General features: G+C 63.3%; 58 protein-coding genes and 1 pseudogene (1 of these 59 only partly in view). 39 read left to right on the top strand and 20 right to left on the bottom strand.

All coding sequences use genetic code 11. The annotated features are described in order from the left end of the window. On the bottom strand, positions 1–290 hold the 5' portion of the coding sequence (locus QZ186_RS03595; RefSeq protein WP_296415849.1) for a LexA family transcriptional regulator. It extends 157 nt beyond the left edge of the window; only the first 290 of its 447 coding nucleotides appear in the window; its start codon is at positions 288–290; its stop codon lies beyond the left edge, outside the window. Between the two features lie 109 nt (positions 291–399). Here QZ186_RS03595 and QZ186_RS03590 point away from each other — a divergent pair, with 109 nt between their 5' ends. Next, positions 400–1,539, top strand: a complete 1,140-nt coding sequence (locus QZ186_RS03590; RefSeq protein WP_296415848.1) for a choloylglycine hydrolase family protein — start codon at positions 400–402, stop codon at positions 1,537–1,539. Between the two features lie 16 nt (positions 1,540–1,555). On the opposite strand, the gene QZ186_RS03585 is transcribed toward QZ186_RS03590, so the two are convergent. Then, positions 1,556–1,993, bottom strand: a complete 438-nt coding sequence (locus QZ186_RS03585; RefSeq protein WP_296415847.1) for a hypothetical protein — start codon at positions 1,991–1,993, stop codon at positions 1,556–1,558. Then, entirely contained in the window at positions 1,993–2,475 is a 483-nt protein-coding gene (locus tag QZ186_RS03580) for a pentapeptide repeat-containing protein (protein WP_296415846.1), read from the bottom strand. The genes QZ186_RS03585 and QZ186_RS03580 overlap by 1 nt, the downstream gene beginning before the upstream one ends. A 137-nt stretch (positions 2,476–2,612) precedes the next feature. Here QZ186_RS03580 and QZ186_RS03575 point away from each other — a divergent pair, with 137 nt between their 5' ends. The 9 genes from QZ186_RS03575 (at position 2,613) to QZ186_RS03535 (ending at position 9,201) form a co-directional block, all read left to right on the top strand. Continuing rightward, positions 2,613–2,852, top strand: a complete 240-nt coding sequence (locus tag QZ186_RS03575; protein ID WP_296415845.1) for a hypothetical protein — start codon at positions 2,613–2,615, stop codon at positions 2,850–2,852. A gap of 13 nt (positions 2,853–2,865) precedes the next feature. After that, the gene (locus QZ186_RS03570; protein ID WP_367268113.1) at positions 2,866–3,237 is read left to right on the top strand and encodes a YraN family protein; all 372 of its coding nucleotides are present in this window, start codon (positions 2,866–2,868) and stop codon (positions 3,235–3,237) included. Positions 3,238–3,275: 38 nt separating this feature from the next. Further along, positions 3,276–4,112, top strand: coding sequence for a 16S rRNA (adenine(1518)-N(6)/adenine(1519)-N(6))-dimethyltransferase RsmA (rsmA, locus tag QZ186_RS03565; protein ID WP_296415844.1), 837 nt, complete (start codon positions 3,276–3,278; stop codon positions 4,110–4,112). After that, on the top strand, positions 4,105–5,037 hold the full coding sequence (ispE, locus tag QZ186_RS03560) for a 4-(cytidine 5'-diphospho)-2-C-methyl-D-erythritol kinase (RefSeq protein ID WP_296415843.1): 933 nt from the start codon (positions 4,105–4,107) through the stop codon (positions 5,035–5,037). Before rsmA ends, ispE begins: the two co-directional genes overlap by 8 nt. Before the next feature lie 21 nt (positions 5,038–5,058). Then, on the top strand, positions 5,059–5,391 hold the full coding sequence (locus QZ186_RS03555; RefSeq protein WP_296415842.1) for a DUF3082 domain-containing protein: 333 nt from the start codon (positions 5,059–5,061) through the stop codon (positions 5,389–5,391). Positions 5,392–5,563: 172 nt separating this feature from the next. Then, positions 5,564–6,547 (top strand): pyruvate dehydrogenase complex E1 component subunit beta, encoded by a 984-nt coding sequence (locus QZ186_RS03550; RefSeq protein ID WP_010316850.1) that lies wholly within the window; start codon positions 5,564–5,566, stop codon positions 6,545–6,547. Between the two features lies 1 nt (position 6,548). Then, entirely contained in the window at positions 6,549–8,030 is a 1,482-nt protein-coding gene (secD, locus tag QZ186_RS03545; RefSeq protein WP_296415841.1) for a protein translocase subunit SecD, read from the top strand. After that, complete coding sequence (gene secF / locus QZ186_RS03540) at positions 8,030–9,007, top strand: protein translocase subunit SecF (RefSeq protein WP_247478262.1); 978 nt, start codon at positions 8,030–8,032, stop codon at positions 9,005–9,007. Before secD ends, secF begins: the two co-directional genes overlap by 1 nt. A gap of 41 nt (positions 9,008–9,048) precedes the next feature. Next, a complete protein-coding gene (locus tag QZ186_RS03535) occupies positions 9,049–9,201 on the top strand; it encodes a hypothetical protein (RefSeq protein ID WP_232197291.1) in 153 nt (50 codons plus the stop codon). A gap of 2 nt (positions 9,202–9,203) precedes the next feature. On the opposite strand, the gene QZ186_RS03530 is transcribed toward QZ186_RS03535, so the two are convergent. From QZ186_RS03530 to mnmH, 4 genes are read right to left on the bottom strand one after another with little or no spacing between them, the layout of a single operon-like run. Next, positions 9,204–10,205, bottom strand: a complete 1,002-nt coding sequence (locus tag QZ186_RS03530; RefSeq protein WP_010316859.1) for an AI-2E family transporter — start codon at positions 10,203–10,205, stop codon at positions 9,204–9,206. Then, a complete protein-coding gene (locus QZ186_RS03525; RefSeq protein ID WP_296415840.1) occupies positions 10,205–11,260 on the bottom strand; it encodes an AI-2E family transporter in 1,056 nt (351 codons plus the stop codon). The genes QZ186_RS03530 and QZ186_RS03525 overlap by 1 nt, the downstream gene beginning before the upstream one ends. Positions 11,261–11,309: 49 nt before the next feature. Continuing rightward, complete coding sequence (psb28, locus tag QZ186_RS03520) at positions 11,310–11,678, bottom strand: photosystem II reaction center protein Psb28 (RefSeq protein ID WP_247478268.1); 369 nt, start codon at positions 11,676–11,678, stop codon at positions 11,310–11,312. A 24-nt stretch (positions 11,679–11,702) separates the two neighbouring features. Further along, on the bottom strand, positions 11,703–12,764 hold the full coding sequence (gene mnmH, locus QZ186_RS03515; protein WP_296415838.1) for a tRNA 2-selenouridine(34) synthase MnmH: 1,062 nt from the start codon (positions 12,762–12,764) through the stop codon (positions 11,703–11,705). A 97-nt stretch (positions 12,765–12,861) separates the two neighbouring features. Here mnmH and QZ186_RS03510 point away from each other — a divergent pair, with 97 nt between their 5' ends. Together QZ186_RS03510 and QZ186_RS03505 are read left to right on the top strand one after the other, a co-directional pair. Then, positions 12,862–13,584 carry a GUN4 domain-containing protein gene (locus tag QZ186_RS03510; protein WP_296415837.1) on the top strand — a complete coding sequence of 241 codons (723 nt, stop codon included), beginning with the start codon at positions 12,862–12,864 and terminating at the stop codon, positions 13,582–13,584. 61 nt (positions 13,585–13,645) lie between these two features. Beyond that, positions 13,646–14,035, top strand: a complete 390-nt coding sequence (locus QZ186_RS03505) for an ATP-binding protein (protein ID WP_010316868.1) — start codon at positions 13,646–13,648, stop codon at positions 14,033–14,035. Here QZ186_RS03505 and QZ186_RS03500 read toward each other — a convergent pair. Next, positions 14,032–14,364, bottom strand: a complete 333-nt coding sequence (locus QZ186_RS03500; protein WP_296415835.1) for a DUF6439 family protein — start codon at positions 14,362–14,364, stop codon at positions 14,032–14,034. The genes QZ186_RS03505 and QZ186_RS03500 overlap by 4 nt on opposite strands. A 9-nt stretch (positions 14,365–14,373) precedes the next feature. On the opposite strand from QZ186_RS03500, the gene QZ186_RS03495 reads away from it, so the two are divergent. Further along, positions 14,374–14,646 carry a hypothetical protein gene (locus QZ186_RS03495; RefSeq protein WP_010316870.1) on the top strand — a complete coding sequence of 91 codons (273 nt, stop codon included), beginning with the start codon at positions 14,374–14,376 and terminating at the stop codon, positions 14,644–14,646. 10 nt (positions 14,647–14,656) lie between these two features. On the opposite strand, the gene QZ186_RS03490 is transcribed toward QZ186_RS03495, so the two are convergent. Together QZ186_RS03490 and QZ186_RS03485 are read right to left on the bottom strand one after the other, a co-directional pair. After that, complete coding sequence (locus QZ186_RS03490; RefSeq protein WP_247478276.1) at positions 14,657–14,971, bottom strand: copper-binding protein; 315 nt, start codon at positions 14,969–14,971, stop codon at positions 14,657–14,659. A gap of 42 nt (positions 14,972–15,013) precedes the next feature. Then, the gene (locus QZ186_RS03485; RefSeq protein WP_029626287.1) at positions 15,014–16,069 is read right to left on the bottom strand and encodes a class I SAM-dependent methyltransferase; all 1,056 of its coding nucleotides are present in this window, start codon (positions 16,067–16,069) and stop codon (positions 15,014–15,016) included. Between the two features lie 216 nt (positions 16,070–16,285). Here QZ186_RS03485 and QZ186_RS03480 point away from each other — a divergent pair, with 216 nt between their 5' ends. After that, positions 16,286–16,462, top strand: a complete 177-nt coding sequence (locus QZ186_RS03480) for a hypothetical protein (protein WP_232197292.1) — start codon at positions 16,286–16,288, stop codon at positions 16,460–16,462. Positions 16,463–16,516: 54 nt separating this feature from the next. Here the strand turns inward: QZ186_RS03480 and glnA are convergent, their stop codons facing one another. Further along, positions 16,517–17,935, bottom strand: coding sequence for a type I glutamate--ammonia ligase (gene glnA, locus QZ186_RS03475; protein ID WP_010316874.1), 1,419 nt, complete (start codon positions 17,933–17,935; stop codon positions 16,517–16,519). 242 nt (positions 17,936–18,177) lie between these two features. Here glnA and QZ186_RS03470 point away from each other — a divergent pair, with 242 nt between their 5' ends. Together QZ186_RS03470 and QZ186_RS03465 are read left to right on the top strand one after the other, a co-directional pair. Next, on the top strand, positions 18,178–18,708 hold the full coding sequence (locus QZ186_RS03470) for an allophycocyanin subunit beta (RefSeq protein ID WP_247478287.1): 531 nt from the start codon (positions 18,178–18,180) through the stop codon (positions 18,706–18,708). 75 nt (positions 18,709–18,783) lie between these two features. After that, a complete protein-coding gene (locus QZ186_RS03465) occupies positions 18,784–19,953 on the top strand; it encodes an alanine--glyoxylate aminotransferase family protein (RefSeq protein ID WP_296415832.1) in 1,170 nt (389 codons plus the stop codon). Here the strand turns inward: QZ186_RS03465 and QZ186_RS03460 are convergent. Continuing rightward, positions 19,883–20,431, bottom strand: coding sequence for a nucleoside deaminase (locus tag QZ186_RS03460; RefSeq protein WP_247478291.1), 549 nt, complete (start codon positions 20,429–20,431; stop codon positions 19,883–19,885). The genes QZ186_RS03465 and QZ186_RS03460 overlap by 71 nt on opposite strands. A 55-nt stretch (positions 20,432–20,486) precedes the next feature. On the opposite strand from QZ186_RS03460, the gene QZ186_RS03455 reads away from it, so the two are divergent. Continuing rightward, positions 20,487–21,896 carry a pyridoxal-dependent decarboxylase gene (locus QZ186_RS03455; RefSeq protein WP_296415830.1) on the top strand — a complete coding sequence of 470 codons (1,410 nt, stop codon included), beginning with the start codon at positions 20,487–20,489 and terminating at the stop codon, positions 21,894–21,896. A 140-nt stretch (positions 21,897–22,036) separates the two neighbouring features. Here QZ186_RS03455 and QZ186_RS03450 read toward each other — a convergent pair whose 3' ends face one another. From QZ186_RS03450 to QZ186_RS03440, 3 genes are all read right to left on the bottom strand, one after another. Next, positions 22,037–23,611, bottom strand: a complete 1,575-nt coding sequence (locus QZ186_RS03450) for a YcjF family protein (RefSeq protein WP_296415829.1) — start codon at positions 23,609–23,611, stop codon at positions 22,037–22,039. A 61-nt stretch (positions 23,612–23,672) separates the two neighbouring features. Continuing rightward, on the bottom strand, positions 23,673–24,122 hold the full coding sequence (lspA, locus tag QZ186_RS03445; protein ID WP_010316882.1) for a signal peptidase II: 450 nt from the start codon (positions 24,120–24,122) through the stop codon (positions 23,673–23,675). Continuing rightward, on the bottom strand, positions 24,122–24,694 hold the full coding sequence (locus QZ186_RS03440) for a biotin transporter BioY (protein ID WP_247478301.1): 573 nt from the start codon (positions 24,692–24,694) through the stop codon (positions 24,122–24,124). Before QZ186_RS03440 ends, lspA begins: the two co-directional genes overlap by 1 nt. A 55-nt stretch (positions 24,695–24,749) precedes the next feature. On the opposite strand from QZ186_RS03440, the gene QZ186_RS03435 reads away from it, so the two are divergent. Continuing rightward, on the top strand, positions 24,750–24,968 hold the full coding sequence (locus tag QZ186_RS03435; RefSeq protein WP_010316884.1) for a DUF3148 domain-containing protein: 219 nt from the start codon (positions 24,750–24,752) through the stop codon (positions 24,966–24,968). Here the strand turns inward: QZ186_RS03435 and QZ186_RS03430 are convergent. Next, complete coding sequence (locus QZ186_RS03430) at positions 24,965–26,248, bottom strand: pitrilysin family protein (RefSeq protein WP_296415826.1); 1,284 nt, start codon at positions 26,246–26,248, stop codon at positions 24,965–24,967. The genes QZ186_RS03435 and QZ186_RS03430 overlap by 4 nt on opposite strands. Then, positions 26,245–27,501, bottom strand: coding sequence for a pitrilysin family protein (locus QZ186_RS03425; protein ID WP_043705910.1), 1,257 nt, complete (start codon positions 27,499–27,501; stop codon positions 26,245–26,247). Before QZ186_RS03425 ends, QZ186_RS03430 begins: the two co-directional genes overlap by 4 nt. Positions 27,502–27,571: 70 nt before the next feature. On the opposite strand from QZ186_RS03425, the gene QZ186_RS03420 reads away from it, so the two are divergent. From QZ186_RS03420 to QZ186_RS03370, 11 genes are all read left to right on the top strand, one after another. Beyond that, positions 27,572–28,303, top strand: coding sequence for a phycocyanobilin:ferredoxin oxidoreductase (locus QZ186_RS03420; protein ID WP_247478306.1), 732 nt, complete (start codon positions 27,572–27,574; stop codon positions 28,301–28,303). Continuing rightward, the gene (locus tag QZ186_RS03415; RefSeq protein WP_296415821.1) at positions 28,303–29,211 is read left to right on the top strand and encodes an HlyD family efflux transporter periplasmic adaptor subunit; all 909 of its coding nucleotides are present in this window, start codon (positions 28,303–28,305) and stop codon (positions 29,209–29,211) included. Before QZ186_RS03420 ends, QZ186_RS03415 begins: the two co-directional genes overlap by 1 nt. After that, a complete protein-coding gene (devC, locus tag QZ186_RS03410; protein WP_296415819.1) occupies positions 29,208–30,395 on the top strand; it encodes an ABC transporter permease DevC in 1,188 nt (395 codons plus the stop codon). The genes QZ186_RS03415 and devC overlap by 4 nt, the downstream gene beginning before the upstream one ends. A gap of 4 nt (positions 30,396–30,399) precedes the next feature. Further along, entirely contained in the window at positions 30,400–31,110 is a 711-nt protein-coding gene (locus tag QZ186_RS03405; protein ID WP_296415817.1) for a DevA family ABC transporter ATP-binding protein, read from the top strand. 47 nt (positions 31,111–31,157) lie between these two features. Continuing rightward, positions 31,158–31,313 carry a hypothetical protein gene (locus QZ186_RS03400; RefSeq protein ID WP_006850288.1) on the top strand — a complete coding sequence of 52 codons (156 nt, stop codon included), beginning with the start codon at positions 31,158–31,160 and terminating at the stop codon, positions 31,311–31,313. A 72-nt stretch (positions 31,314–31,385) separates the two neighbouring features. Next, complete coding sequence (locus QZ186_RS03395) at positions 31,386–32,318, top strand: glycosyltransferase family 2 protein (protein ID WP_247478312.1); 933 nt, start codon at positions 31,386–31,388, stop codon at positions 32,316–32,318. 140 nt (positions 32,319–32,458) lie between these two features. Continuing rightward, positions 32,459–33,178: a 30S ribosomal protein S2 gene (gene rpsB, locus QZ186_RS03390; RefSeq protein WP_010316910.1), complete on the top strand. Its 720-nt coding sequence runs from the start codon at positions 32,459–32,461 to the stop codon at positions 33,176–33,178. 106 nt (positions 33,179–33,284) lie between these two features. After that, entirely contained in the window at positions 33,285–33,941 is a 657-nt protein-coding gene (gene tsf / locus QZ186_RS03385; RefSeq protein WP_010316911.1) for a translation elongation factor Ts, read from the top strand. A gap of 31 nt (positions 33,942–33,972) precedes the next feature. After that, positions 33,973–35,193: a hypothetical protein gene (locus tag QZ186_RS03380; protein WP_296415806.1), complete on the top strand. Its 1,221-nt coding sequence runs from the start codon at positions 33,973–33,975 to the stop codon at positions 35,191–35,193. Positions 35,194–35,207: 14 nt separating this feature from the next. After that, complete coding sequence (gene recG / locus QZ186_RS03375; RefSeq protein WP_296415805.1) at positions 35,208–37,643, top strand: ATP-dependent DNA helicase RecG; 2,436 nt, start codon at positions 35,208–35,210, stop codon at positions 37,641–37,643. Then, complete coding sequence (locus QZ186_RS03370) at positions 37,643–38,365, top strand: M15 family metallopeptidase (protein WP_296415804.1); 723 nt, start codon at positions 37,643–37,645, stop codon at positions 38,363–38,365. The genes recG and QZ186_RS03370 overlap by 1 nt, the downstream gene beginning before the upstream one ends. Here QZ186_RS03370 and sir read toward each other — a convergent pair. Continuing rightward, on the bottom strand, positions 38,354–40,084 hold the full coding sequence (gene sir, locus QZ186_RS03365) for a sulfite reductase, ferredoxin dependent (RefSeq protein ID WP_296415880.1): 1,731 nt from the start codon (positions 40,082–40,084) through the stop codon (positions 38,354–38,356). The two genes, QZ186_RS03370 and sir, sit on opposite strands and share 12 nt — an antisense overlap. 174 nt (positions 40,085–40,258) lie before the next feature. On the opposite strand from sir, the gene glyS reads away from it, so the two are divergent. Continuing rightward, positions 40,259–42,424, top strand: a complete 2,166-nt coding sequence (gene glyS / locus QZ186_RS03360; RefSeq protein WP_296415803.1) for a glycine--tRNA ligase subunit beta — start codon at positions 40,259–40,261, stop codon at positions 42,422–42,424. A gap of 161 nt (positions 42,425–42,585) precedes the next feature. Then, positions 42,586–43,611, top strand: a complete 1,026-nt coding sequence (locus QZ186_RS03355) for a fatty acid desaturase (RefSeq protein ID WP_296415802.1) — start codon at positions 42,586–42,588, stop codon at positions 43,609–43,611. 53 nt (positions 43,612–43,664) lie between these two features. On the opposite strand, the gene chlP is transcribed toward QZ186_RS03355, so the two are convergent. Beyond that, positions 43,665–45,029, bottom strand: coding sequence for a geranylgeranyl reductase (gene chlP, locus QZ186_RS03350; protein WP_247478322.1), 1,365 nt, complete (start codon positions 45,027–45,029; stop codon positions 43,665–43,667). A gap of 195 nt (positions 45,030–45,224) precedes the next feature. Here chlP and QZ186_RS03345 point away from each other — a divergent pair, with 195 nt between their 5' ends. The 8 genes from QZ186_RS03345 to ccsB all read left to right on the top strand — a co-directional run bounded on the left by QZ186_RS03345 (position 45,225) and on the right by ccsB (position 54,408). Continuing rightward, positions 45,225–45,929 carry a D-alanyl-D-alanine carboxypeptidase family protein gene (locus QZ186_RS03345; RefSeq protein ID WP_010316920.1) on the top strand — a complete coding sequence of 235 codons (705 nt, stop codon included), beginning with the start codon at positions 45,225–45,227 and terminating at the stop codon, positions 45,927–45,929. Positions 45,930–45,945: 16 nt separating this feature from the next. Next, positions 45,946–48,456: a U32 family peptidase gene (locus QZ186_RS03340; protein ID WP_296415801.1), complete on the top strand. Its 2,511-nt coding sequence runs from the start codon at positions 45,946–45,948 to the stop codon at positions 48,454–48,456. Between the two features lie 268 nt (positions 48,457–48,724). Continuing rightward, entirely contained in the window at positions 48,725–50,533 is a 1,809-nt protein-coding gene (gene typA / locus QZ186_RS03335; protein WP_247478336.1) for a translational GTPase TypA, read from the top strand. Then, on the top strand, positions 50,530–50,925 hold the full coding sequence (locus QZ186_RS03330; RefSeq protein ID WP_247478337.1) for a DUF309 domain-containing protein: 396 nt from the start codon (positions 50,530–50,532) through the stop codon (positions 50,923–50,925). Before typA ends, QZ186_RS03330 begins: the two co-directional genes overlap by 4 nt. Positions 50,926–50,975: 50 nt before the next feature. Continuing rightward, the gene (locus QZ186_RS03325; protein ID WP_296415798.1) at positions 50,976–51,515 is read left to right on the top strand and encodes a hypothetical protein; all 540 of its coding nucleotides are present in this window, start codon (positions 50,976–50,978) and stop codon (positions 51,513–51,515) included. After that, positions 51,512–52,240, top strand: a complete 729-nt coding sequence (gene lptB, locus QZ186_RS03320; RefSeq protein WP_010316925.1) for an LPS export ABC transporter ATP-binding protein — start codon at positions 51,512–51,514, stop codon at positions 52,238–52,240. The genes QZ186_RS03325 and lptB overlap by 4 nt, the downstream gene beginning before the upstream one ends. After that, positions 52,237–53,439 carry an LptF/LptG family permease gene (locus tag QZ186_RS03315; RefSeq protein WP_296415796.1) on the top strand — a complete coding sequence of 401 codons (1,203 nt, stop codon included), beginning with the start codon at positions 52,237–52,239 and terminating at the stop codon, positions 53,437–53,439. Before lptB ends, QZ186_RS03315 begins: the two co-directional genes overlap by 4 nt. Before the next feature lie 54 nt (positions 53,440–53,493). Next, positions 53,494–54,408, top strand: a complete 915-nt coding sequence (gene ccsB, locus QZ186_RS03310) for a c-type cytochrome biogenesis protein CcsB (RefSeq protein WP_010316928.1) — start codon at positions 53,494–53,496, stop codon at positions 54,406–54,408. An 82-nt stretch (positions 54,409–54,490) separates the two neighbouring features. On the opposite strand, the pseudogene QZ186_RS03305 reads toward ccsB, so the two are convergent. Beyond that, a pseudogene (locus tag QZ186_RS03305) lies at positions 54,491–54,822 on the bottom strand (ribulose-phosphate 3-epimerase); the annotation flags it as partial.

Genomic DNA, 54,822 nt, shown 5'->3' with positions numbered 1-54,822 from the left:
CCGTCGAGCACGGCCACCACGACATGGCCCGGCCGGGCCTCGAGGCTGCGGTCCACCACCAGCAGGTCGCCGTGCTGGATCCCGGCCTCGACCATCGAATCACCGCTCACCCGCAGAAAAAAGGTGCTGCTGGGGTGCCGGATCAGGGTCTCGTTCAGGTCGATGCCGACATCGATGTAGTCGTCGGCGGGGCTGGGGAAGCCGGCGGCCACGGTGCTGCTGGCCAAGGGAAGCGGCCGCCGCGGGCGCTCGTCCCGCAGCCCGCCGATCAGAACAACAGGGACCGACACGCACGCACCCGACACACCCCTTCAGGATAGTTCAGGTGTACCACTGGGGTTGATGTTGCCGTCTCCGTCCCGGATGGTCAGGGTGGTGGTTGTGCCTGTCCCTGGATCGATGGAGCGATGGATTCGCCGCCTGCGCCGGCCGGCTCACTCGCTCGTCGCCGCTCTGGCGGCTGCGGGACTGGGCGGGCTGACGGCTTCGCCTCTGCGGGCGTGCACCAGCTTTGTGCTGCGCGGATCCGATGGCGGTCGGGTCTATGCGCGCACGATGGAATTCGGCCAGCCGCTCAACAGCCAGGCCGTGCTGATTCAGCGGGGTACGCCACTGCGGGGCAATGGCCCCGATGGAGGGCAGGGCAATGGTCTGGCCTGGACCAGCCGCTACGCCGTGGTGGGCCTGAATGCCCTGGGACTCAAGGATGTCGTCCCCGATGGGATGAATGAAAAGGGCCTCGCCGGCGGACTGCTGTATTTCGCGGGCTACGCCAAGTTTCAAACGGTCCCGCCGGGGCAGACCCAGCGCTCCATCAACAGCGCGCAGCTGCTGACCTATGTGCTGACGAACTTCGCGAGCATCGCGGAGGTCAAGCGCGGCTTGCCCAAGATTTTGGTGAACGGCGCCAGCGTCCCGGCTTTCGGTGGACCGCTGCCGATTCACATGACCCTGCACGATCGCAGCGGCCAGAGCCTTTCGGTGGAATACATCGACGGGGTGCTCAACCTGATGGACAACCCCACGGGTACCTATACCAACGATCCGCCCTTCCCGTATCACCTGGCGGCAGCAGGGAACTACGCCAATCTGAGCGCGATGCCACCGCCGGAGATGCGCATCAACGGCTTGGCCTTGCCCCCGGCCAGTACGGGCGCAGGTCTGCATGGCCTACCCGGAGATTTTCTGGCGACCTCCCGCTTCATCCGGGCCCTGACACTGAGTCGTTTCGCGCCCACCAACCTGAGCAGCCAGCAGCAGGTGGGGACGGCCTTCCGAATCCTGGGTCAGTTTGATTTGCCGCCGGGAAGCGTGCAGTTACCGCCCGGGGGCGCCTTTGGGGGCGCCGGTGCCACGAGCACCTATGAGATCACCGAGTGGAGTGTTGCCGCTGATCAGCAGAACCTCGTCTATTACATCCAGACCTACGACAATCCAGATCTGCGCAGCCTTCGCTTTGATCGCCTGCCCTTGGATGGGGGAACGATTCAGGTGATGGCTTTGGATCAGCGCCCTCAGATCACTGAGCTCCGTCCCTGAGTCCCAGGGGTTGGTCTCAGCTCTCCTCGTCCCCTTCCAGCAGAAACTGCTGGAAGGCCACATAGAGATCCTGTTCTTCGCTGTTGGCGGGGCGCCGGCGCTGCTGATTGGGCCGGAGTTCCTGGGGTTTGCCCTGGGCTTGCAGGCCACCAGGGCTGCGGTTGGTTTGGCCTTGTAGGGATTGCAGCTGCTCCCGTTGGGCGGCTTGCCGTTTGCGCTCTTGATCGGCTTCCGCCTGGCGCAGGCGATCCATCAGATGGGGGGGGACCGTCCCGTCTTGGCTGGCCTTCATCAATTCCCCGAATAGCGCCTGGGGATCGGTCTCGGTCTCAACGCGATGGCGTTTGGCGGAGGCCCGCTTCGTCTCGACGCTGGTCTCGGGTTTGGGAAGGGGCTTGGGGAGGGAGCGGCCGAGTTCTTGCAGGCGCTCCAGGCTGCGGGCATCGAAGCTCATCAGCTGCACTCAAGGGTGTCTTTGGTGACGCGACCGGTCACGGGGTTCGTGCCGCTGGCACTGGCGCAGAGGGTTTTCAGGACATCACCGCGGAAGGGCACGTTGGTGAAGTCCGCCCCATCGATCAGGACGTCCTTGAAGCGGGTGTTGAAGGCAAAGGCGTTCTCAAGGACCGCATTGCGCAGGTCCGTTCCCTCGAGGACGGCCGAGTCGAGGGTGGCGTCGCTGAGGTCCGCTCCGGCGAGGTTGGCGTCCTGGAGCTTGGCGCCGTAGAGGCTGGCGCCGCGCAGGTCGGCCCCGTGGAAGTCCGCTTCCCGCAGGTTCGTCAGATTGAAGGTCGCGCCATGCAGGTCGACTCCGGCGAAGTCGTGGCCGATCAACACCTGCTTGGCGTAGTCCATCGCCGCCTGTGCGGGTTGCGCCACAAGGAGGATCAGCGCAAGCAGCGCTGAGGACAGCAGGGACCGGAAGAAGCGACGCATGGAGGAGAGCCGGTGCCTGGCAACCCTAGGCAGGCTGTCTGGGTGGGGACGGTTGGTTGTTCTCCTAACCTCACGACCCTCTCGTTTTTGGTTCACTGAGCGGAACGGGTCGAGCGATCGACCGCCAGTGCAGGCCCATGGGCAACCCGATCGACCGCGATACGTTTTTGGCCCGGGCCAGGGCGCGCTTCGGGGAGCGCTACGACTACAGCGGCATCCAATACAGAAGTTTTAAGTCGCCGATCAAGATCCGCTGCCGGGAGCATCCGGTCCGTCAGATCTCGATCACGCCCGAGCGTCACCTGGTGACCACGGGCGGCTGCAAGTACTGCCTGCGGCAGCTGCGCGGTCAGCTGCCATCCGCAGGGGAATCCTGAGGGGCAGTGCTGGCTGCAGGCGATCGGACGTTCTCCTTCACAACGGCAGGGCCACTGGGCTGAGCAGCGGGCGCTGCGGCTGCTGCAGGCCGCTGGCTGGCGCTTGCTTGAGCAGCGCTGGTGTTGCCGTTGGGGTGAGCTCGATTTGCTGCTCCACAAACCTGGGCGCCTGCTGTTGGTGGAGGTCAAGGGCCGATCCCGCTCGGGTCTGGACGCCTGGGGGATGGCGGCCCTAAAGCGGCCGAAGCGGTTGCGGCTGGAGAGCAGCTTGATGCTCTGGTTGCAGCGGCATCCGCAGTATCAGGACTGCCACTGGGAATGGATCTGTGCCTTGGTCCCACTGCCCCCAAGCCGCCGGCCTGTGCGTTGGTTGCCTTGGCGCTGAGTGAAGCAATGTGGACGTAGGCCTGCGCCCGTCCTCTGATGTCCTTCGCGGCCCATCGCGCCCGCAAACGTTTTGGCCAGCACTGGCTGAAGGACCAGTCCGTGCTCGATCGGATTCTTCAGGCCGCTGCGTTGACCGCCGCTGACACGGTCCTCGAGGTGGGCCCGGGTCGAGGAGCCCTCACCGAGCGGCTCTTGGAGTCCTCCGCCCGCGCGGTCTGCGCCGTTGAGCTGGACCGTGATCTGGTGTCGGGCCTGCAGGAGCGCTTTGGTGCGAATCCGCGCTTCTCGTTGACCGAAGGGGATGTGTTGGCGGTGGAGCTGCCGGAGGCCACCGCCGTGGTCGCCAACATTCCGTACAACATCACAGGGCCCCTGTTGGAGCGCCTGGTCGGACGTCTTGATCGCCCAGCGCTGCAGCCCTATCGCCGTTTGGTGCTGTTGGTGCAGCAGGAGGTGGGTGAGCGGATTCGGGCCCGTCCCGGCAGTAGTGCCTATTCCGCCCTGAGTGTGCGGATGCAGCTCTTGGCGCGCTGCAGCACGGTCTGTCCTGTGCCCCCTCGCTGCTTCCAACCGCCGCCGAAGGTCATGAGTGAGGTGGTGGCCCTGGATCCCTTAGCGCTCGAGCAGCGACTGGATCCAGCCCTGGCCAAAACGGTGGAGATGCTGCTGCGACGCTGTTTCGCTGCCCGCCGCAAGATGCTGCGCAACACCCTCTCGGGCCTGGTGGAGGCTGAGCAGTTGCAGAGCCTGACCGAGTCCGCGGAGATCGGTCTGCAGCAGCGTCCCCAGGAGGTGGCACCAGAGCGTTGGGTGAGCCTGGCGGCGGGCTTGAATCGGCTCATCCCGGACTCGACGCAATCTCGCCATGGCTGAGCTGCAGGTCAGCGCCCCCGCCAAGATCAACCTGCATCTCGAGGTGCTGGGCCTTCGCCCTGACGGCTTTCACGAGCTGGCGATGGTGATGCAGACCCTGGATTTGGCCGACACGATCAGCCTCATCCCGACGGCTGATGGAGCGGTGAGCCTGCGCTGTGATCGCTCGGACCTGCCGACCGATGGCAACAACCTGATCGTCAAGGCGGCTGAGTTGCTGAAGCAGCGGGTAGGGCTGCCCGAGCTCGGTGTGGCAATGCACCTGACCAAACGCATCCCCATTGGGGCAGGGCTGGCGGGGGGCTCGAGCAATGGTGCGGCGGCCCTGGTGGGTCTGAACACGCTTTGGGGCTGTGGGTTCAGCGCTGAGCAGCTCTTGGCGATGGCCGCTGAGCTCGGCTCGGACATGCCGTTCTGCCTGGATGGCGGCACCCAGCTGTGCTTTGGCCGGGGCGAGGTTCTGGAGTCCGCAGGCCTGCCGGAGCCCCCTGCACTGGGGGTGCTGCTGATCAAGCATCCAGAGTCCAGCGTCTCCACCCCCTGGGCCTACAAGCAGTGCCGGGAGCAATTTGGAGCGGACTACCTCTCGACTGAGGCCGACTTTGAGCAGCGGCGCCAGGCCCTACGTGAGGCAGCGTTGTTGCAGGGATTGAGCGGCGGAGCGCCCCTGCCGGTGATCCGCAATGACCTCCAGAGGGTGGTGGAGCCGGAGGTGGCGAGCGTTCGGGAGGGATTGTCGATCCTGCGGCGGGCTGAGGCGGCCGCTGCGGTGGCCATGAGCGGCTCAGGGCCAAGCCTGTTCGCCTTGTTCGTCGACCGGGACGCCGCCGAAGCGGCGCAGCAGCAGTTGGCCGCTCCCCTGGCAGCCGCTGGCTTTGAGTCCTGGGTGTGCCGCTGCACGGGCTCTGGTGCCACGCTGGTCTGAACGCAGCACCATCCACCCCGCGTGAGTGAGACCCAAAGCGACAGCAAAGACCTCGCCAGCGCCAAGCAGAAACCGCGCAAGGGGCCGATCAGCTTCTTGAGCGGCTCCCTGACGAGCTTTGGCTTCGGCTGGCTTGCGCTGCAATTGGCCGGGAAGGTGGTGGGCTACTACGCCGACCATCCGCCCCAGTACGAGGCCCGCTTTGCCCAGAGCATTGCGGTCTTTATGAAGACCCTGGTGGTGGGGATGACCTTTCTGGCCACCTTCACCTTTGCCTTCATTGGATTGGGCCTGTTCCTGACATTTATCCGCAGCCTCTTACCGGGCTGGGAACAGGCGGAAGAAACCCCCTAGCCTTTGGCCACGGGCAGCCTGACGACGACATGACCGGCCACGACCTACAGCTGCTGGTGCTGCTCCTCTCACCCGGAATGCTGTTGTCAGTGTTGTTGTTGCTGACCTTCGCCGCAGGCGGTTGAGATAGGTTGGCCCCACCCCGGTCCAGTGCCGGACCCGCTTTTCAACCGTGGCAGAGACCCTTCTCTTCAACGCCCTGCGTGAGGCCATCGACGAAGAGATGGCGCGTGATCCCCATGTCTGCGTGATGGGGGAAGACGTCGGTCAGTACGGCGGTTCCTACAAGGTCACGAAGGATCTCTACGACAAGTACGGCGAACTGCGGGTCCTGGACACCCCGATTGCTGAGAACGCCTTCACGGGCATGGCCGTTGGTGCGGCGATGACGGGCCTTCGCCCGATCGTTGAGGGCATGAACATGGGCTTCCTGCTGCTCGCCTTCAACCAGATCTCCAACAACATGGGGATGCTCCGCTACACCAGCGGTGGCAACTTCACGATTCCCACCGTGGTGCGCGGCCCTGGTGGTGTGGGCCGTCAGCTGGGCGCGGAGCACAGCCAGCGTCTCGAGGCCTATTTCCACGCGGTTCCCGGCATCAAGATCGTTGCCGTCAGCACCCCGACGAATGCCAAGGGCCTGATGAAGGCGGCGATTCGCGACAACAACCCCGTGCTCTTCTTCGAGCACGTGTTGCTCTACAACCTCTCTGAGGACATCCCCGAGGGCGACTACACCTGCGCCCTGGACCAGGCCGATCTGGTCAAGGAAGGAAGCGATGTCACGATCCTCACCTACTCCCGCATGCGTCACCACTGCCTGAAGGCCGTGGAACAGCTGGAGAAGGAGGGTGTGAGCGTGGAGCTGATCGACCTGATCAGCCTGAAGCCCTTCGACATGGAGACGATCTCCCGCTCCATCCGCAAGACCCACAAGGTCCTGGTGGTTGAGGAGTGCATGAAGACCGGCGGCATTGGCGCCGAGTTGATCGCCTTGATCACCGAGCACTGCTTTGACGACCTGGACGCCCGCCCGATCCGTCTCTCCTCCCAGGACATCCCCACGCCCTACAACGGCACCCTGGAAAACCTGACCATCATTCAGCCGCATCAGATCGTTGAAGCGGCCAAAGCCCTCAAGGCTGGCCAGGTCTGAAATGGCACGTCAACAGGGGTGGTTTGCCCTGATCTTGGCCCTGGCCTTCGCAGCCGGGGCTGTTCTTGCTTCGTTCCCACTGCAATTGGGTCTCGACCTGCGCGGGGGCAGTCAACTGACCCTTCAGGTCCTGCCGGCTGGTGCGATTCAGCGCGTGCAGAGCGAGCAACTGGAGGCCGTTAAGGACGTCCTGGACCGGCGCATCAACGGCCTGGGGGTGAGTGAATCCACCCTTCAGACCATTGGCGACGATCAACTCCTGCTGCAGCTGCCGGGTGAACAGGACCCCAGCCGTGCCGCCAAGGTCTTGGGCACCACGGCCCTTCTGGAGTTCCGCGCGCAGAAGCCAGGCACTGAACAGCAGATGAGCGGTCTGCTCAAGCTCAAGCGCCAGGCCCAAGCGGTTCTCAACCTGCGCCGCTCCAAGGATCAAGGTCAAACCCAAGCGGTCGACCTTGATGCCGATGGCCTGGCACAGCTCCTCAAGGACGCCGGCGTCAGTGCCCCTGCCGGCAGCACGGAGACCGAGCAGCTGGAGTTGTTGCTGGCGGCGGTCAACACCAAGATCGTCGACCTCTACGAGCCGGCCGCCCTCACCGGTAAGGACCTCACGGGTGCCGGGCGTCAGCAGAACCAGGCCGGCAGCGCCTGGGATGTCACCTTGAGTTTCAACACCGAGGGGGGCCGTAAGTTCGCCCAACTCACCCAGAGCATTGCCGGTAGCGGACGCCTCCTTGGCATCGTTCTCGACGGCCGCTCCATCAGCGAAGCGAGTGTGGGGCCGGAGTTCAAACCCGCCGGCATCAGCGGCGGTGCCGCAAGCATCACGGGCAACTTCAGCGCCGAAGAGGCCCGCGACCTGGAGGTTCAGCTCCGCGGTGGCTCACTGCCCTTGCCGGTGGAGGTGATCGAGCAGCGCACCATTGGCGCCACTCTCGGTAGCGAGAACGTCCAACGCAGCCTTCAGGCTGCCCTGCTGGGCTTGGCCTTGGTCGCCGTCTTCATGGTCGTCGTCTACCGCTTGCCCGGCGTTGTGGCCGTGGTTGCTCTGGCGCTCTATGCCCTGTTCAACCTGGCCATGTATGCCCTGATCCCCGTCACCTTGACCCTGCCAGGGATCGCAGGCTTCATCCTCTCGATCGGGATCGCTGTCGACGCGAACGTTCTGATTTTTGAGCGGGTCAAAGAGGAGTTGCGACGCGGGAACACCCTGATCCGCTCGATTGATGCGGGTTTCTCGCTGGCCTTCTCATCCATCCTTGATGGCCACATCACCGGTTTGATTAGCTGCGTGGCGCTCTTTGCGCTTGGCACTGGCTTGGTGAAGGGCTTTGCCGTCACCTTGGGCATCGGCTTGGTGCTCAGCCTGTTCACGGCTTTGACCTGCACCCGCACCCTGCTGCGTCTCTTGATGGGGTATCCCGCCCTGCGCCGCTCCAGCTACTTCTTGCCCCAGTCCCAGCTGCCAGCCCAGGCCTCCTGATGTCCGATTCCTCGACCTCCGTGGCCGCCACCGCGCCCCGCTTTCGCATCAGCCGCATCCGCCGCCAGGGCTGGCTTGCTTCTGGTTTGGCTGTCCTGCTCAGTCTGGTGGGGATGGCCTTGTGTTGGAGCAACCCCCGCATCGCCGCTCCCTTGAAGCCCGGTTTGGATTTCACCGGTGGAACCCAGGTGGAGATTCAGCGCAGCTGCAGCGGAGCGGACTGTGCGGGACTTAAAGCCGCTGAGGTGCGTCAGCAGTTGCGCATGCTCACGCTGCCGGAGGTCGGTGGTCAAGCGGCTCCCCAGCTGGTCAATGCTGGAGTGCAGGTGCTCGACCGCGGTCGTTCGGTGGATCTGCGCCTGCCGGACCTTGAGCCCGAGCAGACCCGGGCCCTGATCGAAGGTTTGGCCCCGGTGATTGGCACGGTGAACCCCCAACAGGTTGCGATCAACACCATTGGACCCACCCTTGGCTCCCAGCTGCTCAAAGGAAGCCTGATTTCCCTGTTGGTCAGCTTTGCTGCGATCGCGCTCTACATCAGCTTTCGCTACGACGGGGTGTTTGCAGGCTTGGCCCTGCTCTGCCTGGCCCACGACATCGTCATTACTTGCGGGGTCTTCGCCTGGTTGGGACTGATCAGCGGCATTGAGGTCAATTCCCTGTTTGCCGTGGCGTTGATCACCGTCGCGGGTTATTCGGTCAATGACACGGTGGTTGTCTTCGACCGCATTCGCGAGCAAAAAAGGGCTCTTCAGGGCATGAGCTTGCAGGAACAGGTTGATGTGGCGGTGGATGCCACCTTGACCCGCTCGCTCTACACGTCCTTCACCACCCTGCTGCCGTTGGTCTCGTTGCTGCTCTTTGGCGGCAGCAGCTTGTTCTGGTTCGCCGTGGCCCTGACCGTTGGCATTGGCGTTGGCAGCTGGTCCAGCATCGGTATTGCACCCACACTCTTGCCCGTTCTCTCGCGTCGATGACGCGATCCAGGCGGTTCTCTGTGCCATGGGCCCCGGTGGCGTTGGCACTCCTTGCCCTCTGGGATCTGCGCGCTGAGCTTCAGCTCCTAGCCGAGCACTTCACCTGGATCAGCTTGTTGATGATTCCCCGCTATCACTTGCTTGCGGTCACGGTCTTGATCTTGACCCCGAGCTTGATCCGCCAGCGGCGATAGCCCTAGGTCCACCGGTCCATGACCTGCTCCACCAGCACCCGTTGGGAGAAGACCTGGAGGACGACGACAAGCGGTAGGGCCAGCAGTACACCGGGTAGGCCCAGCAGTGCCCCCAGGCTGAGCTGCGCCATCAGCGCGACGGTGGGCAGCAGATTGACCGTTCGACTCAGGAGCAGGGGCGTGAGTAGGAACGCCTCGCCGTTCTGCAGCACCAGGCGAAGCACGATCACCTGAACGGCCAGGGTCGGCGAGATCAACAGCGACACAGCCACCGGTAGCAGGCTCGCCAGGGTGGGGCCGATGGTGGGCACAAAGGTCAGAAGGCCGCAGATCAGTCCGCTCAACAGGGCCAAGGGGACCTTCAAGGCTGCCAGGCCGGCCCAGGTCAGGAGGAACACCACCGAGGCCGAGAGCGTCATTCCCGCCAGCCAGCCCCCGAGGGCTTGGCGGCTTTCTGTCAGGAGGTTCTGCACCAGCGGCCGGCTGTGGGCTGGCGTCAAGGCCAACACCAGGCGTTGGTGACTGCGCGGATCGAGGACCAACAGGATCGCCAGCAGCCCCATCAACAGCAGCAGCACGGTGCCGCTGGCCGCTCCCCCGGCGAACCCAATCAGTTGGGCTCCAATGGGTTGCAACTTGTCGAGTGTGATCAGATCGGCGAGTCGACCTTCCAGACCCTCCAGGACGCTGACACCGCCCAGCAATTCCGAAAGGCGTGCAATCAGCGCTGGCACCAGCTGGGTCAGCTGATTGAGCTGCTCGAGCAATTCCGGCAGGAGTAAGTCCGTGAGTTGCCAGCTCAGAAGAGCCAGCACCATCAGCACCAGCAGGAGTGCCAGTGGCCGGCTGAGTCTCAGGCCTCGGCGCAACCAGCTCACGGGCACGTCGAGGGCGACAGCGAGGACGACGGCACCGAAGAGCACCATCAGGACCCAGCGCAGTTCCCAGGCCAAGAGCCCAAGAACCACAAGGGACAGCAGCAACAGCAAACTGCGTGGTGTCATCAGCGCTCAGCCATCGGGAGTTCCCAGCCGTTCAGAACGTCTTGGATCAGCACCTCGCGAACCAGGACCTGGAGGCAGACCGCCAGTGGCAGCGCCAACAGCAGTCCCAAGGGACCAAAGATCACCGTGAAGAAGAATTGGGCAATCAAGGTCAATCCAGGCAGCAACTTCACCTGGTGATGCATGACCGAAGGGGTGATCAGGTAGCTCTCGATGTGCTGAATCACCACATAAAGCAGCAGCACCAGCAGCGCTTTGACGGGTGAATCGAGCAGCGCCACGGACATCGGAAAGACCGTGCTCAAGGTCGGTCCGATGTTGGGAATGATGTTCAGCAGGCCAGCCAATAGCGCGTTGGCGGCCACCAGCTTCACCCCCAGTAGTGACAGGCCGATGGCGGCCAAGACGCCGACGCAGAGCGAGCTGATCAGCACGCCGGCCATCCAACTGCTGAGGGCCTCACCGCAGAGCGTGAGAACGTCCCGGAAGCGTCGCCGATAAAACGATGGGACCAGCAGGATCGCGATTTCCCGGTAGGCCTGGGGTTGGATCGCCACCATCAGGCTGACAGCGACCACAAACAGCAGCTCCACAAGCCCGCTGCCCAGGTTCCCTGCAATCCCAAGCAGCTTCAGGAACCCCTCGGTCGGGTCAAGGCTGCCGGACCCCTGGCTGAGCCAGCTCTTCTGCAACCACTGCAGCGCCTCGCGGCCATAGAGCATCTGACTGCTCTGATCCAGGGTGCGGCGTAGCAGCTGCATCGCCAACTGCAGGGCTGCTGGAAGCTGCCGCAGCAGTTCTTGGAACTGGGCAACAAACGGTGGGACCACGACGGCGGTGGTCAGCACCACCACCACCAGCAAGCCCCCCAGGCTGATGAAGAGCGCCAGCGGACGGTTGCAGCGCAAGCGCTCTTGGGTCACACCCACCAGGGTGCAGATGGCCATGGCGAGCACCACGGCAGCAAAGACGAGGACGAGGACCTCCCGCAGGGACCACAGCAGCACCAGCGCCGCTGCTGTGGCAATCAATCCGAGCCACTGGCCGAATCGCAAAGGGGGAGGCCAACTCGTGTTGTTTTAGCGCCGATTGCGGCGATTGAATTCAGTTGGCGTCCTCTTCGCCAGCTTCGTCCTTTTTGTTCTGGGCAAAGCCGAGGTCATTGGCCTGGGCATAGCGCTCGGCAAAGCGCATGAACCGCTCGAAATCCTCGGTGGTTTTCCAGGTGTAGGTGGCCTCCAGGGCCGAAGGCTTGCCGTTGACGAACTTGGCGTTGACGTCGCGGGTCACCATCTGACCCTCTTCATCGAGCATGTACATGCCGCCGATGTCAGCCATGGTCTCGGGGGAGAGGGCCTGGGGCTGATCGAACACGAAGATCGCCTGACCGGTGCGACCATCCCGCGAACGGGTCATACGGATATCGGGCACGACCGGCTCATCCACACCGGGGAAAAACTGGATCGCGGCCATCGCCCGTTATCGCAAAGGCTGATCCTAGTGATGCTGCCCGGCGGATCTGGTTGCCGCTCCGCTTTCGATCAGTTGCTCGGCGGCTCCCTGCGCAGTGAGCCCCGCACAGTCGAGTCGCTCCCGTGGGCTTGGCTCTTCGGTTTGACCATGGCGCTCGAGCTCGTGGTCGTAGCAGCGGTCGTAGTAGTCCAGCATCTGCGCACAGGCGCCATGCCAATCCGCTTGCTCGATCGCCTCGAGGGCGGTTTTGGTGCGTTGGGGACCCAGGCGTCTGGCGATCCGTTGGGTGGCATCGGCAAGGGCCAGGGGGTCCTGGATCCCGTAGACCGCCACCAGCTGCTCCAGTCGCTCCTCAACCGGTCTTGTGATTTCCAGCAGCGGAGCCCCCTGCATCTGCTGCCAGAGCCCCGAGGGAATCCGGCAGCGGCCCACCTGCACGCTTTCGGCTTCAACCCAAATCTCTTGGGCCGAGCGGTGCTGCTGCAGCACTTCAGCGATTTTGTTTTCGAAGTGCTCCGTGGTCGGCTGGGCCGGCAAACCCAAGCCGCCAAAGCTGCTGCCGCGGTGATTCGCCAGTCCTTCGAGGTCCAGCACCGCCACGCCTTGTTCCGCCAGGGCCACCAGAAGGTCGGTCTTCCCCGTCCCTGTCCGTCCGCCGAGAAGGCGAATGGGCCAGGGCTGCTCCATCAGCGCGAGGACCCACTGGCGATAGCTCTTGTATCCACCCTCCAGCAGCAGAACCTCAAGATCGAGGGTTTCGGCTAGCCAGGCGATGCTCCCCGAGCGCATTCCGCCGCGCCAGCAGTGAATTTTCAGGGGTTGCCCTGGATGGCTTTTGCTGAGTGTCTGCAGCTTTTCCCCTAGGAAGGCCAGCTTTGGCCCCACCAGCGAGAGGCCGAGCTGCACCGCCGCAGTGCGCCCCTGCTGCTTGTAGCTCGTTCCGACCTCTGCACGCTCCTGGTCGCTGAACAGAGGCAAGTTCTGGGCCCCAGGGATATGGCCCTTTTCGAATTCAGCCGGGGCGCGGACATCCACCACCGGACCCGGGCCCTGCAGGAAAGCCTCAATCGATTGGCGATCAGCCATGGCGATGATCCTGGGTGGGCTTCTTGCCGCTATGGGACTGCAATGCCTGACATAGTGGGCCAACGCTGTCGCACCAGCGTCAGGTCAGCCCGTCTCCATGCTCTCCGGACCACCCGTCACCACCACGGTCAGCGCTGACCAGTTGATCGAGCGCTTTCTGACGAGCGCTCCACGCCAACGGCGCTCCCTTCTGCCGCAAGTGCTGCAGCGCAGCAGTGAGTGCCGTCCTCTGATCGCCGATCAAATCGACCGCTGGGATGCCACTGGAGATGACTGGGCCTGCGGGACCCTGATCCAGTTGTTGGTCTCCGAGGACGACGCGCTCTCCCAGGCTTTTTGGACCCGTTTCCCAGAGGGCTGGCTCGCCGTGACCAGTGGCCAGGGCCTGGATTACGGCCCCCTGCAGTTGGCCTTGATTCGTCAGGACTTCGAGGAAGCCGACCGTCTAACGAGCGAGCACCTGCGCCAGTTGGCCGGACCGGCAGCCGAAAAACGCGGCTACGTCTATTACTCCGAGGTCCCGCCGATGGCCTCCGTGGATCTTGAGAGTCTGGATCGCCTTTGGGTGACCTTCTCCCAGGCTCGTTTTGGTTTCTCCGTTCAACTGCGTTTGCTGCGCAGCCTGGGCAACCGCTGGGAGCAGCTTTGGCCGCGGATTGGCTGGAAGCAAGCGGGGATCTGGACCCGTTACCCCAAGGCCTTCACCTGGACCCTCGAAGCTCCGGAGGGGCACATGCCCCTGGTGAATCAGTTGCGGGGGGTCCGTCTGATGGATGCCTTGCTCTCCCACCCAGGGGTGCAACAACGCGTGGCGTCCTGAAGCACGGCGCTTCACTCGGCGGTAGGGTCAATCCGTTCGCTGTTCCCCTCTCCGGGGCTCTATGGCGCTGCGTTGGGCTGACTACATCACCCCATCGACCCTGCATCTCGCTCCGCTGCTGGAGCTGTTGCTGGAGCCGATTCAATGCGCCGAACAACAGGCCACGCTGCAGTTGGGCCTCCAGGAGGTCCTGGTCAATGCCGTGCGCCACGGCAATGGCAACGACCCTCTGAAGTGCGTGCGGATTCGCCGCATCCTCTCCCCCAGGTGGTGTGTGTTTCAGGTTCAAGATGAGGGACCTGGCCTGCCGGCCCAAGCCCGCGTCGCTGCGCTTCCGGATCGCCTGGATGCTGCGAGTGGCCGGGGCCTGTTCCTGATCCACCAGTGCTTCGAAGATGTGCGCTGGAGCCGCAGGGGCAACCGCGTCCAAGTGGCGATGCGCAGGGCCTAGTGGCCGTGCGTCGGGCAGCCGGGGTCCTTCAGCTCACCCTTGAGCCAGCCGAGGGCATGCTCCACCAGGGCCGTCGCCTGTTGCCTCTGTGCGCTCACGCCGGCTGAGGCCGGGCCGTTGGCTGGATCCAGCAGCAGCACCAGTGCTGCTGTCAGTTGCTCGGCTGCCCGCCGTTGGGGCTGTGCCTTGAGCGCATGCCAGTCCTGGTTGCTGATGGCCAGCTTCTGATGCAATGCCTGCGCCAACTGCTGGCTCTCCAGGGGCCACTCCCGCGGATTTTGCTTCGCCTGTTGAGCCTGCACTGGACGGATCCGTTGGGACCAGGCCATCCTGACGCCATGCAACAGCGACCGCGCTCCCCCTACCAGCCGATCCGCTGGCTGCATCAACTGGCCAACCTGCTGGCCACCGTGTCGGCCGCTGAGCGCCTGGAACCCTCCGACGACAGCCTCCAGGCCCGTCGTTTGCGACAGCGGCTCTCAGCAGCCCAGCGACTGTTGGATCCGCTCCCAAGTCCGCTTCAGGCCACTCTCTGGAGTGAGCGGGTTGTTTGGCAATTCCTGCGTTGGGGCGGCGTGGGCGCCCTCATGGCCGTCCTGTTGAAGCGTTGAACCGTCCCGTTCAGGCGGCGACGCGAATCAGCGAACGTCCGGTGGGGCTAGGAGCCTGTTCTTGACTGCTGCCCTCAGGAGTCAGGCCATCTGGACGATTCGCCTTGAGTCGCTCTCCCCTGAGCCAGGCGGCATGCAGGGCACGGCGGCGCCGGTCCTCTGCCAGAACCAGGCGATCAGCGGCTGCCGTCGGGCTCTCGCCAGCTCGCACCGGAGTCCGCAGACAGATTCCGAAGCCTCGTGCTTCCACTTGAACTGCCCCCTCCATCAGCACGGTCTGGAAGGACCAGCCGTTGAGCCAGCGCACGTGAAAGGGGTTGCTCATCAGCAGACCCTATGGAGCGAGCGAGCAGTGGCAAGCCCTGTGTCAGGGCTTGGTGGCAGTCCAGACCCGGGTCATCAGATGGGATTGGGCACGAATTCCGCTGAATCCTGCTGCGCTCAGGCGAGCGTCGATGTCATCGCCGATGTAGTCGCGGTAGTACGGCTCATGGAACATCCGGCGGAAGTTGTCCATGGCGACTTCAAATTGCGGTGAGTCAGCCAGCTGGACGGAATCCGCAAGCACCAGGACACCACCAGGTTCCAGAACCCTGAAGCAGTCTTCGATCACGGCCTGACGCGCTTCGCCTGGCAGTTCGTGCATTAAGAAGACGCAGGTCACCCCCTGCATGCTCCCTTCTGCAAAGGGCATCGACTCGGCGTTGCCCTGGACCAGCTGGGGTAGTTCCGATGGACGTTGCGAGAGCCAGCGATTGGCCTGGCGCAGGTAGGCCGATGACAGATCCAGGCCCACGAGCTGCGCCTGGGGCAGGGCTGCTCGCAGTTGATGCAGGGTCCGGCCCGTACCGGTGGCGACGTCCAGAACCCGAAGGGAGCTGCTGGGTCTGTCACCGAAGGCGCGAAGGCCTTGGACCAACGGCTTGATCACCCGCCGGCGCATGGGATCGGCCGTGCCGTTGAACAGGATCTCGACCTGCAGGTCGTAGAGGGTCGCCGAGTGATCGCTCAGATAGCCATCGGTCTGATGGTGGAAGTTCTGCAGGTAGTAGTCGGGGTAGTTCTCGGTCTCGACGTTGGTGGGAAGGTCACGGACGTTGCGCTCGGAGCGCCTGGTCCAGGTGCTGGGCATGTCCAGCCAGACCAGGGGGTAGCGCGCGGCCCAATCGCCCCAGGGGGCATCAAAGAGCAAGTTGGTGGGATACAGCCCCGCTTCTGCTTCTTGCCAATCCAGGTCCAGCAGGGCCTTGTGGGAGGCCTGCAGGTCCCGAAGCATCTGCGGCGGAATGGGCAGGGTTTTGGGCGCTCCATCGGGCGCCACAAATTCCATCAGGCGTGTGCTGATCTCCTTGTGGGCGACCCCGACCAGGCTCTTGCCCTGCTGTAGGGCCTCGTAGGCGAGCTTGGTGACGGCGTCAGCCATGGGCGGGATGCCACTGATCTCATGTGGCACCTATTTCAGCCGATGGGATGCAGTCGCCGTGGACTTGTATCGGCTTGAACTCTGATCAAGATTGATGGAGATGCGCGCAAATTGGTAGCAACAGCTACAGAATGAATCTGTGAAACAGGAAGGAGGAAGTCAATGATCGATACCACCCCCTCTGCTCGTTTGAATGAGCCGCACTATGTCGCCTGGGTGCGAGAGCGCCAGCGTGCTGCCCGTCGGCTGAGCGGCTGGCTGTCTCAGCGCCGGGCCAAGCCCGACCTGGATCATGAGGAGCGGGTCGACGCTCAGACCTTGGTTTGGGCCCAGCGCCATGCCCATGAGCAACGGCTGCATGACAGCGCCATCGAGCAGCTGCGTCACAGCTGACTCGCCATCAAAAAGCCCCGGCCGAAGCCGGGGCTGCCATGAACGAGACCCTGATCAGGCGTCGTAGTACATGGTGAATTCGTGGGGGTGGGGCCGCTGGCGCAGCTGCTGCACCTCCTCGTACTTCAGGGCGATCCAGTTGTCGATGAAGTCTTCGGTGAAGACGCCACCGGCCAACAGGTATTCGTGATCAGCCTTGAGGGCTTCCAGTGAGCCGTTGAGGGACGCGGGAACGGTCGAGATCTTCGCCAGCTCCTCGGCGGGCAGTTCGAACAGGTCGACGTCGGTGCCATTGCCCGGATCGATCTGGTTCTTGATGCCGTCGATGCCGGCCATGAGCATGGCGGCAAAGCCCAGATAGGGGTTTGCCAGAGCGTCGCCTGAGCGGAATTCCAGGCGCTTGGCCTTGGGATTCATGCCGGTCAGCGGGATGCGGACGGCGGCGGAACGGTTGCCCTGGGAGTACACCAGGTTCACCGGTGCTTCAAAACCGGGCACCAGGCGCTTGTAGCTGTTGGTGGTCGGGTTGGTGAAGGCCAGGAAACTGGGGGCATGCTTCAGCAGGCCACCGATGTACCAACGGGCCGTTTGGGACAGGTTGGCGTAGGTGCCATCGCCCCACATCAGGGTGTCGCCGTTCTTCCAGATGCTCTGGTGAACGTGCATGCCGCTGCCGTTGTCGGCAAAGATCGGCTTGGGCATGAACGTGGCGGTCTTGCCGTACTTCTTGGCAACGTTGCGCACGACGTATTTGTAGATCATCACGTTGTCCGCCGCGGTGATCAGCTCGGCGAACTTCATGCCCAGCTCATGCTGGGAGGTGGCGACCTCGTGGTGGTGCTTCTCGATGGGCACACCCAGGGAGCCCATGGTGAGGAGCATCTCGGTCCTCATGTCCTGAAGGGTGTCGTTCGGGGCGACGGGGAAGTAGCCCTCCTTCAGTTGAATCTTGTTGGCGAGGTTGCCGCCTTCTTCAACGCGATCGGTATTCCAGGGGTTCTCGATCGAGTCGACGCTGTAGAAGCTGGAGCCATTGGCGCTCTTGTAGCGCACGTCGTCAAAGACGAAGAACTCGGGCTCGGGTCCGAAGTAGGCCGTGTCGGCCAGGCCGCTGGAGCTCAGGTAGTCCAGAGCCTTCTGTGCCAGGGCACGGGGGCAGCGGGAGTAAGGCTTGCCACTACGGGGCTCCTGAATGGAGCAAATCAGGCTGAGGGTTTTGTGGCCGTAGAAGGGGTCGATCCAGGCGGTGTTCGGGTCGGGCACCATGGCCATGTCCGACTCGTTGATGGCCTTCCAGCCGCGGATGGAGGAGCCGTCAAAGGCAACGCCCTCGGTGAAGGCTTCCTCTTCAACCAGATCAGGGGTGACGGTGAGGTGCTGCCACTTGCCGTGGAGGTCAATGAACTTGAGGTCAATCAGTTCAATGCCTTCGTCCTTGATCTGACGGAGGACGTCCTGGGCGGTCTTGGCCATGACGCGTTGAGAATGGCTTGGTGGGTGCCGGCCTGTACCGGACGGCTCAGACCGTAGTGATCGGCGTTGACCCCGCTTTGTATCGCCCGTAACCAAATAGAGGACTGATCGGCCTGTTTTGGACTCCTCCGCTGGTTTGAGTAACCGTTTCTGTCAACTTCTTCAAAACCTCGATCCAGCAAGGGATCTGGACGTTTGCCGGTGCTACGGTCCAACCCAGGTGCGTCGATCTCACACCCCCAATGCGTGATGCCATCACCGGTCTGATCGGCCGTTACGACCAGCTCGGCCGTTATCTCGACGGCTCGGCCATTGACCGAATCGCCACCTATTTCTCTGAATCGTCGTTGCGTCTCGCTGCGGTTGAGCTGATCAACTGCGAAGCCGCTGAAATCGTCCGCGAGGCCAGCCAGCGCCTCTGGCAGTCGGATCCCGAGCTGTTGCTACCCGGCGGCAACGCCTACACCACGCGCCGCTGGGCTGCCTGCCTGCGGGACATGGATTACTTCCTTCGCTACGCCAGCTACGCCTTGGTGGCTGACGACAGCACAATCCTGAACGAGCGGGTCCTGAACGGCCTGGATGACACCTATAAGAGCCTCGGTGTCCCCACTGGTCCCACCGTTCGCAGCATCGCCCTGATGGCCGATGTGATTAGCGAGAAATTGCTCGATTCCGGTGCCGCTAGTGCGGAGCTCATCAACAGTGTTGTGCGTGCTCCTTTTGAGCACCTTTGCCGCGGCTTGGCTGATACCAACGTGCGCGCCCGCTGATTCGCTCGCACCTGCGACTGCGTAGTCTCAACCCATCCAGCCCCCTCCCAGGCCTTGGCTTCCATCTCATCAACCGTGTCAGATCGACATCGGCTGTCGCTTGCTCCGATCGATACTCCGGAGCGCTTGCTGCTGGGACCTGGCCCCTCCAATGCCCACCCGACGGTTCTTGAGGCCCTCAGCCGCTCGCCGATCGGCCATTTGGACCCCCTGTATGTCGCCCTGATGGGCGAAGTGCAGGAGCTCCTCCGCTACGTCTGGCAAACCGATAACCGCCTGACCCTGCCGATGAGCGGCACGGGGTCGGCGGCCATGGAAGCCACGATCGCCAACATCGTTGAGCCTGGCGACACCGTCCTCGTGGCGGTTAAGGGCTACTTCGGTTTGCGTCTTCAGGACATGGCGGGCCGTTACCGCGCCAATGTCCAGACCATCGAGAAGCCCTGGGGCGAAGCCTTCAGTCTTGATGAGATCGAAGCGGGCTTGAAGCAGCACAAGCCCAAGGTCCTGGCGATGGTCCATGCCGAGACCTCAACGGGTGTCTGCCAGCCCATGGAGGGCATCGGTGACCTCTGCCGTCAGCACGACTGTCTCCTGCTGCTCGACACGGTGACCTCTTTAGGTGCAGTGCCCCTGTATCTCGATGAATGGAAGGTTGATCTGGCCTACAGCTGCAGCCAAAAGGGCCTGAGCTGCCCTCCCGGCCTCGGTCCCTTCTCGATGGGTCCCCGCGCCGAGGAGAAGCTGGCTGCCCGCAGCGGCAAGGTGCCCAACTGGTACCTCGACGTCAGCTTGCTGAATCAGTACTGGGGCAGTGACCGGGTGTATCACCACACCGCACCGGTCAACATGAACTTCGGCATGCGCGAGGCCCTGCGCCTGATCGCAGAAGAAGGTCTTGCGAACGTCTGGGCGCGCCACCGCCGCAATGCTGAGCGCCTTTGGTCAGGTCTTGAGAGGCTTGGGCTTGAACCCCACGTTCCCCTGGAGCTGCGTCTCCCCACCTTGACCACTGTTCGCATTCCAGAAGGTGTCGATGGCAAGGCCTTCACGACTCACCTGCTGAACAAGCACGGCATTGAAGTGGGCGGAGGCCTGGGTGCCCTCGCAGGCAAGGTCTGGCGCATCGGGCTGATGGGCTACAACAGCCGCGAAGAGAACGTGGATCTCCTGCTCAACCTGCTTGAGCAAGAGCTTCCGGCCTTCCGCTCTTCTGCGCCTGCCGCTGCTGCCGCCGCTGCTTGAACCAGGCCTCGAGCCTGCTCTTGCATTCCAGCTCCAGCACTCCGCCCATCACTGTCATGTGGTGATGGGCGCTCGGATCCGTCGCCAAGTTCAGACAGCCGCCGAGAGCACCGCGCTTGGGGTCATGGGCCCCAAAGATCACCTGTCCCATGCGCGCTTGCACCAGGGCGCCTGCACACATTGGGCAGGGCTCCAGCGTCACGATCAGGCTGCAGTCGTTAAAGCGCCAGTCGCCCCTCAGGCGTGCGGCTTGCTCCAAGGCCATTAACTCCGCATGCCCCAGGGGCCTTTGCTCCCGTTGCCTGCGGTTGACCCCCCAGCCCAGGGCCCGTCCATGGCCATCCAGCACGACGGCCGCCACAGGGATTTCACCCTTCTCTCCAACGGCCTCTGCCCGGCGCAGCAGCCGCCTCATCCAGAGTTCATGGCGCTGAGCTTCGTTCAACCCCGAGGTCGATTCGCAGGCTTCTTCAACCATGCCAGCACGGCGGGTCCGATGACACGGGACAATGGGCGCTGAACGCTCAGGGCCATTGGCTCAAGCCCAACCGAGCCAGCCGCAGCGCAGCGTTGCCTGCTTCCCGGATCCCCTGCGGGAGGATCCCGCGTTGGAAGCCTTCTTGAGCTCGGCCAGCACGCGTCTCTGTCAGTGGTGGTCCAGTGCCGCTGAGCGCTCGCCCTTGCCCCTGCTGAGCGTTCTTCCCGAGCCGGCTCCACTGCAACAGGGCCTGTCTGCTGAGGCGTTGCTTGAGGATCTGCAGCTGGTGATGGATGGGGCCTACAACCCCGTCCACCCCGGTGCGATGGCCCACTTGGATCCCCCACCGCTCACCGCATCGGTGGCGGCTGATCTCGTCTGCGCCGGCCTCAACAACAATTTGTTGGCCGAGGAGCTCTCGCCAAGCCTGTCGCGGCTCGAGCGCAGCTTGACCCACTGGATGGCTGAACAACTGGGCCTCGGAGAGACGGCCGGTGGTGTCGCAGCCAGTGGCGGCAGCCTCAGCAATCTGATGGCCTTGGTCGTGGCTCGCCATCAGCTCGCCCATGGCGAGACCTCCGACTTGACGGTGTTCTGCAGCGCAGATGCCCACGTCTCCATCGGCAAGGCCCTGATGGTGATGGGCTTACCGAAGCAGAGTCTCCAGACCATCCAGACGGACGGCGCCGGCTGTCTCTGCCCCACGGCTCTTGCCGCTGCTTTGCAGTCGGCCGAGCAAGAGGGACGTCCTGTCCTTGCCGTTGTGGCCACCGCCGGAACCACGGTGCGGGGTGCCGTCGATCCCCTGGCGGCCATTTCTGATCTGTGCCACCGCCACGGGGTCTGGCTGCACGTGGACGGCGCGATTGGTGCGGTGTTTGGCCTCAGCCAACGGCACAAACACCTGGTCCCCGATCTGGACCGGGCCGACTCCCTCACGGTGAATCCCCAGAAGCTCCTGGGCATCACCAAGACCTCCTCCCTGCTGCTGCTGAAACGTCCTGAACTGCTGGCCTCCTGCTTTGGCACTGGCCTGCCCTACATGGAGCCCAGTTGGCTGGATGCCCATGGCGGTGAATGCGGCCTTCAGGGAACGCGGCCGGCCGAGATCCTCAAGCTCTGGCTGGGACTGCGCCAATTGGGTTTGGATGGAATCGATGCGTTGCTCCAGGGGGCCCTCCAACGGCGCGCTGCGCTGGAGCAGCACCTCTGCGGGCTGCCCTTGCAGATGCGCAGCGGCCCATTGCATCTATTGGCCTTCACCCCGAGTGCGATGGGGGCCAGCGAATCGGAGCGATGGTCGAGCCAGACCCGGCAGCAGTTGCTCGAACAGCAGTTGATGCTCTCCCGTCCCTTCTATGCGGGGAGGCATCACCTCAAGGCCGTACTCGGCAATCCCCACACCCGATCCACTGACCTGGCTGCCGTGGCCTCGGTCGTTCAGCGGTCGTTGACTTGCGTTTGAGATGAATCAACCGAACCCCCAAGGCCGCTGGGTCGCCATCGTGACCGGTGCCATCTCGATTCTGATCGCGGTGGCCTATCTGGCCTTCATCACCGTCCTGGATGCCCGTGGACCGATGCAGCCACCGCCGCCGGAGGCCTTCAGCGACGCTCGGGCCGTGGCGGCAGTTGCCCCTGCTTCCCCTGACGCTGCAGCGGTTCCACCACACGCTTCATCGCTGCCGACAGAAATGCATTGAGGGCGGATTCACGGCGGTTCAGGTCGTACTGACGCTGCACGACGTCCTGGATTCCGCCATCCCCCCAATCCTGATCCTGCTGGAAGTAGGTGATGAAACTGCGTCCGGCGATTCGAGTCAGCCAGCCTGCACCCACCGCCTGCACGGCACGGCTCAGCAGCAGCGCCGGAAGGTTCAGGCTGAGCGCGGCCCCGACCAGGCTGATGCCGCCCTTGATCAAGCCCAAGCTGGCCAGGGTTCGTCCCACGGAAACAGCCAGTTCCTGGGCCGAGGTTTTCGACAGGCTGACCCCATAGACGCGGCCGATTTCCATCACCATCTGGGCATTGACGGCGGCGGCCCCGAGCAAATCGATGCCCGGAAGCGGAGTGGCCGCGAGCACCCCGGCGCTGATCCAGCTGTAGCGATCGACGATCGACTCCGCATCCTGTTGCCGCTGCTCCCCCAGCAGACGGCGTCCCGCGTCGCTGAGCCTGCTGCTCTGCATCAGGATGTTGTCGGCAATCAGCTCCTCCCCGTCGCTGTGCAAGACCTGCGCGATCCTCCGCAGGAGCCGATCGATCTCCGGTGCTGGTTGCAGCGGTTGACCACCCGGCATCGGAACCGATTGGGGTGATGCACTGGCCGTCAGCACGTCCTCCAGTGCAATGCGGCCCTGGGTTCTGCGTCGAAGCAGCTCGAGGAGGCGTTTCTCTTCTTCTTCACCCCGCAGATCGCACTTGTTGAGGACCAGCAGCAGCCGTTTGCCCAAGCTGGCGAGCGCCGCAAACACCTCGAGCTCAGCGGCCCGAAGATCCCCATCGACAACAAGAAGTAGGAGATCGGCATTCGAGGCCTGATCGCGGGCAATCTGCTCGCGCTTCTGCCCCTCGATGCCCGCTTCCAAAATCCCCGGCGTGTCAACCAGTCGGATGCCTCGCTGCAGGTTGCGCAGGCGGAGGCGATAGCTCGTGGTTGTCGTCGTTGAACCCATGGCTGCTCCGACCTCGCCCACGACGTCGCGCAGCAGCGCCCGGATTAGGGATGTTTTCCCGGCGGAGCCGGTGCCAAACACCACGATCACTAAATCGCCGCGTTCCAGCTCTGCTGCAACCCTCTCTCGTTCTTGCCTGAGGGCCTCACGTTGGACCTCGTCCCGGATGCCCTGCAGGAGCGTCTCGATCCCTGCAAGGTTCTTTTGAGCTGCTTCCTTGCGGTTGACGGGAGCCTCAATCGGCGCACTGGTGCGCGAACCGGGCTCTTGAAAGACCTTCCAGCCTGAGCGCCGGATGCTGTTGAACCAGGGCCAAGCAAAGCGAGCGATCAGCAGTGCTGCCCCGCCGAAGAGCAGCAGGCTGAAGGGGCCAACAAGCCAGCTCGGAAGCAGGTAGCTCAGCTGCCAGAGCAGATTGTTGACGGCCTGGAGCACGGCGGTGACGACCACCAAGACCCCGAGGGCCAGACCAAGCCAAAGCCAGATTCGACCAGGAGGTTTCACGCCAGCATCCCTTGTTGGAGGTCAAGGGCTCCTTGACCACGCGCTCCGATGATCCCCTTGATTAGTGCCTGCGCCAAGCGGGAAAGAGCGAGAGCGCTAGGCAAAGAACCGCGAGGTTGATGGCGACATCCGCGAGGTTGAAGATCGGGAAGGAGATCGGCACAAACTCCAGGAAGTCCACCACCCGCCCCAAGCGCCAGCGGTCGATTCCATTGCCAACGGCTCCCCCCAGCAAGAACCCCAGGCCCATGGCCTGCCAGCGATCCAGTGGACCGCTCGTCTGGATCCAGAACACAAGCCCCACGGCGACCGCGAGGCTGACCACTCCCAACAGGTTGGCGTTTCCCTCCAGCATGCTGAAGGCCGCACCGCTGTTGAAGACCAGCTGCAGTTGGAGCAGTCCTGGAAGCAGCGGACGAACGCCCACTCCGGCCAGATGGTCCACGGCCCAGGCCTTGCTGATCTGGTCCATCAGCACAACGGCGATGGCGATCCAGTAGCTCCGCTTCATCAACGGTCCAGCAACAACAGGCGTCGGGTCGGCCAGGCGAGAACGGCCACCGCACAACAGAGGAGCAGTTGGGGGAGCAGCGGCCCAAGGCTGTAGGTCAGCACCAACTGGGGCAGCTGTCCGCCCCAGCGCTGGAACAGCCCGCCGAGCAGGAGGTTGGCCAGGCCGCAACCCTGAAGGATCAACAGCCCCAGGACCGCTGCAGCCACAAGATTCAGCAGGTCATCCATGTCCTGCTGCTGGGCGAGGCGGCCGGTCAGCCAGGCAGCTGGTAGGAACCCAGCCAGATAGCCAAAAGCGGGATCGCTGAGGTAGCTCAACCCGCCGCCACCCTGAAAAACCGGGAGCTGGAAGAGCCCCAGGCTGATGTAGGCCATGCCGGCCAACATGGCCGGACGATGTCCGCAGACCAAGGCCGTAAAGAGCAGGGCTGGCACCTGCAAGGTCATGGGCAGGGGCACGAACGAGACGCCCTGGCTGCCTGGCCAAGGGATCGCGGCCTGAATCAACCCTCCACAGAGGATCAGCAGCAATCCAGCGAGGGCACCACTCCAGTTGGCAAGGGCGCGCACAGTTGGCCTCTCAGTGGGACCATCCTGCAGGAGAGTGGTGGTCTTGCAACGACCGATGTCCCAGGAATCCATCAGCGTTGGCACTCAGGTGCGTCTGCTGGCTCAACCCAGCTATCTCAAGACAGCCGACGCGATGTCGATGCTGCGCCCGCCTGATTTGATCGACGCCGACGAGGTTGGCCAGGTGGTAGCCCTCAAGGCCTTGGATCAAGTCGCCGTCCGTTTCCGTCGCGGCACCTTTTTGCTGGAGCTCAAGCAACTTGAACCGGTTTAAGACCGGTTCAGTGGATGCCCCGTCCAGACCGCCGTTGCTGCCTCAATCGCGTCCTGCGGTCCGCAGAGGCTCAAGGACGGTCCCTGCAGCAGCGCCTGCGCTGCTTGGTGGAGATCGTTCGGCGTCAGCGCTTCAGCTTCGAGAAGACAGCGATCGGCAAAGTCGAAGGGCAGGCCATGGCCGAGGACCAGGGCGTGGCGATCGGCCACTTGGCTGCAGGTTTGGCGCCCTAACGCCTCCTGACCTTTGAATTTCGCCTTGGCCAGCTGGAGTTGTGCATCACTGATGGGCTCCTCGAGCAGGCGCAGCCATTCATTGAGCAGCTCGCGGGTGGCTTCCTCAGCTCGCTCACTCGAGCTGGAGAGATGGAACACGAAGGGGGCATCCCCGAGGCGCGCGGGGTAGTGCACCCCCACGTCGTAGGCCAGGCCGTGTTCCTCCCGTAGGGCCACAAAGAGGCGGCTGGACATGCCGATGCCCAGGTGGCAATGCAGCAGCCGTAGGGCCAGGGCCTGCTCACTGCCAAGGGGAGCTGTGGTGGTCCCCAGCATCAAGACCAACTGCTCAGTCTCATCGACGTTGCTCGCCAGTGAGACCTGCTTGAGCCCGGAGGCGCCGGCCAGGCGCTTTGGCGCCTGGGTCCTCCAGCTCTGGCCGTCGAGCTGATGCAGCAACAGTTGCTCGGGCTCCGCTGGGATCTGGCCCGCCAGGACCATCACGGCACCCTCTTGCCCGAGCTGGTGGGTCATCTGCTCGAGTTGCGGTCGAGCCAGTGCGCAGAGTTCGGCCTCAACACCCAGGGGGTCGTGGCCGTAGGGCCCTGAGCCGTAGAGCTGCTGACGCAGTTGATCGTGGGCGACCTGGAAGGGGTCCTCCTTCTGCCGCTGCAGGGTTTGCAGATTGAGTTGACGCTCGAGGGTCACCTGGTCCTCGACCAGCCACGGGCTGGTGACCATCTGCAGGACCAGCGGCAGCAAGAGAGCCGCGTCATCACTGGCGCACTTCAGGCTGATCAAGGTGCCGTCTTCGGCGGCCTCACAGCGCAGTCCTGCGCCCCGGCCTTCAACGAGATCAGCCAGGGCGTCGCCACTGAACGGCCCGCAGCCCCGGCTCAGCACCCCCGCGAGCAGTTGGGAGGCTCCCCGCTGGCCAGAGGGGTCGGCGCTGCTTCCGCCGCGGATCCAGAGCTTGGCCGAGAGGATGGCTGGACCTGGACGCTCGATGAGCCAGAGCGGACAGCCTCCGCTGAGCTCACGTTGTTGCACGCCGGCGCTGCTCATGCTGGAACCGCCTCCAACACAAAGGCCTGCTCCGGCTGCAGTTGGGGGACGACGTCCTGCACCAGGCGCTGTCCGTCCCATTCCTCGAGCCAGTCGAGCGGGGCTTGGAGGTTGTGCTTGCGATCCCACAGCGCGCTGTTGCCAACCATCGCGGCGACGGCGCTTGGCGCCTCCAGGCTGAAGCGGTAGCCGTTGCCGACCAATCGCCGGGCGCGCTCCACCTCGGCTTCGCTTGGGATCTCCTGCTGCAGTGCCTTCAGGACGCCATTGATTTCCGCTCGAACACGGCTGAGGTGTTCGGGCTCACAGACCGCCTCAAGCAAGACAAGGCAGCCGGACTCCAAGACGTTGAGATCGAGATCGACGCTTTCCACCAGCCGAAGCTGCTCCCGCAGTCGCTCCACCAGGCGACTGCGCCGTCCCTCCGCCAACAGGGTGGTCAGCAGGTCCCCACCAACCACAGACATTTGGTCAGCTGCACCGGGCAGCGGCCAGGCCATTAAGAGCCTGGCGGCCTCCAGCCGGGGCAGTTCCAGTCGCTCTTCACCGGGCATGAACTGCAGTGGAGCAGGCCTTGCGTCGGCTTCGGAGGGGACCAACTCCGCCAAGGCTGAGCGCTGCAGTTGCTCTTCCAGTTGCAACGCCGCCAGCGGCCCTGCCACCGAAAGGCAACAACGATCGGCGCGGTAATGACGGGCATGGAAGCGCGCCATGGCCTCCGGGGTGTGGCCAAGGAGTGCGTCCCGGTCCCCCAGGATCGCTTTGCCATAGGCGTGATCCAGGCAGCTTTGCTTGAGCAGCTGCTGAAAAGCCACTTCTTCCGGTTGGTCCTCACTCTGGGCGAGTTCCTCGAGCACCACCTGACGCTCCATGTCGAAATCGCTCCGGTCCAAGCGCGGTTGAAGCACCAGATCAGTGAGCAGCTCCAGTGCTTCAGCGCAGGCTTCGGGCGGAATCAGGACGTGATAGTGCACGTCGTCGAAGCCGGTGGCTGCATTGCTGTTGCCCCCAAGCGCTTCGATGCGCTGGTCAAATTCACCGGCTTGAAGGCTGTGACTTCCTTTGAAGACCATGTGCTCGAGGAAGTGGGCGATCCCCGCCTCCCCGGGGGCCTCCACTCCACTGCCGGAGCGGCACCAAAAGTCAAGGCAGACCACAGGTGCATTCGGCAGATCGAGTTGCACCAGGGACGTTCCGTTGGCGAGCTGACCACGCTGCGGTTCAGGCAGCGGAGCGGTGTTCAGACCTGACAACGGATTGAGAACCTGTGGTTCGCCCCATTCTGCTGGCAGGATCGCCAGGACGGTCGCCGCTTCAGCCCCGATGAGTTCTGCTGCCCTCGGCATTCATCCGCTCGTTGACGCCCTCGCTGAGCGCATCCGTCAGCAGTGGTCCTCCTTGCCGGAGCTGCAGCCACTGGCGGTAGATCCCCAATTGGAGGCCATTAGCGGCAGCCTCGATGGGGAGGACCTCTTCATCCGCAATGAATTGCGCTCCAGCCGCGGTCTGCGCAAGTTGCACCTGGAAACCGCACGGCTTGGAGCCGGCCTGCAGATCCTCCACTGCGTCTTTTTCCCCGACCCCCGCTATGACCTGCCCGTCTTTGGGGCGGACATCGTTGCCGGCCGTGGCGTGGTCTCTGCTGCAATCGTTGATCTCTCGCCCGTGGATGGCGCCCTGCCGCAGGCGGTCCTTCAGCGTCTGGAGGCCCTGCCGAAGCGCGCGTTCAGCCAGGAGCGTGAGCTGCCTGAGTGGGGGACGATCTTTTCTCCCTATGTCCGCTTTGTCCGTCCTGCGGATGCAGCGGAAGAGCAACGCTTTATCGAGCTCGTCAGTGATTTTCTGCGGGTGTTGGGTGAGGCCAGTGCAGAGGCCGTTCCTCAGCCCATCGATCACCCAGATACGGTGAGGCGACATAGCGGCCAGCTCTCGTATTGCCAGCAACAGAAGCGCAACGACAAGACCCGCCGCGTGCTCGAGAAAGCCTTCAATCCCGAGTGGGCCGATCGCTACATCGAGGAGTTGCTCTTCGACGATCCACTGCCCCTGCAGTGATGCTGCAGTGGCTGAAGCGATATCCCTGGCGAAGTGGCGGTGGAGCAGTGGCTCTGCTGCTGCTCGCCGTGGTGATTGGTCGTGCCCTGGACCGGCCCGCGCCGGTGCCTCCGGCCCCGGTTGTTCAACCCAGAATTGAATCCGTTTCGGCCCTGGGTCGACTGGAACCCGCCGGCGACGTCCGCAAGCTGGCCGCTCCCATGGGGTCGATGGGCGGCAGCCCCCGCATCAGCAGCCTTTCGGTCCAAGAAGGTGACCGGGTCAAGCGCGGTCAGATCCTGGCCACCTTTGATAACCGCCCCGGACTCTTGGCTGATCTCGCGGCGATCAATGCCCGTATTGGCACCCTGGATCGCTCGATCGCGATGCAGCGTCGTGAGGTGAGTCGCTACCGCGAAGCCTCCAGGGAAGGTGCCGCCAGCATGGTGCTCCTGGAGGAGAAGCAAGACGAGCTGGTGACCTTCGAAGGACAACGGCGTCAAGCCCTCGCTGAGAAGCGAGGCATTGAAGTGGACCTCAAGGACAGCCAACTCCGCTCACCCATTGATGGGACGGTATTGCGGGTCTATGCCCGTCCTGGGGAGCGTCCTGGTTCGGACGGCATCCTGTCGGTTGGCGCCAGTGACCGCATGGAGGCGATCGCCGAGGTCTACGAAAGCGACATCGGTCGGATTCGCCTGGGCCAGAGTGCTTCGTTGATCAGTGAAAACGGAGGCTTCAGCGGCAAGCTGAAGGCTGAAGTGCTGCGGATTTCACCGCAGATCCGGCAGCGGGATGTGCTCTCCACCGATCCCACGGGCGATGCGGACGCTCGCATCGTCGAAGTGCGACTCGCCCTGGATCCCGCCGATGCCAAGCGTGTGCAGCAGCTCTCGGGCCTGAAGGTCATCGCGCGCTTTGAGCCGTGAGTCTTCAGCGTTGGTTTGAGGGGATCTGGCAACGCCGGCGCATTCCCCTGGCCCTGCTGCTCTTAACCCGGCAGCCAGTGCGTCTGGCTGTAGCGCTTGCGGGCATCAGTTTCGCCGGGATCCTGATGTTCATGCAGCTGGGCTTCCGTGACGGGCTGTTTGATGCCAGCGTCACGATTCACCGGCTGTTTGACGCCGATCTGGTGCTGATCAGTCCCCGGTCCACCAGTTCGGTGAGCATGGCGGGCTTCCCCAAGCGCCGTTTGGTCCAGACCATGGCGGCCCCAGAGGTGGAGGGGATCACGCCGGTTCACTGGAATTTGTTGCTCTGGCGCAACCCCGAAACGCGGGGCACACGCTCCATCTTGACCCTGGGCTTTGAGCCCAATGATCCCCTCTTCACCGATCCTTCGCTGGCCCCAAAGGCGCGGGCTCTGACTCAAAAGGGGCGGGTTCTTTTTGATGAGCAGTCCCGACCGGAATTTGGACCGGTGGCCGAGTGGTTCCGTGAGGGGCGCACGGTGGAGAGTGAAATTGCCGGCAAGCGCGTCCGTGTGGCTGGTTTGGTGGGCTTGGGAACCTCCTTTGGAGCGGATGGAAATCTGCTGACCAGCTCGGAGACCTTCATCGATCTGCTTCCCAACACCCCGCCCGGGAGCATCGAGGTCGGCTTGGTTCGCCTGAAACCCGGAAGCGATCCCACCGCCGTCGCCCAACGTCTGCAGGCCCAACTGCCCAGCGACGTCAAGGTGCTCACCAAGCAGGGCTTTATTGATTTCGAGCAGAACTACTGGCGCACCAGCACCTCCATCGGCTTCATCTTCACGCTCGGGGCCGCCATGGGATTCGTCGTTGGCTGCGTGATCGTCTATCAGGTGCTCTATTCCGATGTGAGTGACCACCTGCCGGAGTACGCGACCTTGATGGCGATGGGCTACAAGCTGCCCAGCCTGCTTGGGGTCGTTGCCCGCGAAGGACTGCTGCTGGCCGCCTTTGGCTATCTCCCGGCCTATGCCGCAGGCCAGGGCCTTTACCTCATGGTGCGCTCTGCCACCCAACTGCCGGTGTTCATGGACTCCGCCCGCGCCATCACCGTGTTCAGCATGATTTTGGTGATGTGCATGGCGTCAGCAGGGCTGGCCATGCGTCGCCTGGCCGACGCCGATCCCGCAGAGATTTTCTGAACCGATGGCCATCTCCGCTGCAGTTGATCTTCGGGAGCTCTCCCATTTCTATGGATCGGGGACCATGCGCCGCCAGGTCCTCCAGGGCGTCAACCTGACCGTTGCGGCCGGCGAGGTCGTGCTGCTGACGGGACCCTCCGGCTGCGGCAAGACCACCCTGCTGACCCTTGTCGGCGCCCTGCGCTCCGTTCAAGAAGGATCCGTAGAGGTGTTGGGCCAACAGCTGGCCGGTGCCAGTCGCCGCGATCGTCAGCGGCTGCGCCGCTCGATCGGCATGATTTTTCAAGGACACAATCTGCTGCGCTGCCTGACGGCGGAGCAAAACGTGCAGATGGGATCGGACCTGCTGCCTGGCCTGAGCTACCGCGCCCGGCGTGATCAATCCAGGGAGTGGCTTCGGGCCGTGGGCCTCGGGGACGAACTGCATAAGTTGCCCCATGACCTCTCCGGCGGTCAGAAGCAGCGCGTGGCGATTGCCCGTGCCCTCGCCGCCCACCCGCGCTTGCTGCTCGCCGATGAACCCACCGCAGCGTTGGATTCGCAAACGGGTCGTGAGGTGGTGGAACTTTTAAGGCGTTTGGCCCGGGATCAGGGCTGTGCGGTCCTGATGGTCACCCATGATCCGCGGATCTTGGATATCGCTGATCGCCTGGTGCGCATGGAGGATGGCCGTCTGCTGGAGGCAGGAAAGCCCGCGTTATCCGTTCAGCACTGAGGGCGATTCAGTACTGTGGGGACTAACCCGAACTTCACGCCGTTTCGATGGCCAAACGCCGCAACCTCAAGAAGGAAAAGCAAGAGCGCAACCGCGCGTACGCCCGCAAGTTCAAAAAGCGGAAGATGCGTAACGACGGTCGCGGCGAAGGCGCAGGTAATGGCGTGACCGGCACCGCCAACAACGGCGGCGCTGCTGACTGATCAGCTCTCGCAATTTGACTGCTCTGGGATCCTGAGGGATCCCTTTTTTTTGCTCGAATCGTCGACCTGGCCATGTTCCTCAGCGTCGTCATCCCCACCTACAACCGTCTGCCGATTCTCGAGAAGTGCCTGCGTGCCCTCGAGAGCCAGCGACTGGCTGCACCGATCAGCAACTACGAGGTGGTGGTGGTGGATGACGGGTCCACCGACGACACAGTGGCTTGGTTGGGCCGCCATCAGGCCGATCTCCCCCATGTCCGCCTGGTCCAACAGGACCACGGTGGACCGGCTGAGGGGCGCAACCGCGGGGTGGATCACGCCCGTGGTGACGTGATTGTTTTTATTGACAGCGACCTGGTGGTGACGGAGGACTTTCTCCTGAGTCACGCCAGCCAGCTGAACCAGAGCTGGCAGGAGCGGGGCGACCGCCTCTGCTTCACCTATGGAGCGGTGATCAACACCGCCAATTTTGAAGATCCGACCAGCGAACCCCACAAGCTCCGCGATCTTTCCTGGGCCTATTTCGCCACCGGGAATGTCGCGATTGACCGTGAGGTTCTTGAGCGCAGTGGCCTGTTTGACACCCGCTTCCGGCTCTATGGCTGGGAAGACCTGGAGTTGGGCGAGCGGCTGCGGCAGATGGGCGTCGTCCTGGTCCGTTGTCCGGCTGCGGTTGGCTATCACTGGCACCCGCCCCTGAGCTTGGAGCAGGTCCCCCGCCTGATCGCCGTCGAGGGGGAGCGGGCCAAGATGGGTCTGGTCTTCTACAAAAAACACCCCACCCGGCGGGTGCGGTTCATCATTCAATTCACCATCCTCCACAGGGTGCTCTGGGAGCTACTGACCCTGGGTGGTCTCTTGAATGAGCGCAGCCTTCGGCCGCTGCTGGCTTGGCTGATTCGTCAGGGCCAAGCGGCATGGGCCATGGAGCTACTCCGGCTTCCTCTCAATCGCATCGGTGTCAGGGCGCTTTATGCCGAGGCTCGGGCCGCCGGTCTGCGCTGAGCAGAAGGCCCGTTTGGTAGTGTTTCCAGGCACTTTCAAACCGCACACCTGCGCGTTTCGGGTGATCAACCGGTGATTCAGGTTCGTCCTGTTCGGTGGATCCCTGGCAGGTGGAGGCAAACCCGAAACCTCAACACAACATGGCTGTCGTCACTCTCGCCGAAATGATGGAGGCGGGTGCTCACTTTGGGCACCAAACTCGCCGTTGGAACCCCAAGATGTCGCGCTACATCTATTGCGCGCGCAACGGCGTCCACATCATTGACCTCGTGCAAACCGCGGTTTGCATGAACAACGCCTACAAGTGGGTCCGCAGTGCCGCACGCAGCGGCAAGCGCTTCCTGTTTGTGGGAACCAAAAAGCAGGCCTCTGAGGTGATTGCCCTCGAAGCCAGCCGCTGTGGTGCTGCCTACGTGAACCAGCGCTGGCTGGGCGGCATGCTCACCAACTGGACCACGATGCGTGCCCGCATCGACCGCCTGAAGGACCTCGAGCGGATGGAGTCCTCCGGCGCCATCGCCATGCGTCCTAAGAAGGAAGCCGCAGTCCTGCGCCGCGAGCTGGACCGCCTGCAGAAGTACCTGGGTGGTCTCAAGAACATGCGTCGCCTCCCCGACGTGGTGGTCCTGGTGGACCAGCGCCGCGAGACGAACGCCGTGCTCGAAGCCCGCAAGCTGGACATTCCCCTGGTGTCCATGCTCGACACCAACTGCGACCCCGACCTCTGCGACGTGCCCATCCCCTGCAACGACGACGCAGTGCGTTCCGTTCAACTGGTGCTCGGCCGTCTGGCGGATGCCATCAACGAAGGTCGCCACGGCTCCAACGAGCAAGCTGCCTACGACGACGTTCAGGCCTGATTCGTTCCTGACCCCAGTGGTTGATGCCAGGAGCTTCCCCCCGGGGAGGCTCTTCGGTGTTGAGCCCCTGTTTTGATTTTTCCCCTCTTCATCACCGCAACGCACCATGGCTGAGATCTCCGCCAAGCTCGTCAAAGAACTGCGCGACATGACCGGCGCAGGGATGATGGACTGCAAGAAGGCCCTCAACGAAACGAAGGGCGACAAGGACAAGGCCGTCGAGTGGCTGCGTCAGAAGGGCATTGCCTCCGCCGAGAAGAAGGCTGGCCGTGCCGCCGCTGAGGGCGCGATCGGTAGCTACATCCACACCGGTGCCCGCGTCGGCGTTCTGGTTGAAGTGAACTGCGAAACCGATTTCGTCGCCCGTGGCGAGATCTTCCAGGAGCTCGTGCGCAACGTGGCCATGCAGGTCGCTGCATGCCCCAACGTTGACTACGTCAAGGTCGAGGACATCCCCGCTGAAGTCGCCGAGCGCGAGAAGCAGATCGAGATGGGCCGCGATGACCTCGCCGGCAAGAAGGAGGAGATGAAGGAGAAGATCGTGGCTGGCCGTATCGGCAAGCGCCTGAAGGAGATGTCCCTCCTCGATCAGGCCTACATCAAGGACAGCGCCCTGACCGTCGACGAACTGGTTAAGCAGGTCTCTGGCAAGGTCGGCGAGAACATCCAGGTGCGCCGCTTCGTTCGCTTCAACCTGGGCGAGGGCATCGAAGTCGAGAAGATGGACTTCGCGGCTGAAGTGGCTGCCATGCAGGCTGCTTGATCGGGACTCGTCCCTTCAGCGCTCTGGTCCCGTGAGTCGTCCTCTGGATCCCAACACACGATCCCTGGACGAGGCCAAGGCACAACTCCTCTCGCTGCTTCAGCAGCAAGAGGAGTTCACTCCGGCCCTCTACCGCGACCTCGCCCTGTACCTGCAGGTTCTGCGGGATGGCCTGTTGCACAGCGTGCAGCAGGCCTGTTTTCATTTGGCGACCCAGGTGGTTCCTGAGCGCTACAACCAGCTGACACCAGAGCGCCGTCAGACGTTTCAGCGGCGTCTCCAAAGTTTGGTGAAACGCTCCTGTTCCCTGCTGACCGTCGAGCAGGTGATGGGTCTGGCCGCCCAGCAGGCCCGCAAGCAACAGCGCCGGCAGCTGCAGGAGCAGCAAAAAATTCTGCAAAGCATGCTGGAGGGCCAAGAGGAAGCCACCCCGAGCTCTCCGCCCGTTGAACGGCCTGCTGAGGCTCCATTGCCCCAGTCGATCAATCTCAGCCTGGATCTCCCCCTGGGGGCCGATCTGTTTGACCGAGGTGTGCCGGGATTGCCAGCATTGAACCAGCGTCCTCGTGTAGCCGAGGAAGACGAGGTGCCGTCTGCCGAGCCAGCTCCGCCTGAGGGGGATTTAGCCCTGCTTCAGTCCCTGTTCTCGATGGCCTCCGAGACCCTGTCAGCACGGTCCTCCGAGTCCGAGACCCCTGAGGTTGAGGAGTCTGGGGACGAGGTGGGCGATTCCGAAGGCCTTCCGTTCGAGAGCTTCGACTCGGACGTCGTCAGTTCGCATCTGCCTCGCGATCCCCTGCTTCAGGTGCGCTGGTGGGCCCATTTCGATCGTGCTCTGCGCCGACGTCTGCGCAACCTCTCCCATGCCATCAATGTGGAGATGATGCGCGTGGGTCTGGCGCAGGGCTTGCTCCCTTTGAATCTCCTGGATGCGGTCTTGGATGGACAGGTCGAGGCCCTGCCTGCGCCAGCCAACGTCCTGCGGATGGCTCTCCCTCTCACCCTGAATCCAGCGTCGCCCTCCCTCGCTCCGACCGAGGTCTTGACCTTGCTGTTGCGTGGTCCGGATCTGGAGTTTGAACAACCCCGTTTGCGCACCTGCCGTCAGCGCTTGGAACAGAGGCGCCGCACATTGCGCACAATGGCCAAGCGGTATCGCACCTGGCAGCGCCGGGTCAGTGCCCTCGAGGCAGAGCAGCAGTGGTTTCAGGACAGCGCCCCCACCCAGAATCCAGCAACGGATCGCAGCTAGCGCTCCAGGCTTGGTTGCGTCCGCTGCAACAGGCGCTCCAGCTCGAGGCTGAGCGTGGTTTTGAGGACCTGCTCGGCCGCAAGGAGCGCTTCAGCAGCTTTCTGCAGCGGGCCCTGGCGGCGCCACCGGAGGAGCTCGATCGCCAGCGCTTCTCTGGCTTGGGGGAGCTGGCCGGTGACTTTGCTCGGTATGGCGAACTGAGCCAGTCCCGCCGTCAGAGCCTGGTGCGCCGCAGCCGCCAGTATCTGTTTGAACTGCAGAAGGTCCTTCAGCCGGTTCAGCCGGTCTCTCCCCCTCGACTGCGCCTGCTCTCCAGTGAGTCCCCAGGCGCTCCCCGTTCCCAGTCGATCCAACCGGATACCCCCTTGAGCGAGGTCCGCGGTGTGGGCCCAAAAAGTGCCACGCGCCTCGCTGCCTTGGATCTTTGGCTTGCCCGAGACCTGGTTCGCTACTACCCCCGCGACTACCTCGACTACGCCAACTTGGTGCGCATCGCCGGCCTCGAGCCCGGCAAGACGGCCACGATCGTCGCCACGGTGCGCCGCAGTCACAGTTTCACCAGCCCGCGCAACCCGAATCTCTCGATCCTCGAGCTCCATTTGGCCGACATCACCGGCCGGATTCGTGTTTCGAAGTTCTTTGCGGGGAAGCGGTTCAGCTCACCGGCTTGGCTTAAGGCCCAACAGCGCAACTATCCCGTCGGGGCCTCTGTTGCCATTAGCGGGTTGGTGAAGGAGACCCCCTACGGACCGGCATTCCAGGACCCCTTGATGGAGGTCCTGGAGAGTCCCAATGCCTCGGTTCGCAGTGACCAGATTGGCCGCCTGTTGCCTGTCTACGGCCTGACCGAGGGGCTGACGGCCGACCGCCTGCGCAATCTGATCCGTCCCGTGGTGGCGGCTGCAGGCCAATGGGGTGATCCGTTGCCGGCTTCGCTGCAGGCGCGGGAGGGCTTGGTCCCGCTGCCGGAGGCCCTGGTCCAGATCCATGGTCCGACGAGCCAGGCGTCTCTGAGCGAGGCTCGCCACCGTCTGGTCTTTGACGAGTTCCTTCTGCTGCAGCTGGGTTTGCTGCAGCGGCGCCGCCAGCTCACCAGTCGTCCCGCCCCTGCCCTGGCGGTTGAGGGTGACGCATTGCTCCAGGCGTTTTTGCAGCTGCTCCCCTTCCCCCTCACCGGAGCCCAGCAGCGCGTCTTGGCGGAGATCCGGGCTGACCTGCGGCGGGACCAGCCGATGGCCCGTCTGGTGCAGGGGGATGTCGGTAGCGGCAAGACCGTGGTCGCGATCGCTGCTCTGCTGACCGCGATTGATTCCGGCTGCCAGGGGGCCCTGATGGCACCGACGGAGGTGTTGGCTGAACAGCACTACCGCAAGCTCTGCGAGTGGCTGCCCCAACTGCATGTCACCTGCGCCCTACTGACCGGATCGACACCCCTGCGCCGGCGGCGAGAGTTGTTGGCGGACCTGGCCAATGGAACCCTGAAGATGCTGGTGGGGACCCATGCCCTTCTGGAGGATCCCGTTCAGTTCCAGCGCTTGGGTCTGGTGGTCGTCGATGAGCAGCATCGCTTTGGCGTCCACCAGCGCAACCGCCTGCTGGACAAGGGCCTGCAGCCTCACCTGTTGACCATGACGGCGACGCCGATCCCAAGGACCTTGGCCCTCTCCATTCACGGTGATCTGGAGGTCAGCCAAATCGACGAGTTGCCGCCTGGCCGCACCCCCATTCGCACGAGCCTTTTGGCAAGCGCCGATCGCGACGAGGCCTATAGCTTGATTCGAGAGCAGGTGGCCCTCGGCCAGCGGGCCTATGTCGTCCTGCCCCTGGTGGAGGAGTCCGAGAAGTTGGACCTGCGCTCTGCCGTCGATGTGCATCAGCAGCTCAGCGAGCAGGTCTTCCCGAACCTCCAGGTCGGACTGCTGCATGGACGCATGCCCAGTGCTGAGAAGCAGGCGGCAATCACAGCCTTTGCGAGCGGCGAGACCCAGGTGCTGGTCAGTACCACCGTGGTCGAGGTGGGCGTGGATGTGCCCGAGGCCAGCGTGATGGTGATTGACCACGCCGATCGCTTCGGGTTGGCCCAGTTGCACCAGTTGCGCGGACGCGTTGGCCGAGGGGCTGCGGCGTCCTACTGCCTGCTGGTGAACGACAGCCGCAATGTGCTCGCACGGCAGCGCCTGGAGGTGCTGGTGCGCTCCAACGACGGCTTTGAGATCGCGGAAATGGACCTGCGCCTGCGGGGTCCCGGTCAGGTCCTGGGCACCCGCCAGAGTGGGCTGCCAGATCTGGCCCTCGCCAGCCTCACCGACGACGGGGAGGTGCTGGAGCAGGCCCGCCGCGTGGCCCAGGAGATCGTGGCGGAGGATCCTGACCTGGATCAACACCCGGGCCTTGCCAAAGTGCTGAGCGACCAGCGTCATCGGGTCGCCCAAGCTGCCCGCCTGAACTGATGCCCCTGCGGCCCTGGAGTGACATCGTCATCCGCGACTGCGCCGAGTCGCTTGCCCCCTTGCCTGCGGCTCTCTTTCGGATCGAACCCCACCCCTATGTCGCCGTTGGTGCCCCCTATGGCGAGGGTGCCTGTCCCTTTCGCCTCCGCACCGGAGTCATCCAGCGCCTCCTCCAGGCCCAGACGGTTTTAAGCAAGGCTGAACCCGGCTACCGCCTGGCGATCTTTGACGCTTGGCGTCCGATTGCTGTCCAGCGCTTCATGGTGGACTACGCCATCGCCCAGGAGTGCAGCACCCGAGGCCTAAACCCCAGCTCGGCCAGCCCAGCCGTGGCGGCTGTCATTGACGAGGTGAGTCGCTTTTGGGCTCCGCCCAGCCTGGATCCTGCGACACCACCTCCCCACAGCACCGGAGCGGCGGTTGACCTCACCCTGCTGGATGGGGCGGGCGAACTCGTCGACATGGGTTCTGACATCGACGCGATAGGAGCTGTATCAGAGCCCCACCACTACCGCGCCGTTGCCGATACGACGCCTGACGGTGTGGAGCGCCAACAGGCCCTCGAATGGGATCGACGGCGCCGACTCCTCGCTGATGCGATGGAATCGCAGGGCTTCGCCCAACACCCCAACGAGTGGTGGCACTTCAGCTACGGCGACCAGCTCTGGGCCTGGCAGCGGAGCCAGAGCGAGGCGATCTATGGCCGTGCGTCAGACGGCTGAGCGGACCAGCTCTTCAACGGACTGGCGGCCGAGCTTGGCGACATAGTCACCGAAGCTGCGGCGGCCGCCTGCGGCCTTCCAGCCCTTCAGCAGCGGTTCAATCGTGCTCTCGAGTTTCTCCAGCGGCATCCGCTCGAGGTAGGGCTCGGCCAGACGACTCAAGTTCGGTGTTCCACCAAGCCAGAGTTGGTACTGATTGACGCCATCACCCACCAGGCCCAGTTCAGCCATGTAGGGACGGGCGCATCCATTTGGACAGCCGGTCATGCGCACCAGGATTGATTTCTCAATCTCGAGGCGCCGAAGTTGTGCATCCAGCCGCGCCAGCACATCGGGAAGAATCCGCTCGGCCTCGGTCACCGCCAGCCCGCAGAGGGGGAGCGCAGGACAGGCAATGGCGTGACGCGCCAGTTGGTCCGGTGTTTCGGGCGTCTCAACGCCAAGAGCGGCGAGGGCTTCTTTGACTGCAGCCCGCTGGGCCGTGCCGATGTTGCAGAGCAGCAGATCCTGGTTGGGGGTGAGACGAATCTCCAATTGATAGGTCTCCACCAGCTGGCGAAGGCCCCGCTTGAGATCGCCCGAGAGACGGCCACACAACAGCGGGATGCCGACGAACCACTTGCCGGCGCTGATGCGATGCCAACCCAGATAGTCCTCAAGCTTGGCTTTGGGCTCAAGTCGTAGACCCTTGATCGGGTGCGAGAAGTACTTCGCCTTGAGTTCGTCTTTGAACCAGCGAATGCCTTGATCGTGGATCAGGTACTTGAGACGTGCGTGACGACGGTTGTTGCGGTCACCGTGGTCCCGTTGCAGGGCCAGGATCGCCTGCACCAGATCAAAAATGTGTTCAGCTGCCACATAGCCGAGGGGATCAGCTGTGCGGGCAAACGTCTCCTCCTTGTTGTGGGTGCGGCCCATGCCACCACCCACATAAACGTTGCAGCCACGGAGTTCGCCGTTGGCATCAGCAAAGGCCACCAGGCCGATGTCCTGGGTCAGCAGATCGACGGAGTTGTCCCCAGGCACCGTCACGGCCACCTTGAACTTCCGGGGTAGGTAGGTGCCGCCGTACAGAGGCTCCTTGGCGTCCCCGCTAAAGACACCCCCTTCCTGTTGCCGCTCGCGTGCCTTCTTCACGGGGCGGCTGGGTTTGATCCGGTAACTCAGATCGCCATCGACCCAGAGGTCCAGGTAGCTGCCCTCAGCGGCCTGCGGGCTGAGGACGTCAGCGATGTCGTTGGCCAATTGGCGGGCCGCTGGATAACCGCCTTTTTCGAAGGGGGCCGCCGGCGCCATGACGTTGCGGTTGATGTCGCCGCAGGCCGCCAAGGTCGAACCCATCGAGCGAACGATGGTGCCGATCACCTCCTTGAGATGTCCCTTACGGATGCCGTGCATCTGGAAGGCCTGACGGGTGGTAGCCCGCAGCGTTCCATTGCCGAGGCGATCGGCCAGCTCATCCATCGCCAGATACAGGCCGGCCGGGATCCGTCCAGCGGGGCTGCGCAGGCGCAGCATCATCTGCCAGTCCTTGTCTTGACCCTTCTGCCTGTTTTCGCGGTTGTCCTGTTGATAGCTGCCGTGGAATTTCAGCAACTGAACGGCCCCGTCACTGAAGTGACTCAGGTCGTTCTGCAGCTCTGCAGCGAGAGGGTCCTTCAGGTAGTCGCTGTCGGCCTTGAGTTGCTCAAACTTGGTGCGCTCTGCGCCTGTGGCGATGGAAGGGGAAAACGTCCGTTCCTCGGGGCTCTTCTGCTCCACTTGCCCCACGGACTGCCCTTCGGCCACGCTCACGCACCACAAACAGTGATCTTTGAACGTAGCGAAGCGTCGACCAGGCTTGGCTTCGGAGCCGTTTCAATAAGCTGATCGGCTGCTGAGGCTGCCTGCTCCGTGTCCACCTTTCTGCTTGAGATCGGGACTGAGGAGTTGCCCGCGGATTTTGCGCGCCTGGCGCTGCCGCAGCTGGAGCAGGCGGTGAAGCGTGATCTGAGTGCAGCGCGACTGAGCTACGGCCAGGTTGAGACCACCAGCACTCCCCGTCGCCTGGTGGTCCAGGTGAGTGATCTGTCTGAATCAGCCCCCGATCTGCGCGATGAGCGCAAGGGGCCACCCGCAGCACAGGCGTTCAAAGACGGTGTCCCGACCCAGGCCGCCATTGGTTTCGCCAAGCGCTGCGGTGTTGATCCCGCTGCCCTTGAGGTGCGTGACACCCCCAAGGGTCCGTTTGTCTTTGCGGAAGTCCTGGAAGCCGGGCGCCCCGCCCGTGAGCTCCTGGCGGAGGCCATTCCCCAGTGGATTGCAGCCCTCCAGGGCCGTCGTTTTATGCGTTGGGGCGTGGGAGAAAGCCGCTTTTCCAGGCCCGTGCGTTGGCTAGTGGCGCTGCTGGGATCCGAGCTGATCCCCGTCACCCTCTCCGGTAGCGACCCCGTCGTGCAGTCCGGCCAGACCAGCCGTGGCCACCGTCTCTACAGCGACGCCGTGGCGATCCCGTCGGCCGATGCCTACGCCGCTGCCCTGGCCGACGCCGGGGTGGTGGTCAATCGCTCTGATCGGGCTTCATTCATTCGCACCAGCGTTGAACGCAGTGCCGCCGCCTTGGATGCGGTTCCGGATTTACCCAGTGACCTCTTTGAGGAACTGACCGATCTCGTTGAGACCCCCCTGTTGATCGAGGGAAGCGTTGCGGACCATTACCTGGCTCTGCCCGCGGAGGTCTTGAGCACCGTGATGCGTGCCCATCAGCGTTACGTGCCTCTGTATCGCAAGGACGCGGATTCCGACCCCCTGGCCTTGGACGCCCGCAGGAGTTTGCTGGCGCGGTTCCTCTGCATTGGCAATGGCCTTGCCGAGGCCAGCGACACCGTCCGCCGGGGTAACGAACGGGTCCTGAAGGCCCGGCTGGCTGACGCTGAGTTCTTTGTCCAGGCCGACCGCGCCGTCGCCAGCGCTGAGCGGCGCGAGCAGCTCAAGCGGGTGACCTTTGCTGAGGGCCTGGGTTCACTCCTCGATCGCGTTGAGCGGCTCGAGTGGCTCACTGCCCTACTGGCCGAGCAGCTCGAGCTGCCGAACCAGGTGGCCGACCACGCCACCCGCGCGGCTCACCTGTGCAAGCACGATCTCGTCAGCCAGATGGTTGGTGAGTTCCCTGAGCTGCAGGGCGTCATGGGCGGCAAATATCTGCTCGCCGAGGGTGAACCCCGCGAGGTGGCCCTGGCTGTGCTGGAGCACTACCAACCCAAGGGGGCCGGTGATGCCCTGCCGAGTTCGGTGGCAGGTGCTGTGGTGGCCCTCGCGGAGCGCTTTGAACTGCTTCTGAGCATTTACGCCAAGGGTGAGCGTCCCACCGGTTCCTCGGACCCCTATGCCCTGCGCCGGGCTGGCAACGGCATCCTCCAGATCCTTTGGGATCAAGGTTGGAGCCTCAACATCAAGACCCTCCTGGAACGTGCGACGCAGCATTGGGCCAAGCTGCTGCCCCATTTCAAGGTCGATGCAGCGGCATTAGCTCAGGAACTCTCCGAGCTCATGGGGCAACGCCTGCAGAGCCTGCTGGAAGAGGCCGCCATTGATTCCGATCTGGTTCAAGCCGTCGCTGGTGAAACGGTTTCTCTCGAGAGGCTCCTGGCCGACCCGGGTGATGCGCGTCAACGGGCTTCTCTCCTCCAGAGCCTGCGCTCTGGCGGCGAGCTCACCGCTGTCCAGGCCGTGGTCACCCGTGCTGCGAAGTTGGCCACCAAAGGGGATCTGCCTCAGACGGTTCTCTCGGCCAGCGCTGTTGTCGATGCAAGCCTCTTTGAGAAGTCCAGCGAAGCCGGGATGCTTTCGGTTTTGAACAGTCTGGAGCCCGTCGCCACCGGCAGTGATCCCGATCGCTACGCCCAACTGGCCCAGGGACTGATCGCTGGTGCGTCGGCCCTTGCGAATTTCTTTGATGGAGAGGACAGCGTGATGGTGATGGCTGAGGACGCATCGATCCGCGCCAATCGCCTCAATCTGTTGGGTGTTCTCAACAACCAGGCATCGGTTCTGGCTGACTTCAGCCGGATCAGTGGCTAACGCTCTGTAACAAGAGGTCTTAGCCTGTTTGCAACAAAGAGGCTGATCCGCTGACGACTTCCATCCGCTCAGCAGAGCTCGACAGGCCACTGAGTCGCGGCGATTTCTCCCTCGCTTCTTTTCGCCAGTCCAGCAACGCCAGAGCGCTCTGGCAGGTCCTCGTGACCGTTCTTCCCATTGCCTGTCTCTGGGCCGTCATTCCCGTTTGCGCGGCTGATCCTGGTTTGCGCTGGCTTTTGGTGCCGGTGCTGCTGGCACTGGTGTTGTTCTCTGCCCGCAGCTTCTCGCTGATGCATGACTGCGGCCATGACACGCTCTGGTCAACGCGATGGTGCAACCGACTGACGGGCTTTGGCTTGGGTTGCTTGAACGCCATTCCGCAGTTCCCCTGGTCCCGGGGTCATGCCTTTCACCACAAGCACAACGGCAATTGGGATGTCTATCGGGGGCCGTCGTCCCTTTTGACGGTGGAGCAGTTTCTCCAGTTGTCCCCTTCTGCCCAGTGGCGCTATCGCCTGATCCGCCACCCCCTGATGCTCTTTCCCGGTGGCTTCTTTTACCTGGTGATCCGTCCCAGGCTTCAGCTACTCCTCGGCTCAGCTGAATTCGCGGGCGCAGCACTGAAGCAGGCCATTCGCTTCCCTAGGACGGGACCCTCCGGTTGGAAGCGCTTTGTTCTGGACTTTAAGTCCAGCCACTGGTACACCACAGGTGAATGGATGGACCTGGTCGCCAACAACGTCGTGGTTCTGACCAGTTGGGTTCTCATGGCTTCCTGGTTGGGCCTTGGGCTTTTTCTGAGCTGCTATTCCTTCGTGATGGCCTGCTCAGCGGCCATGTTTATCTGTGTCTTCTTTGTTCAGCACAATTTCCAGGGTTCTTACACCAGTGGAACCTCCGGTTGGAGTTATTTCAAGGGTGCCATTGAAGGCAGCAGCAACCTTGTGCTGCCAGCCATCTTGAACTGGTTCACGGCTGATATTGCTTTTCATTCTGTCCATCACCTTTGTGAACGCATTCCCAATTACAGACTCCGGGACTGCCACCGCTTCCATTCGCATTTACTGCAGAACTGCACCTATCTGACCCTGAAGGACATCCCCCATTGCTTTGACCTCATTCTTTGGGATTCCAAGGCCCTGGAGTTGGTCAGCATTGATCAAGCACTGAGCACCGCCTCGGCTTAAGCACAAAAAAAGGCAGTGGAGTAATCCACTGCCTTTTTTGACCAACCAGGTCCTTATTTGCCGCTCAACGCCGGCTCACGATCGGCTTTGGCTTTGGCCTTCTGGTTCCCGACGCGAATACCACCTTTGATGGTGCTCACGGCCAGCATGGCGTTGACCTCGCCGTCCTCGCGGACGGCGCTGGGAACGGGCTTGTAACCCTGCGGTGCCAGGGCGTTACCGCGGAGAACGGAGCCGAGGGTCAGCAGGGTCAGCTTGAGTTGCTGCCAGGGGTTCATCGCTACCACGCGCTTGTAGAGGTAGCTGTCGAACGTCAGGCGCTGAACGTCCTTGTCGTCGCACATCTCGACGAAGGCTTCACGGGCCGCGTCGTTGCGGTAGAAGACGTTCTGGAGAATTTCGAGCACCTTGTAGGTGGCGCCGTACTGGCGATCCCACTTCTTGAGGTACTTCTTGAGGTCGGCTTCAGTCGGAACCCGCTTGCCGCCTTGGCTGGCCTCAACGATCTGCTCGGCGCACATCCGACCACTCTTGGCGGCGAAGTAGATGCCCTCACCGGAGCTCTTGGTCACATAGCCGGCGGCATCACCAACAAGCGCCATCCGGCCGACGACGCGGCGGGGACGGGGGTGCTCAGGAATCGGGTGGGCCTCAACTTTGATGACTTCGCCATTCACCAGACGCTTCTTAGCGCGCTCGCGAATGCCCTCCTGCAGGCTCTTAATCAGCGCCTGGTTTTCCTGCATGGTCCCGGTGCCGACCGCGACGTGGTCGTACTTAGGGAACACCCAGGCGTAGAAGTCGGGGGACACATCCGTGCCCACGTACATCTCGGCCAGGCTCTCGTAGTACTTCATCTCCTCAGCAGGCAGCTTGATGCGCTCCTGGAAGGCGATGGCCACGTTGTAGTCACCAGCATCCATGGCCTTGGCCACGCGGCTGTTGGCACCGTCGGCGCCAATGATCAGGTCCACCTCGAGACTCTTGGTCTCACCAGTGGCCTCACCCTCGCTGTAGTCGGAGTAGGTGAGGGTGTAGGGCCCCTGGCGGTTGGCGCCGGTGTCGATCTTGGTCACCAGACCGTTGACCAAGTTGGCGCCGAGTTCAGCGGCGCGGTCGCGCATGAAGGCATCCATGACCTCCCGGCGGCACATACCGATGTATTCGTTCTCGTTTTCGAGATTGATGTCCACCTCACGGTTGGAGGGGGAGATCATCTTCATGTTGCGGACCTTGCGGTCGATGATCGACTCGGGCAGGTCGAACTCCTCGACCATGCACAGAGGGATGGCCCCACCACAGGGCTTGGCGTTATCCAGCTTCCGCTCGAAGATCCAGGTCTCAATTCCCGCCTTAGCCAGAATTTCAGCAGCACAGGAACCACTCGGGCCGCCGCCCACCACCGCGACTCGCAACATCTTGAAACCCGCTCCGCCAGAAGGATGTTGACGCGAAGCTAACACCGCTTGATAGGCAACCGCTGGCAACTCCAGCGCGAGCTCGTAACATCACATAACCCCAGTTCCAACGGGAGTTCTCGCTTGCCTAGCCCCGGTCGTCAGACCAGCCAGTACCGGGCGGGCGCAAGCAAGGGCGGCGCTGAACCCTCCGGCATGGATGACATTCCTCTCGCCAGGCGCACCCTCTCCCCCAGCCTGCAGCGCAAACGTCGGACTCCCGTTGCCGTAGCCAGCGCCTCTGCAGCACTCGTTCTCGTTGCAGCTGTGGCCTATGCGTTGCGGGCTCCACTGCTGCAACGGTTGGCTCCCGTTCCCGTTGCCGGGCTGAGTGCCCGTCTGAGTTCCGACGGCCGCCTGCTCGGTCACTTCCCCTATCCCGAGGCGGAGGATTCCCAACTGATCAGTATTGGCCCAGGCGTGGCACTCAATGCCCAGGCGGCCGAGGCTCTGCGTCAGATGCGCCGCGCTGCTGATGCCGAGGGTGTGGACCTGCGGGTGCTCAGTGCCTTCCGCTCGATCTCCCTTCAAAAGCAGATCTTTTTTGACGTCAAATCAGAGCGCAATCAAAGTGCTCGGGAACGAGCGCAGGTCAGTGCACCGCCCGGATTCTCTGAGCACAGCACGGGCTACGCCGTTGACTTTGGCGATGGTCGACGCCCCGAGACCCATCTTTCCCAAAGTTTCGATCGCACCGAGTCCTTTGCCTGGCTTGAGCGCAACGCCAATCGCTTTCATTTCGTCCTCTCCTTTCCGAAGGACAACCGTCAGGGCGTGAGCTACGAGCCCTGGCACTGGCGTTTTGAGGGATCCGCCGATGCGCTGAAGACCTTCGATGCCGCCGGCCGCTTCTCGGAGTAATCCATGGAACTGATGCATGGCTGAGGCCCCATTGCCGGAATTGCTGGCGCCGGCGGGTTGCTGGGAATCCCTCAAAGCGGCCGCCGTCAACGGAGCTGACGCGGTTTATTTCGGGGTCGAGACCTTCAACGCACGGCTGCGGGCCGAAAACTTCAAGGCGTCTGATCTCCCCGAGGTGATGGATTGGCTCCATCGCCGCGGCCTGAAGGGTTTCCTGACCTTCAACGTCTTGGTCTTCACCGACGAGCTCAGCCGAGCGGCGGAGTTACTGCTGGCCGCTGACGCTGCCGGAGTCGACGCCCTCATCGTCCAGGACATTGGCCTTGCCGCATTGGCCCAGCAGCTCACCCCGGAGCTGGCTATCCACGGCTCGACCCAGATGTCCATCACCAGCGCTGCCGGTGTGGCCATGGCCCAAGAGTTGGGCTGCCAGCGCGTGGTCCTGGCGAGGGAGTTGAGCCTCAAGGATCTGCAGCGGATTCAGCAGCAGCTGGTGAAGCGTCAGCTGGAGATGCCCCTTGAGGTCTTCGTTCACGGCGCCCTTTGTGTGGCCTATTCCGGCCAGTGCCTCACCAGTGAGGCCCTTGGCCAGCGCAGTGCCAACCGCGGCGAATGCGCCCAGGCCTGCCGGCTTCCCTATGAACTGATTGTTGATGGAGAAGAGCTGGACCTCGGCGAGCAGCGCTATCTGCTCTCACCCCAGGACCTAGCCGCCTGGGATCTGTTGCCGGAGCTGGTGGATGCCGGCGTGGCCAGCTTGAAGATCGAGGGCAGGCTCAAAGACCCCACCTATGTGGCCGCGGTCACCGATGCCTACCGCCAGGGTCTCGACCAGCTCTTTGGTGAGCGCACGCCTTTGGAGCAGTTAGAGCAGCGGGAGCTCCGGCGAAACCTGGAGTTGAGTTTCTCGCGCGGGCTCAGCACCGGTTGGCTCGCAGGCATTGATCACCGTCAGCTGGTCCATGGGCGCTGGAGCAAAAAGCGCGGCCCCTGGCTTGGGCGCTTGGAGCGTGTTGATGGGGACTGGCTGCTCTTCAAGGGCCGTCTGGATTGCAAAGCCGGTGACGGACTCGTGCTGGAGGTCCCCCATTCCGATCCCCTGTTGCCCCCTAAGGAAGTCGGGGGACGGGTGATGGCGATCGAGCCCAGGCCGAAGGGGGGATGCGCCGTGCGACTGGGTCCCAGGCGTGTTGATTTGCGTGGCTTGCGCCGGGGCAGTCCCTGCTGGCTGACCAGCGATCCCCAGCGGGAGAGCCGCTTTCAGCGCATGGCCGAGCGCTCCCTGGAGGAGCAGCGGCGCCCTTTGGTGTTGAAGGCCTCGGGCTCGTGCGGGACCGCCCTTCGGCTTGAGGTCGTGAGGGCGGCCGGTCTGTCGATCGAGGGATGCTTCGTTCTCAGTGAGCAGCCCCTCGCGCCTGCGCAGGGTCAAGCCTTGAACCGTGAACGCCTGGAGCAGCAACTCGGACGACTTGGCGGCACCCCTTGGCGTCTAGAGCAGCTGGAGCTGGAGCTTGAACCGGATCTCTTTCTTCCGCTTGCCCAGTTGAACCAACTGAGACGGCAACTGGTGGATCAGCTCGCACAGCAGGCCACTCCAGTCCCCCCAACGATCCGGGAGCCGCGCCCAGCGGCTGACCTCCTGGAGGCCTTGATTCCTCCCATTGCTGAGGCCGAACGGCTGGAGCCCCAGTTGAGCGTTCTGGTGCGTGACCTCGACCAGCTCGATGCCCTGAAGGATCTTCCAGTCGATCGGGTGATCGTTGATCTTGAGCATCCTGCGCAGCTGCGGGAGGCCGTCAAACGCGGCAAGGGGTATTGGCCCGGCGGCCTCTGGTTGGCGGGTCAGCGGATCTGCAGGCCCGATGAGTCCTGGAGTCTGGAACCGCTGATTCGCGCTGAGCCGGACGGCTATTTGGTTCGGAATGTGGATCAGCTTGAGCGGCTCACGCCCCTGGCCCCCTGCCAGGGCGATTTCTCCTTGAACGTCGCCAACCCCATCACTGCCCGCTGGTTGCTTGAGCGCTGGGGCCTGGAACGGCTGACGGCGAGCTACGACCTGGCGTTGGATCAGCTGTTGGCCCTTGTCAGGACCTGTCCTCGCGAGGCCCTCGAGCTGACCCTGCACCAGCACATGCCGCTCTTTCATATGGAGCACTGCCTGTTTTGTGCCTTCCTCTCTGAGGGGCACGACCACACCGACTGCGGCCGTCCCTGTGAGCAGCATCAGGTTCTCCTGCGGGACCGCAGCGGCGCAGAGCATCCCCTGCGCGCTGATCTGGGTTGCCGCAATACCTTGTTCAATGCCCGTGCGCAGACCGCCGCTGAGGCCATTCCCCAATTCCTGGAGGCTGGCGTTCGCCACTTCAGGCTCGAACTGCTGCAGGAAACCGCCGCGGATACCCAGCGCCGTGTCGCCCTCTACCGCCAGGCCCTCAACGGAGAGATCAGCGGGCAGATGGTCTGGCAGAGCGAACAGTTGGAAAGCCGCCTGGGGGTGACCCGCGGAACCCTGTCCGAGCGCCACTAGAGCGGTTTGTTGCTGGGATAGATTGCGTTAACGCACCGAAGGGTTCTTTGGTTTTGGTGTGTGGTCGTTCGTCACGAACGCTCCAGACACATCAGCCACGCTGCAAGAGATACCGGCTTTGTTCGATCAGGTTCATTCCTGCGACGTTGCCCATGGGTTTCAGCCACCGTTCCCAAGCCAACGCCTGCTCTTGAGTTGAGCGTTGCGGCCGTTAGCTGCGGCGTGCTCCAGCCAGACCATCCCTGACCTCCTCCCTCGAGCCCCATCCATGAGCGGCGAGCATCCCGGAACACCGATCCGCAATATCGCGATCATTGCCCACGTCGACCACGGCAAAACCACCCTGGTGGATGCCCTGCTGGCCCAGTCGGGCATCTTCCGCGACAACGAGGCCGTCCCCACCTGCGTGATGGACTCCAACGACCTGGAGCGTGAGCGGGGTATCACGATCCTCTCCAAGAACACTGCGGTGGACTTCGAAGGGATCCGGATCAACATCGTTGACACCCCTGGTCACGCTGACTTCGGTGGCGAAGTGGAGCGCGTGCTCGGCATGGTCGACGGCTGTCTGTTGATCGTGGACGCCAACGAGGGGCCGATGCCCCAGACCCGTTTCGTGCTGAAGAAGGCGCTCGAGAAGGGCCTGCGTCCGATCGTTTTCGTCAACAAGATCGACCGCGCCCGCGTTGATCCTGAGCAGGCCGTCGACAAGGTTCTGGATCTGTTCCTGGAGCTGGGTGCCGACGACGATCAGTGCGACTTTCCCTACCTCTTTGGTAGTGGCATGGGTGGCTACGCCAAGCCCGACATGGCCACGGAGAGCGACAACATGCGTCCGCTCTTCGATGCCATCCTTCGCCACGTTCCGCCCCCGGTTGGCGACCCCGAGAAGCCCCTGCAGCTTCAGGTCACAACCCTCGACTACAGCGATTTCCTCGGCCGAATCATGATCGGCCGGATTCACAACGGCACGATCAAGGGCAACCAGCCGGTCGCACTGTTGCGTGACGACGGCAGCGTCAAGCGCGGCCGCATCAGCAAGTTGCTCGGCTTCCAGGGCCTTCAGCGCGTTGAGATTGAACAGGCTCGCGCCGGTGACCTGGTGGCCGTCTGCGGCTTTGACGAGGTCAACATCGGCGAAACCATTGCCTGCCCTGACGAGCCCAAGGCGCTGCCCCTGATCAAGGTGGACGAGCCGACCCTGCAGATGACCTTTGTGGTCAACGACTCGCCCTTCGCGGGCAAGGAGGGCAAGTTCGTCACCAGCCGTCAGGTGCGTGACCGTCTGAATAAAGAGCTGCTGACCAACGTCGCCCTGCGGGTTGAGGACACCGACTCCCCCGATCGCTGGGCCGTCAGTGGCCGCGGTGAGCTGCACCTGGGCATCCTGATCGAGACCATGCGCCGTGAGGGCTATGAGTTCCAGGTCTCCCAGCCTCAGGTGATCTTCCGCACCATCGATGGCACCCCTTCGGAGCCCTTCGAAACCCTGGTGCTGGATGTGCCCGAGGAATCGGTGGGTGCCTGCATCGAGAAGCTCGGCGTCCGCAAGGCCGAGATGCAGAACATGGAGAACACCAACGACGGCCGCACCCAGCTGGAGTTCGTGGTGCCCTCCCGAGGCCTGATCGGCTTCCGTGGTGACTTCATCCGCGCCACCCGCGGCGAGGGGATCATGAGCCACTCCTTCCTCGACTACCGCCCGATGCAGGGCGATTTCGACACCCGTCGCAACGGCGTGTTGATCGCCTTCGAGGAAGGGACCGCGACCTTCTATGCCCTGAAGAACGCCGAGGACCGCGGTCAGTTCTTCATCACCCCTGGCACGAAGGTTTACAAGGGCATGCTCGTGGGCGAAAACAACCGTCCCCAAGACCTCGAGCTCAACGTCTGCAAGACCAAGCAGCTCACCAACATGCGCTCGGCCGGTGCAGAGGAACTCGATACCCTCCAAGCCCCGATGCAGATGACCCTGGAGCGGGCGCTGGAGTACATCGGTCCCGATGAAATGCTCGAGGTCACCCCTGAGTCGATTCGCCTGCGCAAACTGCCCGCGAAGAAGCCCGCAAAACGTTGAATCAGCCCCTCGACCCTGAGGAAACCAGCCTGACGCGCGATCCCCGTTTCGGGGAGGCCGTCAGGCTTTTCAATGCGGGTGAGTGGTACGCCTGCCACGACGGCTTTGAGGAGCTCTGGCACGAGACCCAGGGACCTTGCCGCCGCACGCTGCAGGGGATCCTCCAGATTGCGGTTGCCCACCACCATCTCGACCGCGGCAATCAACGCGGTGCCATGGTTCTCCTGGGCGAAGGCCTCGGCCGTCTACAGGGGGCAGGGCCGAACCAGTTCGAGCTGGCCCTCGACCCCCTGAGGCAGGTTGCCCGTGAACGCCTCTTGGCCCTGCACGAGAACCGCTCGCTTGAGGGCATCCCCTTGCCCGAACTCACACCCATTGATGCCGATTCCTGAAGGAACGCAGCGGTGCTCGGCGATACGATGGATGTCACCGCGTTGCTGGAGTGGGTTTGGCCGCAGATCGCAGCACTGCCCGTCTCTGGTGCAGTGCCCTCGCTAGTCGCGCGGCAAGCCTTGGACTCTTGATCGGCGTCTGCGCCCCAGGTTGGGCTCAGCAGACCGTTCCGGCGGCTGAAGTCATCAGCGTTGAAGAGGTCGTCAGCGCAGAAGCGGGCGATGGTTCTGCTCCCATTCCCACCAAGCCCCTGCGGTTGAACACCGGCCTGGTGACGATTGAGTCGGACCAACAGCAAGCGGATCAACAGACCGGTGTGATCACCGCCAGTGGCAACGTCCGCATCGTCTATCCAGATGAGCGGGTCGTGGCCACCGCCCGCCAAGCTCAGTACTTCAGCAATGAGGGCCGGGTTGTCCTCAGTGGTGACGTCGACATCCTTCAGGACGGCGGCAATTGGCTGCGTGCTGAACAGGTGATTTACCTGGTGGACAGCGAGCGCATGCAGGCCATCCCAGCACGCGGTCAGCAGGTTTTTAGCCGTGTCGTTCTCCAGACCCTCCCCAGCTCGGGCCCCGCGAAGCCATGAGCCTGGTCCTTGATCGCGTCGCCTTGACCATTGGCGGCCGACCTTTGGTGAAAGAGGTCAGCCTCAACCTCAATCCTGGAGAGGTGGTCGGGTTACTGGGCCCCAACGGAGCAGGTAAGACCACCACCTTCAATTTGGTGACCGGTCTGCTGCGCCCTGATTCAGGGGCCGTGACCATGGATGAGACCTGTGTTGCCGACTTCTCCATGCCGGAGCGTGCCCGCTTGGGCATCGGCTACCTCCCCCAGGAAGCGAGTGTCTTCCGCAGCCTGAGCGTCCAGGACAACCTGATGTTGGCCCTCCAGGAAAGTGGAGCCCCCAAGGAACAGCGCCGTGATCGGGTCGAGCAATTGGTGCAGGATTTCCACCTGAAGCCCTTTCAGCACCGCCTCGGTTATCAGCTCTCAGGCGGTGAACGCCGGCGCTGCGAAGTGGCCCGTGCCCTGGCGGTCGGCGAAAGCGGTCCCCGCTATCTGCTGCTGGATGAACCGTTTGCAGGTGTCGATCCCCTGGCCGTGGCCGACCTTCAGACCTTGATCGCCGGACTGCGGGATCGAGGCATGGGGGTGCTGATCACGGATCACAACGTTCGTGAGACCCTGTCGATCACCGACCGCGCCTACATCCTGACGGAGGGAAGCATCTTGGCCAGTGGCCCCTCCCGTGAGATGGCGAATGACCCCCTGGTGCGTCGCCACTACCTCGGGGAGGACTTCCGGCTGTGACGATCGCACCGACCTGGACCGAGCCCCTGCGCCGGCAGTCTCAAAAGCTCCAACGCCAGTGGAGAACCCTCCCTCTGCTGGATCGCTGGCTGTTTGCCGAGATGCTCGGCCCACTGCTCTTCGGCATCGCCGCCTTCACGGCCGTCTCCCTCTCGGTGGGTGTCGTCTTTGAGTTGGTCCGCAAGGTGGCCGAGGCAGGCCTGCCGCTCTGGGCCGCTGGCAAGGTCCTCGCCCTGCGCATGCCCGGCTTCTTGGTGCTGTCCTTCCCGATGGCCACCCTGATGGCCACCCTGTTGGCCTTTAGTCGCCTCTCGGGCAGCAGCGAACTCACGGCCCTGCGCAGCATCGGCGTGAAGACCTGGCGCATGGTCGTCCCCGCCCTGGTGCTGGCGGCCCTGATGACGCTGCTGACCTTCGTGTTCAACGACGTCATTGTTCCAAGCGCCAACTATTCGGCCTCCAACGTCCTCGATAACGCCCTCGGTCGTGCTCTCTCCGCCCAGACGGGCAAAAACGTTGTCTATTCGCGCTTCGGCCGCATTACACCCAAGGAACCCGGTGGCAATGCCGGAGAGGGACTGACCCAGCTCTTCTATGCCAAGGAGTTCAAAAACGGTGAGATGCAGGGCGTCACCCTGCTCGATTTCTCCCGTGAGGATCAGCAGCAGGTTTTGACCGCCAACACTGCGGTCTGGGACGAGAACAGGGCGATGTGGGAGTTCCGCAATGGCCGAATTCTCAACATCGATGCGGCCAATAACTTCACCACCTCAGCCAACTACACCAGTTACTACTACCCCTTCACCCGGGCTCCCCAGGATGTGGGCATGCTGCCCAGTGATGCGGCCCAGATGACCGTGGCCCAGGCGCGCCGCGCCGAGGCGCTTCTGGTTCAAGCCGGTGATCAAAAGGAAGCCCGGCGGCTGCGGGTGCGGATCCAGGAAAAATTTGCCTTCCCGGCCATCTGCCTGGTCTTTGGCTTGATCGGCAGCAGCCTTGGGGTTCGCCCCAATTCCCGCACCAGCCGCAGTCAGGGCTTCGGCATCAGCGTTTTGCTGATCTTTGGCTACTACCTGATGTCGTTCATCTTCAGCTCCCTCGGCATCAAGGGAACCCTCTACCCCTTCTTTGCCGCTTGGTTGCCGGTTTTGATTGGTCTTGGTGGCGGTCTTGTGCTGCTTCGCAAGGCCAGCCGCTGACCTTGCCTTTGGCGCGGCAGACTGTTCGCCATCTTTGATCTCGTCAGCGGTTTCGTGACCGATCCGGTTCTTGCGCTTGGTCTTGCTGCCTTTGCGCTGCTGCTCCTGGCCCTTCCCCTGTCCTTCTGGAGCGTCAGTGGCGGAGGCCAGGGCAGCACCGTGGTTCGCCTCCTGGTGGCGACGGCCAACTTGGCTCTGACAGCGCAACTGGTGCTGCGCTGGTGGCAGTCCGGCCACTTTCCGATCAGCAACCTCTACGAGTCCCTCTGTTTCCTGGCCTGGGCTTGCACCTTGACCCAGTTGCTGGTGGAGCGGACCTATCGCTCACCGCTCGTGGCGGCGTCCGCTACACCCATGGGTCTGGGCTGCGTGGCCTTCGCCTCCTTTGCCCTGCCGGATCAACTGCAGCAGGCCGCCCCACTGGTGCCCGCCCTGCGCTCCAGCTGGCTGGTGATGCACGTCAGCGTGATCATGGTGAGTTACGCAGCCCTCTTGGTCGGCTCTTTGCTCTCGATGGCGGTGCTTTTCACCGATCGCGGCCAGGCCTTGGAACTGCGCAGCAGCTCTATCGGCAGTGGCGGCTTCCGCCAGGCCAGCCTTGCCGCCGACGGAGCTCCGGTTGAGCTTTCGTTGAGCAGCGCCTCCCTCTCCCTCAGTGAGCAGCTCGACAGCCTGAGCTACCGCACGATCACCGTTGGCTTTCTGTTGCTCTCCGTTGGCATCGTCAGCGGTGCCGTCTGGGCCAACGAAGCCTGGGGCAGCTGGTGGAGCTGGGATCCCAAGGAAACCTGGGCCTTGATCTGCTGGCTTGTCTATGCCGCCTACCTTCACACCCGCCTGAGCCGTGGTTGGCAGGGACGCCGTCCTGCTTTGGTTGCTGTGGCTGGCTTTGTGGTGATCTGCGTTTGCTACATCGGTGTGAATCTGCTGGGCATCGGCCTGCACAGCTACGGCTGGTTCTTCAGCTAAACCAGCACATCGCTGCTGCACCTTGGGCCACAAAAAAAGCCCCGGCTAGGCCGGGGCTTTTGTGTGCCGTGGGTTGGCTGACTCAGGGGCGCTTGCTGTTGCGGATCCCAGTCATGGCATCGGCGTAGCTGGGCTGGTTGAACACGCCCGAGCCGCTGACGATGGCGTTGGCGCCGGCTTCGATCACCTTCCAGGCGTTCTCGGCCTTGATGCCGCCATCCACCTCGATCCAAGGATCCAGACCCTTTTCGTCGCACATCCGACGCAGGTCACGGATCTTCTGCACCTGGCTCTCGATGAAGCTTTGGCCACCGAAGCCGGGGTTGACGCTCATGATCAACACCAGATCACAGAGCTCGAGGCAGTACTCGAGGGTGTCGATCGGGGTGCCGGGGTTGAGCACCGCACCGGCCA

Origin of the sequence: Vulcanococcus sp. DEBay_Sum29NL08_54 (assembly GCF_017859255.1) — a bacterium.
Taxonomy (GTDB): domain Bacteria; phylum Cyanobacteriota; class Cyanobacteriia; order PCC-6307; family Cyanobiaceae; genus Vulcanococcus.
The sequence above is the reverse complement of the archived record's forward strand: the minus strand, read 5'-3'. Positions and strand labels throughout refer to the sequence as shown.

What these genes read in the sequence shown, in the direction of transcription:
- QZ186_RS03590 (WP_296415848.1), top strand. Translation starts at nt 400, where the DNA reads ATGGAGCGATGGATTCGCCGCCTGCGCCGGCCGGCTCACTCGCTCGTC.
- QZ186_RS03585 (WP_296415847.1), bottom strand. Translation starts at nt 1,993, where the DNA reads ATGAGCTTCGATGCCCGCAGCCTGGAGCGCCTGCAAGAACTCGGCCGC.
- QZ186_RS03580 (WP_296415846.1), bottom strand. Translation starts at nt 2,475, where the DNA reads ATGCGTCGCTTCTTCCGGTCCCTGCTGTCCTCAGCGCTGCTTGCGCTG.
- QZ186_RS03575 (WP_296415845.1), top strand. Translation starts at nt 2,613, where the DNA reads ATGGGCAACCCGATCGACCGCGATACGTTTTTGGCCCGGGCCAGGGCG.
- rsmA (WP_296415844.1), top strand. Translation starts at nt 3,276, where the DNA reads ATGTCCTTCGCGGCCCATCGCGCCCGCAAACGTTTTGGCCAGCACTGG.
- ispE (WP_296415843.1), top strand. Translation starts at nt 4,105, where the DNA reads ATGGCTGAGCTGCAGGTCAGCGCCCCCGCCAAGATCAACCTGCATCTC.
- secD (WP_296415841.1), top strand. Translation starts at nt 6,549, where the DNA reads ATGGCACGTCAACAGGGGTGGTTTGCCCTGATCTTGGCCCTGGCCTTC.
- secF (WP_247478262.1), top strand. Translation starts at nt 8,030, where the DNA reads ATGTCCGATTCCTCGACCTCCGTGGCCGCCACCGCGCCCCGCTTTCGC.
- QZ186_RS03530 (WP_010316859.1), bottom strand. Translation starts at nt 10,205, where the DNA reads ATGACACCACGCAGTTTGCTGTTGCTGCTGTCCCTTGTGGTTCTTGGG.
- psb28 (WP_247478268.1), bottom strand. Translation starts at nt 11,678, where the DNA reads ATGGCCGCGATCCAGTTTTTCCCCGGTGTGGATGAGCCGGTCGTGCCC.
- mnmH (WP_296415838.1), bottom strand. Translation starts at nt 12,764, where the DNA reads ATGGCTGATCGCCAATCGATTGAGGCTTTCCTGCAGGGCCCGGGTCCG.
- QZ186_RS03510 (WP_296415837.1), top strand. Translation starts at nt 12,862, where the DNA reads ATGCTCTCCGGACCACCCGTCACCACCACGGTCAGCGCTGACCAGTTG.
- QZ186_RS03505 (WP_010316868.1), top strand. Translation starts at nt 13,646, where the DNA reads ATGGCGCTGCGTTGGGCTGACTACATCACCCCATCGACCCTGCATCTC.
- QZ186_RS03500 (WP_296415835.1), bottom strand. Translation starts at nt 14,364, where the DNA reads ATGGCCTGGTCCCAACGGATCCGTCCAGTGCAGGCTCAACAGGCGAAG.
- QZ186_RS03495 (WP_010316870.1), top strand. Translation starts at nt 14,374, where the DNA reads ATGCAACAGCGACCGCGCTCCCCCTACCAGCCGATCCGCTGGCTGCAT.
- QZ186_RS03490 (WP_247478276.1), bottom strand. Translation starts at nt 14,971, where the DNA reads ATGAGCAACCCCTTTCACGTGCGCTGGCTCAACGGCTGGTCCTTCCAG.
- QZ186_RS03485 (WP_029626287.1), bottom strand. Translation starts at nt 16,069, where the DNA reads ATGGCTGACGCCGTCACCAAGCTCGCCTACGAGGCCCTACAGCAGGGC.
- glnA (WP_010316874.1), bottom strand. Translation starts at nt 17,935, where the DNA reads ATGGCCAAGACCGCCCAGGACGTCCTCCGTCAGATCAAGGACGAAGGC.
- QZ186_RS03470 (WP_247478287.1), top strand. Translation starts at nt 18,178, where the DNA reads ATGCGTGATGCCATCACCGGTCTGATCGGCCGTTACGACCAGCTCGGC.
- QZ186_RS03460 (WP_247478291.1), bottom strand. Translation starts at nt 20,431, where the DNA reads ATGGTTGAAGAAGCCTGCGAATCGACCTCGGGGTTGAACGAAGCTCAG.
- lspA (WP_010316882.1), bottom strand. Translation starts at nt 24,122, where the DNA reads ATGAAGCGGAGCTACTGGATCGCCATCGCCGTTGTGCTGATGGACCAG.
- QZ186_RS03435 (WP_010316884.1), top strand. Translation starts at nt 24,750, where the DNA reads ATGTCCCAGGAATCCATCAGCGTTGGCACTCAGGTGCGTCTGCTGGCT.
- QZ186_RS03430 (WP_296415826.1), bottom strand. Translation starts at nt 26,248, where the DNA reads ATGAGCAGCGCCGGCGTGCAACAACGTGAGCTCAGCGGAGGCTGTCCG.
- QZ186_RS03420 (WP_247478306.1), top strand. Translation starts at nt 27,572, where the DNA reads ATGAGTTCTGCTGCCCTCGGCATTCATCCGCTCGTTGACGCCCTCGCT.
- QZ186_RS03415 (WP_296415821.1), top strand. Translation starts at nt 28,303, where the DNA reads ATGCTGCAGTGGCTGAAGCGATATCCCTGGCGAAGTGGCGGTGGAGCA.
- QZ186_RS03405 (WP_296415817.1), top strand. Translation starts at nt 30,400, where the DNA reads ATGGCCATCTCCGCTGCAGTTGATCTTCGGGAGCTCTCCCATTTCTAT.
- QZ186_RS03400 (WP_006850288.1), top strand. Translation starts at nt 31,158, where the DNA reads ATGGCCAAACGCCGCAACCTCAAGAAGGAAAAGCAAGAGCGCAACCGC.
- QZ186_RS03395 (WP_247478312.1), top strand. Translation starts at nt 31,386, where the DNA reads ATGTTCCTCAGCGTCGTCATCCCCACCTACAACCGTCTGCCGATTCTC.
- rpsB (WP_010316910.1), top strand. Translation starts at nt 32,459, where the DNA reads ATGGCTGTCGTCACTCTCGCCGAAATGATGGAGGCGGGTGCTCACTTT.
- tsf (WP_010316911.1), top strand. Translation starts at nt 33,285, where the DNA reads ATGGCTGAGATCTCCGCCAAGCTCGTCAAAGAACTGCGCGACATGACC.
- QZ186_RS03370 (WP_296415804.1), top strand. Translation starts at nt 37,643, where the DNA reads ATGCCCCTGCGGCCCTGGAGTGACATCGTCATCCGCGACTGCGCCGAG.
- chlP (WP_247478322.1), bottom strand. Translation starts at nt 45,029, where the DNA reads ATGTTGCGAGTCGCGGTGGTGGGCGGCGGCCCGAGTGGTTCCTGTGCT.
- QZ186_RS03345 (WP_010316920.1), top strand. Translation starts at nt 45,225, where the DNA reads ATGGATGACATTCCTCTCGCCAGGCGCACCCTCTCCCCCAGCCTGCAG.
- QZ186_RS03340 (WP_296415801.1), top strand. Translation starts at nt 45,946, where the DNA reads ATGGCTGAGGCCCCATTGCCGGAATTGCTGGCGCCGGCGGGTTGCTGG.
- typA (WP_247478336.1), top strand. Translation starts at nt 48,725, where the DNA reads ATGAGCGGCGAGCATCCCGGAACACCGATCCGCAATATCGCGATCATT.
- lptB (WP_010316925.1), top strand. Translation starts at nt 51,512, where the DNA reads ATGAGCCTGGTCCTTGATCGCGTCGCCTTGACCATTGGCGGCCGACCT.